At 53.7% G+C, this 57671-nt stretch carries 52 protein-coding genes and 1 riboswitch (2 of these 53 cut by a window edge); of the genes, 30 read left to right on the plus strand and 22 right to left on the minus strand.

The window, feature by feature from the left end; translation table 11 throughout:
* The 5 genes in view from H5T64_05465 to H5T64_05485 are tightly spaced (at most 38 nt apart) and all read right to left on the minus strand, a layout consistent with a single transcriptional unit that may run on beyond the window.
* Positions 1–110: the beginning of a transaldolase family protein gene (locus H5T64_05465; protein MBC7263793.1), read on the minus strand. It extends 640 nt beyond the left edge of the window; the window shows 110 of its 750 coding nt (coding positions 1–110); its start codon is at positions 108–110; the stop codon falls past the left edge of the window.
* A gap of 9 nt (positions 111–119) precedes the next feature.
* The gene (locus H5T64_05470) at positions 120–1754 is read right to left on the minus strand and encodes a CTP synthase (GenBank protein MBC7263794.1); all 1635 of its coding nucleotides are present in this window, start codon (positions 1752–1754) and stop codon (positions 120–122) included.
* 38 nt (positions 1755–1792) lie between these two features.
* Complete coding sequence (locus H5T64_05475; protein ID MBC7263795.1) at positions 1793–2389, minus strand: indolepyruvate oxidoreductase subunit beta; 597 nt, start codon at positions 2387–2389, stop codon at positions 1793–1795.
* Between the two features lie 27 nt (positions 2390–2416).
* Positions 2417–4225 (minus strand): indolepyruvate ferredoxin oxidoreductase subunit alpha, encoded by a 1809-nt coding sequence (gene iorA, locus H5T64_05480; protein ID MBC7263796.1) that lies wholly within the window; start codon positions 4223–4225, stop codon positions 2417–2419.
* Complete coding sequence (locus tag H5T64_05485; GenBank protein ID MBC7263797.1) at positions 4222–5235, minus strand: SGNH/GDSL hydrolase family protein; 1014 nt, start codon at positions 5233–5235, stop codon at positions 4222–4224. Before H5T64_05485 ends, iorA begins: the two co-directional genes overlap by 4 nt.
* A gap of 112 nt (positions 5236–5347) precedes the next feature.
* On the opposite strand from H5T64_05485, the gene H5T64_05490 reads away from it, so the two are divergent.
* Complete coding sequence (locus H5T64_05490) at positions 5348–6064, plus strand: gamma-glutamyl-gamma-aminobutyrate hydrolase family protein (GenBank protein MBC7263798.1); 717 nt, start codon at positions 5348–5350, stop codon at positions 6062–6064.
* Positions 6065–6201: 137 nt separating this feature from the next.
* Here the strand turns inward: H5T64_05490 and H5T64_05495 are convergent, their stop codons facing one another.
* The 4 genes from H5T64_05495 to H5T64_05510 all read right to left on the minus strand — a co-directional run bounded on the left by H5T64_05495 (position 6202) and on the right by H5T64_05510 (position 12846).
* Positions 6202–7527, minus strand: coding sequence for a putative DNA binding domain-containing protein (locus H5T64_05495; GenBank protein ID MBC7263799.1), 1326 nt, complete (start codon positions 7525–7527; stop codon positions 6202–6204).
* Positions 7528–7589: 62 nt separating this feature from the next.
* Positions 7590–10187, minus strand: a complete 2598-nt coding sequence (gene gyrA, locus H5T64_05500; protein MBC7263800.1) for a DNA gyrase subunit A — start codon at positions 10185–10187, stop codon at positions 7590–7592.
* Positions 10188–10267: 80 nt separating this feature from the next.
* A complete protein-coding gene (gyrB, locus tag H5T64_05505) occupies positions 10268–12172 on the minus strand; it encodes a DNA topoisomerase (ATP-hydrolyzing) subunit B (GenBank protein MBC7263801.1) in 1905 nt (634 codons plus the stop codon).
* 218 nt (positions 12173–12390) lie between these two features.
* Entirely contained in the window at positions 12391–12846 is a 456-nt protein-coding gene (locus tag H5T64_05510; protein ID MBC7263802.1) for a helix-turn-helix transcriptional regulator, read from the minus strand.
* Positions 12847–13076: 230 nt separating this feature from the next.
* Here H5T64_05510 and H5T64_05515 point away from each other — a divergent pair, with 230 nt between their 5' ends.
* From H5T64_05515 to H5T64_05525, 3 genes are read left to right on the plus strand one after another with little or no spacing between them, the layout of a single operon-like run.
* Positions 13077–13880 (plus strand): SAM-dependent chlorinase/fluorinase, encoded by an 804-nt coding sequence (locus tag H5T64_05515; protein MBC7263803.1) that lies wholly within the window; start codon positions 13077–13079, stop codon positions 13878–13880.
* 21 nt (positions 13881–13901) lie between these two features.
* Positions 13902–14417, plus strand: a complete 516-nt coding sequence (locus H5T64_05520; protein MBC7263804.1) for a cysteine hydrolase — start codon at positions 13902–13904, stop codon at positions 14415–14417.
* Between the two features lie 13 nt (positions 14418–14430).
* Positions 14431–15432 (plus strand): nicotinate phosphoribosyltransferase, encoded by a 1002-nt coding sequence (locus H5T64_05525; protein ID MBC7263805.1) that lies wholly within the window; start codon positions 14431–14433, stop codon positions 15430–15432.
* A 35-nt stretch (positions 15433–15467) separates the two neighbouring features.
* Here the strand turns inward: H5T64_05525 and H5T64_05530 are convergent, their stop codons facing one another.
* Positions 15468–15893, minus strand: a complete 426-nt coding sequence (locus H5T64_05530) for a tetratricopeptide repeat protein (protein ID MBC7263806.1) — start codon at positions 15891–15893, stop codon at positions 15468–15470.
* A gap of 262 nt (positions 15894–16155) precedes the next feature.
* On the opposite strand from H5T64_05530, the gene ugpC reads away from it, so the two are divergent.
* A complete protein-coding gene (gene ugpC, locus H5T64_05535) occupies positions 16156–17256 on the plus strand; it encodes a sn-glycerol-3-phosphate ABC transporter ATP-binding protein UgpC (GenBank protein MBC7263807.1) in 1101 nt (366 codons plus the stop codon).
* 68 nt (positions 17257–17324) lie between these two features.
* On the opposite strand, the gene H5T64_05540 is transcribed toward ugpC, so the two are convergent.
* Positions 17325–18698 (minus strand): MATE family efflux transporter, encoded by a 1374-nt coding sequence (locus tag H5T64_05540; GenBank protein MBC7263808.1) that lies wholly within the window; start codon positions 18696–18698, stop codon positions 17325–17327.
* 195 nt (positions 18699–18893) lie between these two features.
* Here H5T64_05540 and H5T64_05545 point away from each other — a divergent pair, with 195 nt between their 5' ends.
* The 15 genes from H5T64_05545 to thiD all read left to right on the plus strand — a co-directional run bounded on the left by H5T64_05545 (position 18894) and on the right by thiD (position 33214).
* Positions 18894–19214: a hypothetical protein gene (locus tag H5T64_05545; GenBank protein ID MBC7263809.1), complete on the plus strand. Its 321-nt coding sequence runs from the start codon at positions 18894–18896 to the stop codon at positions 19212–19214.
* 4 nt (positions 19215–19218) lie between these two features.
* On the plus strand, positions 19219–20286 hold the full coding sequence (locus tag H5T64_05550) for a V-type ATPase subunit (protein ID MBC7263810.1): 1068 nt from the start codon (positions 19219–19221) through the stop codon (positions 20284–20286).
* Positions 20287–20308: 22 nt separating this feature from the next.
* Positions 20309–22276, plus strand: a complete 1968-nt coding sequence (locus H5T64_05555) for a hypothetical protein (GenBank protein MBC7263811.1) — start codon at positions 20309–20311, stop codon at positions 22274–22276.
* Between the two features lie 30 nt (positions 22277–22306).
* Positions 22307–22747 carry an ATPase gene (locus tag H5T64_05560; protein ID MBC7263812.1) on the plus strand — a complete coding sequence of 147 codons (441 nt, stop codon included), beginning with the start codon at positions 22307–22309 and terminating at the stop codon, positions 22745–22747.
* A 7-nt stretch (positions 22748–22754) separates the two neighbouring features.
* Complete coding sequence (locus tag H5T64_05565; protein MBC7263813.1) at positions 22755–23060, plus strand: V-type ATP synthase subunit F; 306 nt, start codon at positions 22755–22757, stop codon at positions 23058–23060.
* A 41-nt stretch (positions 23061–23101) separates the two neighbouring features.
* Positions 23102–23752, plus strand: coding sequence for a hypothetical protein (locus H5T64_05570; protein MBC7263814.1), 651 nt, complete (start codon positions 23102–23104; stop codon positions 23750–23752).
* Entirely contained in the window at positions 23695–25515 is a 1821-nt protein-coding gene (locus H5T64_05575; GenBank protein ID MBC7263815.1) for a V-type ATP synthase subunit A, read from the plus strand. The genes H5T64_05570 and H5T64_05575 overlap by 58 nt, the downstream gene beginning before the upstream one ends.
* A gap of 8 nt (positions 25516–25523) precedes the next feature.
* Positions 25524–26951, plus strand: a complete 1428-nt coding sequence (locus tag H5T64_05580; protein MBC7263816.1) for a V-type ATP synthase subunit B — start codon at positions 25524–25526, stop codon at positions 26949–26951.
* Positions 26952–26956: 5 nt separating this feature from the next.
* On the plus strand, positions 26957–27694 hold the full coding sequence (locus tag H5T64_05585) for a V-type ATP synthase subunit D (protein ID MBC7263817.1): 738 nt from the start codon (positions 26957–26959) through the stop codon (positions 27692–27694).
* A 14-nt stretch (positions 27695–27708) separates the two neighbouring features.
* Positions 27709–28161 carry a universal stress protein gene (locus tag H5T64_05590; GenBank protein ID MBC7263818.1) on the plus strand — a complete coding sequence of 151 codons (453 nt, stop codon included), beginning with the start codon at positions 27709–27711 and terminating at the stop codon, positions 28159–28161.
* A 130-nt stretch (positions 28162–28291) separates the two neighbouring features.
* Positions 28292–28419, plus strand: a riboswitch (TPP riboswitch).
* A 72-nt stretch (positions 28420–28491) separates the two neighbouring features.
* Complete coding sequence (cytX, locus tag H5T64_05595; protein MBC7263819.1) at positions 28492–29802, plus strand: putative hydroxymethylpyrimidine transporter CytX; 1311 nt, start codon at positions 28492–28494, stop codon at positions 29800–29802.
* 125 nt (positions 29803–29927) lie between these two features.
* Positions 29928–30734 carry a hydroxyethylthiazole kinase gene (gene thiM / locus H5T64_05600; protein ID MBC7263820.1) on the plus strand — a complete coding sequence of 269 codons (807 nt, stop codon included), beginning with the start codon at positions 29928–29930 and terminating at the stop codon, positions 30732–30734.
* A 21-nt stretch (positions 30735–30755) separates the two neighbouring features.
* Positions 30756–31388 (plus strand): thiamine phosphate synthase, encoded by a 633-nt coding sequence (gene thiE, locus H5T64_05605; protein ID MBC7263821.1) that lies wholly within the window; start codon positions 30756–30758, stop codon positions 31386–31388.
* 4 nt (positions 31389–31392) lie between these two features.
* On the plus strand, positions 31393–32406 hold the full coding sequence (thiL, locus tag H5T64_05610; protein ID MBC7263822.1) for a thiamine-phosphate kinase: 1014 nt from the start codon (positions 31393–31395) through the stop codon (positions 32404–32406).
* A 10-nt stretch (positions 32407–32416) separates the two neighbouring features.
* Positions 32417–33214 (plus strand): bifunctional hydroxymethylpyrimidine kinase/phosphomethylpyrimidine kinase, encoded by a 798-nt coding sequence (thiD, locus tag H5T64_05615; GenBank protein MBC7263823.1) that lies wholly within the window; start codon positions 32417–32419, stop codon positions 33212–33214.
* 1166 nt (positions 33215–34380) lie between these two features.
* Here thiD and rfbB read toward each other — a convergent pair.
* From rfbB to H5T64_05665, 10 genes are all read right to left on the minus strand, one after another.
* Positions 34381–35436, minus strand: a complete 1056-nt coding sequence (rfbB, locus tag H5T64_05620; GenBank protein ID MBC7263824.1) for a dTDP-glucose 4,6-dehydratase — start codon at positions 35434–35436, stop codon at positions 34381–34383.
* A gap of 86 nt (positions 35437–35522) precedes the next feature.
* Positions 35523–36920 (minus strand): B12-binding domain-containing radical SAM protein, encoded by a 1398-nt coding sequence (locus tag H5T64_05625; protein ID MBC7263825.1) that lies wholly within the window; start codon positions 36918–36920, stop codon positions 35523–35525.
* Complete coding sequence (locus H5T64_05630; protein ID MBC7263826.1) at positions 36917–37981, minus strand: glucose-1-phosphate thymidylyltransferase; 1065 nt, start codon at positions 37979–37981, stop codon at positions 36917–36919. Before H5T64_05630 ends, H5T64_05625 begins: the two co-directional genes overlap by 4 nt.
* Before the next feature lie 79 nt (positions 37982–38060).
* Complete coding sequence (locus tag H5T64_05635) at positions 38061–38753, minus strand: CpsD/CapB family tyrosine-protein kinase (protein MBC7263827.1); 693 nt, start codon at positions 38751–38753, stop codon at positions 38061–38063.
* On the minus strand, positions 38750–39496 hold the full coding sequence (locus H5T64_05640) for a hypothetical protein (GenBank protein ID MBC7263828.1): 747 nt from the start codon (positions 39494–39496) through the stop codon (positions 38750–38752). Before H5T64_05640 ends, H5T64_05635 begins: the two co-directional genes overlap by 4 nt.
* Before the next feature lie 60 nt (positions 39497–39556).
* Positions 39557–40270, minus strand: coding sequence for a hypothetical protein (locus H5T64_05645; protein MBC7263829.1), 714 nt, complete (start codon positions 40268–40270; stop codon positions 39557–39559).
* A complete protein-coding gene (locus H5T64_05650) occupies positions 40260–41390 on the minus strand; it encodes a glycosyltransferase (protein ID MBC7263830.1) in 1131 nt (376 codons plus the stop codon). The genes H5T64_05645 and H5T64_05650 overlap by 11 nt, the downstream gene beginning before the upstream one ends.
* Before the next feature lie 75 nt (positions 41391–41465).
* Positions 41466–42842, minus strand: coding sequence for a tRNA uridine-5-carboxymethylaminomethyl(34) synthesis GTPase MnmE (gene mnmE / locus H5T64_05655; protein ID MBC7263831.1), 1377 nt, complete (start codon positions 42840–42842; stop codon positions 41466–41468).
* A 44-nt stretch (positions 42843–42886) separates the two neighbouring features.
* Positions 42887–44266: an MFS transporter gene (locus tag H5T64_05660; protein MBC7263832.1), complete on the minus strand. Its 1380-nt coding sequence runs from the start codon at positions 44264–44266 to the stop codon at positions 42887–42889.
* A complete protein-coding gene (locus H5T64_05665; protein ID MBC7263833.1) occupies positions 44263–44460 on the minus strand; it encodes a DUF951 domain-containing protein in 198 nt (65 codons plus the stop codon). The genes H5T64_05660 and H5T64_05665 overlap by 4 nt, the downstream gene beginning before the upstream one ends.
* 122 nt (positions 44461–44582) lie before the next feature.
* Here H5T64_05665 and H5T64_05670 point away from each other — a divergent pair, with 122 nt between their 5' ends.
* The 4 genes from H5T64_05670 (at position 44583) to H5T64_05685 (ending at position 48003) form a co-directional block, all read left to right on the plus strand.
* On the plus strand, positions 44583–45227 hold the full coding sequence (locus H5T64_05670) for a site-2 protease family protein (GenBank protein ID MBC7263834.1): 645 nt from the start codon (positions 44583–44585) through the stop codon (positions 45225–45227).
* A complete protein-coding gene (locus tag H5T64_05675) occupies positions 45205–45762 on the plus strand; it encodes a hypothetical protein (GenBank protein ID MBC7263835.1) in 558 nt (185 codons plus the stop codon). The genes H5T64_05670 and H5T64_05675 overlap by 23 nt, the downstream gene beginning before the upstream one ends.
* 43 nt (positions 45763–45805) lie before the next feature.
* Positions 45806–46759, plus strand: a complete 954-nt coding sequence (locus H5T64_05680) for a prephenate dehydrogenase/arogenate dehydrogenase family protein (GenBank protein MBC7263836.1) — start codon at positions 45806–45808, stop codon at positions 46757–46759.
* Between the two features lie 77 nt (positions 46760–46836).
* Positions 46837–48003, plus strand: a complete 1167-nt coding sequence (locus H5T64_05685) for a glycosyltransferase family 4 protein (protein MBC7263837.1) — start codon at positions 46837–46839, stop codon at positions 48001–48003.
* Positions 48004–48200: 197 nt separating this feature from the next.
* On the opposite strand, the gene H5T64_05690 is transcribed toward H5T64_05685, so the two are convergent.
* A complete protein-coding gene (locus H5T64_05690) occupies positions 48201–48563 on the minus strand; it encodes a hypothetical protein (GenBank protein MBC7263838.1) in 363 nt (120 codons plus the stop codon).
* Positions 48564–48940: 377 nt separating this feature from the next.
* Here H5T64_05690 and H5T64_05695 point away from each other — a divergent pair, with 377 nt between their 5' ends.
* The 6 genes from H5T64_05695 to dapA all read left to right on the plus strand — a co-directional run.
* Positions 48941–49585: an N-acetyltransferase gene (locus H5T64_05695; protein MBC7263839.1), complete on the plus strand. Its 645-nt coding sequence runs from the start codon at positions 48941–48943 to the stop codon at positions 49583–49585.
* A gap of 25 nt (positions 49586–49610) precedes the next feature.
* Positions 49611–51053, plus strand: a complete 1443-nt coding sequence (locus H5T64_05700) for a phosphoglucomutase/phosphomannomutase family protein (GenBank protein MBC7263840.1) — start codon at positions 49611–49613, stop codon at positions 51051–51053.
* Positions 51054–51155: 102 nt separating this feature from the next.
* The gene (locus H5T64_05705) at positions 51156–54629 is read left to right on the plus strand and encodes a DNA polymerase III subunit alpha (GenBank protein ID MBC7263841.1); all 3474 of its coding nucleotides are present in this window, start codon (positions 51156–51158) and stop codon (positions 54627–54629) included.
* A gap of 228 nt (positions 54630–54857) precedes the next feature.
* Complete coding sequence (locus H5T64_05710; GenBank protein ID MBC7263842.1) at positions 54858–56051, plus strand: sugar ABC transporter permease; 1194 nt, start codon at positions 54858–54860, stop codon at positions 56049–56051.
* A gap of 104 nt (positions 56052–56155) precedes the next feature.
* On the plus strand, positions 56156–57298 hold the full coding sequence (locus tag H5T64_05715; GenBank protein ID MBC7263843.1) for a sugar ABC transporter permease: 1143 nt from the start codon (positions 56156–56158) through the stop codon (positions 57296–57298).
* 133 nt (positions 57299–57431) lie between these two features.
* On the plus strand, positions 57432–57671 hold the beginning of the coding sequence (gene dapA / locus H5T64_05720) for a 4-hydroxy-tetrahydrodipicolinate synthase (protein ID MBC7263844.1). 1188 nt of this gene lie beyond the right edge of the window; 240 of the gene's 1428 nt are visible here — the first part of the coding sequence; the start codon lies at positions 57432–57434; its stop codon lies beyond the right edge, outside the window.

Here is a 57671-nt window from a genome sequence, read left to right on the forward strand (position 1 = left end):
CGCCCAGCGCGCATCATCAGTGAGGGGTTGGTCGTCACGCCGCTGACAATGCCCAATTTGGCAGCATCGCGAATCTCCTCGATACTTGCAGTATCCAAAAAGATTTCCATATTGTCCTCCTAGTCGGTTGCTTTCTGCAACTGAGCGCATTTTTGCGCAGCCTCGTATTGAATTGCCGCCCCCAGAAAATCGCGAAAAAGCGGGTGCGGGCGGTCAGGCCGCGATTTGAATTCGGGGTGGAATTGGCACCCCACCATCCAAGGGTGGTCCTGGATCTCTACGACCTCTACCAGTTTGTCATCAGGTGAGAGCCCGCTGAAAACCATACCCGCCTCAGCCAGCATCGAACGATAGTCGTTGTTCAGTTCAAAGCGATGGCGATGGCGTTCGTGGACGACAGGTTGACCGTAGGCAGCAGCAGCCTTTGTTCCTGGCACCAGGTGACAGGGATAAGAGCCCAGGCGCATGGTGCCGCCCATATCGGTAACGGTCCGCTGTTCCGGCATGAGGTCAATCACCGGATAAGGTGTGGAGGGATCAAATTCGGTGCTGTTGGGCTTGTTGTTACCCACCGCATAACGCGCCAGTTCGATAACCATCACCTGCATGCCGAGACAGAGTCCTAAGTAAGGGATACGATGTTCGCGCGCATACCGGGCAGCTGCGATCTTTCCCTCAATGCCCCGGTAGCCAAAGCCGCCGGGGACGATGATGCCTGCTACATTTTCCAATTGTGCGAATGACTTGCCTGCTTCCAGATCCTCAGCACGCACCCACTCGATTTCCACGTCCCTGTGATGATAAATCCCGGCATGGCGAACGGACTCGCGCACGCTCATATAAGCATCTAACAAATCCACGTATTTCCCGACAATGGCAACCCGAATTTTCGGCTTAGGGCTCTTGATTTCGGCCACCAACTGCCGCCAGCGAGTCAAATCGGCAACAAGGGGCAAATCTAACCGCTCCGCGATGTAACGTCCCAGCCCAGCATCCTCGAGGATGAGCGGTACTTCGTAGATGGACTCCACAGTCAACAATGGGATCACAGCTCGCTTCTCCACATCGCAGAAAAGGGCGATTTTATCTTTGAGGTTATCGTTCACTGGATAATCCGAGCGAGCTACAATGACATCTGGCTGGATGCCGATGCTGCGTAATTGCATCACGGAATGCTGGGTGGGCTTGCTCTTGAGTTCGCCAGTGGCGGCAATGTAAGGTATCAGCGTAATGTGGATATAAAGCACGCTCTCGCGGCCGACTTCATTGCGCATCTGGCGGATGGCCTCCAAGAATGGTTGGCCTTCGATATCGCCGACGGTGCCGCCAACCTCGACGATGACCACGTCGGCGCCGCTTTCCACACTCACGCGCTTGATGCGCCGCTTGATCTCATCGGTAATGTGGGGAATGACCTGGATAGTACCGCCCAGGTAGTCGCCGCGTCGCTCCTTGGCAATCACCTCGGCATACACCTGCCCGGTAGTGACATTACTGGCCGCAGTAAGATTCTCGTCAATGAAACGCTCATAGTGACCAAGGTCAAGGTCGGTCTCACTGCCATCGTCAAGGACAAAGACCTCACCGTGTTGATAAGGGCTTAGAGTGCCGGGGTCTACATTTATGTATGGGTCAAGTTTCTGGATGGTGACAGAAACCCCGCGGCTCTTCATCAGGCGACCGATAGAGGCTGCTGTAACCCCCTTTCCAACTGACGATACCACCCCGCCTGTACAGAAGATGTATTTCGACATACCCAGCGCCTCCCTCGCCCATGTTCCAAAAAGAACCGTCATGTCCGGATAAGCGGGATGCCGCGCCCGGCTTGAAATGCTTTTGTATTGATCTCAAGGAGTTTACGCGGGACATGTTGCTGGATGGCAGTTACCCACGTATCTTCCGGGATGTCTAATAGGGTGGAAAGTGTGCCTAACATCACGACATTGAGTACCCGAGCATTGCCCAGTTCTTCAGCAACAGCAATAGCGGGTACCACGTGGACGTTGGATGAAACCTGGTGTAGGATGTGTAGCAAGCGGTCATCATCAGGGTATATCTCATCGCCTATGTTTACGGAAAGCGGCGGGATGCGTTGATCGTTCACGATAATAACTCCACAACCGGGGCGAACTGTTTCGACATATCGTATTGCTTCCAGTTTCTCAAAGGCGAGGAGAAAATCCACCTCGCCACAGCCAATAATGGGAGAATACACCTTTTGACCCCAGCGCACATGACTGGTCACACTGCCCCCCCGTTGGGCCATGCCATGTACCTCAGATTTTTTGACATCATAGCCAGCCAATAGACCCACTGAGGCCAGAACATCGCTCGCCAAAATCGTCCCCTGACCACCTACACCGGTTACCAAAATGTTAATGCTTTCCATTACATCGCTCCTCGGCTCACCGCGTGTTTATGACTTGCCCGACGATTCCACTACTTGGTGACGGAACAAGATGGCTTTGCGGGCGCAAACCTGGGCACAGATCTCACAGCCAGTGCAAAGCAGACGGTCGATTTGTGCTTTGGCCCTCCCGGTTTTTTCATCTACTTCTCCGCTTTGTAAAATGGCTGGGCAGCCCACTTTGAAACATAGCCCACATCCATTGCAAATCTCAGGGTCCACTTGCAACGGTATCCATTGTTTCCGTGCTTCGGGCAGGAGCGCGCATTCGCGCCTGGCAATAATCACCGCAGGTTCGTTTGAATCCAGGCAATCGCGCAACGCAGATTCAACCTGTTTGAGGTTATAGGAGTCTACTACATGCACTCTCTGGATCCCCATACTACGGACCAGTGGTTCGAATTCTATCGCCACCGTCTTTTGCTTTTGCAGGGTTATGCCGGTGGCAGGGTTTTCTTGATGGCCAGTCATAGCCGTGGTGCGATTGTCTAGAATGATAGTGATGGTGTTGCTCTGGTTGTAGGCCACATTGAGTAACGCAGGCATACCAGTGTGGAAGAAAGTGGAATCGCCCAGCACGGCCACGTGTCGTTGCTGGATGCCTGCCTTCGCCACGCCATGGGCCTGGCCGATGCTCGCGCCCATACAGCCACAGGTATGCAGCGCAGCCTGTGGGGGAAGGAACCCCAGGGTGTAGCAACCAATATCGCCATTCACTACTAGCTTGAGTTTGCTAGTGACAACAAACACTCCACGGTGAGGGCACCCAGGGCAGAGAATAGGCGGGCGACCGGGTAGCGGCCCTTTGTCCGGCATCGCTGTTGGAATACGAGTCGACTCCGGGAGGAGGCCGGCTTTAATAGCCGAGTCTCGCACCACCTCCGGGCTAAACTCCCCGCAGATGGGAAAAATGCTCTTACCCTCTACAGGAATACCCAATAGACGAATGCTTTCTTCTAGGAAGGGATCGAGTTCTTCCACAACAATTAGCCGCTTCACTCTCGAAGCGAAGTCACGTACCAACTGGGACGGGATAGGATAGGTCATGCCCAATCGTAAGATCGAGGCGGTTGGGAAGACTTCACGCGTATACTGGTAGCCAACACCGTTGGTAACGATACCCAGCGCGGTGTCACCCATCTCTACGCGATTATAGGGGAAAGTTTCAGCGAATTCCGTTAGTCTTGCGATTCGCTGCTCTATAACATGATGACGACGCCGAGCATTGCCCGGGACCATCACATATTTGGCCGTATCGATCCGATAGTAAGGCGGGCCCGCCCACCTGTCCTGACGCTCGCCTTTTATCTCCACTGGCGCACTGGAATGGGCCAGGCGGGTTGTGATACGCAGAAGCACTGGCGTGTCAAAACGCTCGCTGATCTCAAATGCTGCCGCAACCAGATCTTTTGCTTCTTGACTGTCCGACGGCTCAATACATGGCACGCGGGCAAACTTGGCGTAGTGGCGGTTGTCCTGCTCATTCTGAGAACTGTGCATAAATGGGTCGTCGGCAGAGACAATTACCAAACCAGCCTCAGAACCCGTCATCGAAGCATAAAACAGGGCGTCGGCAGCGACATTAAGCCCGACGTGCTTCATCACAGCCATCGCCCGGCTACCGGCATAGGATGCTCCAATGGCTACGTCCAATGCAACCTTTTCGTTGGGAGCCCACTCTGCATAGACACCAGGCATTGGGGCCAGGGTCTCCAAGATTTCGGTGCTCGGCGTTCCTGGATAGGCCGAAGCCACCCGTACGCCGGCCTCCCACGCACCCCAGGCAATAGCCTCATTTCCAGAAAGAAGCCGCTTCACTTTCTAACCTCCGCTGCTGGTGGGCAAATGAGTCCTTTGCGGATTTGCAAATGTGCCCCGTTTTCCATCGCTCTCAAAACTCCCATTTGCTGAAGAGCCTCAGCCACGTGCTCAGCGACCACGCGTTCACCTTCGGCCGTGAGATGTACACCATCATCCTGAAGTAACGATGCTATTCTCTCAGGACTCAAAGCACCAAACGCTGAGGCCAAGTCGATTAAATGTGTACCTTCCTGAGCAGCAATGTGGCGGATAACCTCATTGTATTTCTCGTAAATTTCTTGTTGCCAAGCATAACTCGCTGGGTCCAACTCGCGGCCGGAACGCTCATCCACGGGCGTCGTCGTCAAAAGACAGATAACTGCACCCGATCGGCGTCGAATGCGTCGCACTAACTCTCGCTGCGCCGTGGTAAAGCCCTCTTGTGATACACGAGGGCCAAAAGTCGATGACCAAGCAGCGAGCGGCACATATCCCCACTGACGTAAAAGTCGGCGCACCCTCACCATCAACGTTAGATAAAGATGGCAATGTTTTCTCAGGATGTCGTCCAAGCGACCTAGCAAGGTCATCCTCTGGAACATAGCCCGCTCACGGATGCGATCCAGTGGCCAATCGCCAAGTTTGCCGTCGTTGAGGCCAAAGGCCAGCAGCACCATATGGGGCTTGTAGCGAAGCACTGCGGCATCAAGCCAATCTAATGCTAATACGGAGGTACAGCCTCTTATTCCAGAATTGATTACTGCGATGCTGGTGGCCGGATTTTGCCTATTTAGCAAATCGGAAAGAATGTGAGGGTAACTCTGATTGTAGAGCAGATCTTCTCCATGCGCGATGGAATCGCCGAAGACCACGATGCGGTATTTATTTACTAAGCGTGTTCTATCCAACGCCCGGGTTTTGCTTCGGAGTGCTTGGTAGCAGGTTGGAGCCAGTGTCTGCCTGTGCCGGATGCGCAAAGCAAATTCGATCAAGAGCAAGAGAGCGATTATGGCTAATAAAGCGGTCACATCTCCTCTCCCGTAATTTAAATTCTACCCCAAATTGACGGCTGGGGCAAAGATTGCGTCTGGATGGAGACCCCTGATATAATATCATCACAATAAACTCGGTGGAGGTAACATGAGACCCCTCATCGGCATCACTTGTTCCTCGGATCAACAAACCAGTCGTTTCAGTCTCGCCAGAAACTACATCGCCGCCGTCGAGATAGCAGGAGGCGCGCCAATCATCATCCCTTATCCTAGCGATCCCGTGATCCTACATGACGTGCATGAGAAATTGGATGGGCTGCTCCTCTCAGGTGGTGGTGATGTGGCCCCTCATCGTTATGGCACAACGGATTCAGGGCACCTAATCGAAGTGGACGAGCAACGTGACGAGGCGGAATGGCAATTGGCCCGCTGGGCGCTTGAGGATAATCGTCCTCTTCTCGCGATCTGTCGGGGGATTCAAGTTTTGAATGTAGCACTTGGTGGAACACTCTACCAAGACCTGTCGGTGGAGTACCCAGGTGCACTACAACACCGTTGCGCACCGCATTGTCCTCGGGATCACACCGCTCACACTGTCAGTGTAGTACAAGGTACCCTGACCGCGCGACTCTTGGGCGTGAAACCTGACCAAGTCGTGCCAGTCAACAGTTTTCACCACCAGTCCGTCAAAGATGTTGCCACTGGGCTGATCGTCACCGCACGGGCACCTGATGGGGTAGTGGAAGGTCTCGAATCTCCTGCCCATCGCTTTGTGATAGGAGTGCAATGGCACCCTGAGGAAATGCTCAGCCAAGCGGCTATGCGACGACTTTTCATTGGTTTCGTGGAGGCCTGCAGAACGTAGGGACACCGGAATAGGGATTGGGCCACCACTGAATCAATTGCCTTGCAAAGAACCACGGTTTTCAGGAAAGTAGCAGGTGTTTTGGGATAATTGGGATAATGTTTGGGATATTTGGGAAATGAGCGCCTGAAATAGGGTCACTTAAGGATGTAATACGTGCCCTTTTTGGCTCCGATACGGAGGAGAATGCCCCGGTGTACCATATCGGCCAGATCGAGCCGCAATGTCTCCGGGGTCACGTGAGGACACAACTCTTGGTAGTCTCGGCTGGCGATATGTCCGTGCTCGCGTACATAGGCGAGGGCCCGAAGTTGGCGTTCGTTTAGTTCCTGTACCCACTTCGCCTCAGGTGCCTGACGTGTGTTGTGGAGAGTAACGATAAAAGTATGAGGACGTGCCTCGAACGCAGGTGGTGGAAGCCCTGCAGCCAGCATCTCTTCATACATGCGATCAATACCCAGTCCCAATTCCTCGATGTAGCCCCAGTAGAACAGGCCGCGCACGATCCTGGGGTTGCGCGAGAAATGCTCTTCCATGATGTTCTCCAAGGTGATGTGCCCAGCCAACCCCCCGGGGCTAATGATCTCCAGCCGATCGTCGAACATGCGCACCTCGATACGCCGGCCTTGGAGTCTGTAATCGCGGTGAGCGACAGCATTGACCAGCGCCTCGCGAACGGCAAAGATAGGATATTCCGGCCTTTCCTCACGGGCTAACCCAGAGATGACGGTCTCGTGTCGCATTTCCTCCCACAGTACGTTCCAAGTTTCTTCGAGCAGTCGAGGCAATGGACCATGGAGATCCTCGCGACGCGAATAGACAGGTGGATTGGCTCGCGTGTGGCCCTCGCCATCACCAAAGTGCACAAAAACCACCCCGCTCTGACTTAAGAAGTGCTCTGGGTATTTGCCGAAGAGCAGCACTCCGGCCACTGTGGGGACACCATTTCGATCAATGGCGCCAGCGTCTACTAGCAGTGCTTCTTCGGACCATTTCTTCATATGGCGGCCACGCTGGCGACGATGCTCAATGTAATCGGCAACGACTTCGTCATCAAAGTCATCCTGCGTGGCATTCTCAACAGTCCGCTCTTCGAAATTGCCTACACCACGCGTCGTGGCGAGCCTGCGGACATTTTCCTCTACCAAGGTGCGGTTGTGCTGGCCAGAGCGGATAAGCACACGGCCGTCAGTCAGGGCATGCACCTCCGAACTGCGTGCTACGGTCACCACAGCGATAGTGCCACCCTCAAAATCTACCGTTGACCACTCGACCGGCACCAGCGGTTTACATTGTGCCTGGGCGCGCATCAAGAGGGGTTCAACGTCCTCAGCCACTTCCTCTTCCACTACCCGTCCCTTTGAATCGAGGCCCAAGAGCAGCGTGCCGCCGTCAGCATTTGCAAATGCCACTAGCAACTCTGCCAATTTGTTCGCCCGAGGACGGGGCACGAACTCAAGCAACTGTCCCGGTCCCCTCTCGAGCAAGGATCGCAACTCAATTGCTCTCATGGGAATCATTAAGTCTATTCGGTGTCGTCAATGTTGCGCGGCAATTGTTTTTCGCGCCCCTCAAGCGAATCGTCGTGATTCTCCGCAGCGGCGCGTAATGCGACAGAACCTTTTTTCCCTGTCTTGCCACGAGCACGCGACGAGGATCGCTCATCCGCTGGCAGTTCCCCTGGCGTCTTATCAGCCTCTGCATTACCTAGTTTGGCAATCGAAACCGCCGTGTCGTTACCCTTGAGTTTCATGACGATGTTGCCCCGGCTAGCGCGGCTCGCACGCGGGAAATCCTTCACCAGACAGCGCAACACCACGCCTTGCGCAGATATGATCATTACTTCGCCATCGGGATCTACAACGCGGGCAGCAGTGACGGGTCCCGTCTTCTCCAGATATTTGGAAGCGAGAGTGACAACGCCGCGGCCATTGCGACCTTGCTTTGGGTATTCTTTCAAAGGAGTTCGCTTGCCATAGCCTTTGGCAGTGATCAACAATAACTCACCCTCGGGTCGGATCACGTCCATGCTCGTAACAGAATCGCCTTCACCCAGGGTGATGGCTCCCACCCCGCCTGCGGCCCGGCCCATGGGCCGCACTTCCTCTTCGCTGAAGCGAATAGCCTGGCCACGCTCCGTGACAAGAACGATCTCCTGGTCGCCGTGGGTCAAGCTCACCCAACCCAACTCATCGCCTTCACTCAGGCTAATAGCAGCAATGCCGCTGGGACGGACAGCAGAAAACTCGCTGATGACCGTGCGTTTAATGCGCCCCTGTCGGGTAACCATAGTTAAGTACTCAGCCTGTTCAAAGTCCGGTACAGCAACGGCCGCTGTTACTTTTTCACCGGATTCCAGAGCCACAATATTGGAAACGGGTATGCCTCTATCCTGGCGTGCAATATCTGGTATCTGATGTGCCTTTTCCTGGAAAACCCGGCCTTTGTCAGTGAAAAAGAGGATGCTATCCAGGGTATTGGCGGCAAACAGATATTGCACAGCATCCGTGTCGCGGGTAATGATAGCACGAGCACTACGACCCCGGCGACCGTAAGCATCGGCAGCCATACGTTTGATGTAGCCGTGCTGGGTGATCGCAATCAGCACATCTTCCTTGGGCACCAAATCTTGTGGGGTGAAGGTTACTTCTTCCTCAGCCACCCGAGTGCGACGGGTATCACCGTACTTGGTTTTGAGTTCTTGCATCTCCGCCTTAATAAGTTCCAGTATTTTTGTAGGCGAGCGCAAGAGAGCCTGGAGATCACGGATGCGTTGCGTAACCTCTCTGTATTCCTCCTCGATCTTGCGGCGTTCCAGTCCAGCCAAACGGCGGAGTTGCATATCCAGAATCGCGCGTGCCTGTATCTCAGTCAGTTTGAATTTGCGGCGCAGGTTATCTAAAGCAGTCTCAGCGGTCCGAGAGGCGCGGATGGTGCTAATGACCTCGTCCAAGTGATCGAGGGCGATCTTAAGGCCCTCGAGAATATGAGCGCGCTGCTTGGCTCTCTCCAGTTCGAACTCACTGCGACGGGTGATCACCTCGCGGCGATGTTCAATAAACAATTGGAGGGCTCGGCGGAGAGAAAGCATCCGCGGTTCACCATCCACCAGGGCAAGCATGTTCACGCCAAAGGTGGTTTGCATCTGGGTGTACTTAAGGAGTTGGTTGAGCGTAGTGCGAGGTTCAGCGCCACGCTTCAATTCGATGACCACGCGGGTGCCTTGCCGATCGGACTCGTCTCGCAAATCGGAGATGGTCTCGATGCGATGGTTGCGCACCAAGTCAGCGATACGCTCCACCAAGTTAGCCTTGTTGACCTGGTAAGGAATCTCAGTAACAATGATGCGATAGCGACCGCCCGCTATTTCCTCGATGTGGGCCTTTGCCCGAATGACAATGCGGCCTTTGCCAGTAGCATAAGCGCTACGTATACCCTCTAAGCCCATAATGCTGCCGCCGGTGGGGAAATCAGGCCCCTTGATGAATCTCATCAGTTCATCTACGGTCACATCGTCGATTTTGCGGTAATGGTCAATCAAGTAAGCAATAGCATCGCACACTTCGCCAAGATTGTGGGGCGGGATATTGGTTGCCATGCCGACAGCGATCCCTGCCGTGCCGTTGACGAGCAAGTTAGGGAGCCTAGTGGGCAGGACCAAGGGTTCTTGGAGCGAACCATCGAAGTTACTAGTGAAATCCACTGTCTCTTTATCAATGTCGGCCAGCATTTCTTCGGCCAGGGCTGTCAGACGGGCCTCGGTGTAACGCATCGCCGCTGCATTATCACCATCCACTGAACCGAAGTTGCCCTGGCCATCCACCAATACGTAGCGCATGGAGAAATCCTGGGCCAGGCGCACCATGGCGTCGTATACCGCGGCATCCCCATGAGGGTGATATTTACCCAGTACCTCACCGACAATACGAGCACTTTTCTTGTAGGGCTTGTCATGCTGGAGACCCATGTCGTTCATCGCGTATAGAATACGCCGCTGCACAGGCTTCAGGCCATCACGCACATCTGGAAGGGCGCGGGCCGTGATCACGCTCATGGCGTAATCCAAGTACGCGGTTCTCATTTTGTCTTCGATGTCAATGAATTTGACAGTGCCGATTTCCATACCTTCCTCGTACCCTCTTGTGTTTACTTAATCAGATGGAACGCGTGCGCTTGCCTTAGGAGACTGCCGGAGAGGCTATCTCACACATCCAAATTCTGCACATTCTTGGCATGAGTTTGAATAAACCGCTTCCTCGGCGGGACACTTGAGCCCATAAGCATGTCAAATGTCCTATCCGCCTTCAACGCGTCTTCCACTGTCACTTGCAGAATCGTGCGTCTCTGGGGGTCCATCGTTGTCTCCCAGAGTTGTTCAGGGTTCATCTCACCCAAACCTTTGTAGCGCTGGATCGTTAAGTTCTTGTCTCCTAACTTCTTGAGCAATGCGTTCTTCTCCGCTTCACTATACACATAGTAGTGCTGCTTTGCATCGGCGATGCGATAAAGCGGTGGTTGGGCGATGAATAGATGTCCATTCTCAATGATAGGGGCCATGTAGCGGAAAAAGAACGTCAGTAGAAGGGTGGTGATATGCGCTCCGTCCACATCGGCATCCGTCATGATGATAATGCGATTATACCGGAGACCGCGCAAATCAAACGAGTCACCAATACTCGTTCCCAAGGCCGTAATAAGCGCCTTGATCTCCTTGCTGTCTAACATTCTGTCCAGTCGGGCTTTCTCCACATTCAGGATCTTGCCTCGCAGCGGCAAGATGGCTTGGAAGCGTCGGTCACGCCCTTGTTTGGCTGAACCGCCTGCTGAGTCGCCCTCCACAATATAGAGTTCGCTCTTCGCTGGGTCGCGCTCGGAGCAATCGGCAAGTTTCCCCGGCAGGCTGGCGCTTTCCAGAGCGCTGCGACGGATCACTAAATCGCGGGCCTGCCGTGCGGCTTGGCGAGCTCGCGAAGCAGTCAGACACCGTTCGACAATGACTTTGGCCTCGCGTGGGTGCTCTTCTAACCAGGCTGTAAAGGCCTCAGTTACTACCGATTCTACCTGGCCCTTGACTTCCGCATTGCCTAATTTTGCTTTGGTCTGGCTCTCGAACTGTGGGTCGGTCATCTTCACACTGATGATAGCCGTCAACCCTTCACGTACATCTTCACCCGAAAAGTTTGCATCGCTCTCCTTCAGTATCCCAGCCTTGCGGGCGTAATCATTGAGGGTACGTGTGAGAGCACTGCGAAAGCCTGTCAAGTGTGTTCCACCGTCAATTGTGTTGATATTATTGGCAAAAGCGTAAACTGACTCGGAATAAGTATCAGTATATTGTAGGGCCGCCTCAATTATGGTGCCGTTTACCTGCCTTTCTGTATAGAAAATAGGGTGCAGCGCCTCGCGATTGCGGTTCAGATAGCGCACAAAGGAAGTTACACCGCCCTCAAAGTAAAAGGTCATCTCCCTATCGTCGCGTTGGTCAATGAAGGTAATGGTCAATCCTCGCGTCAAGAAGGCCATCTCTCGGAAACGCTCGGCTAAAACCTCATATTTGTAATCCAAGGTTTTGAAAATAGTCTCATCAGGCAAAAAGGTGGTCTTGGTGCCCGTTACTTTCGACTTGCCAACTTGTTCCACCGGGGTCACAGGTGTGCCCCGTTCGTAACGCTGCCGCCAAATGTATCCTTCCCGTTGCACTTCCACTTCGAGCCAGGCGGAGAGTGCATTCACCGCCGAGACACCAACGCCGTGCAAACCACTCGCGACCTTATAACTCCCGCTGCCGAATTTGCCACCAGCGTGAAGAACGGTATGCACAACCTCCAAGGCTGATCGTCCTGTATCCTGCTGGATGCCAACAGGGATGCCGCGCCCATTATCCTGGACGGTAACCGTGTTGTCTTTGCCGATCGTGACGATAATTCGGTCGCAGGCCCTAGCCAGGGCTTCGTCGACACTGTTGTCCACGACTTCAAACACCAGGTGATGAAGCCCACGGATGTCAGTGCTACCTACATACATGCCCGGACGCCGGCGCACTGCCTCCAAACCCTCGAGAACTTGGATGTCAGCGGCTGTGTATTCAGGAACCTTATTGCTGTTCATACTACGTCATCCTCACCTGATGTGTGTTGTCCCAAATTTTGCGAAAATGTCTAAATGAGATGCAAGACCCTAGTTTGACATATGCGCAGGAAGTTGCTTACGGACGCATAGATCAATTTGCAATACCATATCGAAAGATTTTACTACACCATCCCACTGATGGAAAATTTTACTGGACATCCAATCCCTCTAGATCCAATTATATTTGAACATTTGTTCTAACGCAAATTCGAGTGTTCTGCAGCAAAAGATCGAAGGACCCGGCTCAATGCTGCAATGCTCAACAGCGCTTGTTTCCCCCGAGGGGTGATATGATACAAGCGGCCCCTCTGACCAATGAACTGCGCCAATGAAAGTTCTTTGAGGTGATGGTAAAGTTGGCCCCCGGCCAATTTTGTCTGGACCATTAATGCGGCGGTAGTCTTTTCACCACTTAATAGTGCTTTCAGCACCCGAACGCGTGCCGCATTCGACAGCGCCATAGCCACCCGTCCTATCTCTTCCTCCTCTTCACCCAGCAATTCCTCCATTGTACTGATCTGCCCAACAAGGCCTGCCGGGTCCTTGAGCAGATGGAGGAAGAATGACTGCTCCTCGCCCGCCATTAACGCCTCTATGGATGCGACAATGCGTGCCGGGCTTTGCTTCGCTTCCCCAGCGACACTGGGCTTCACGGCAGCACTCCGAGTTTCGCGTCGCAGTAGCTCAACCTCACGCCGCAGAGACTCGTATTGCTGGGTTAGTTGTTCAATTCGTTCCGCTATGTCTTGTGTGCTCGTATCTCAAATTCCTTCCTCTGAATAGTTACAGAGTTACATTCTATTGTAAAATTGTACTACATATTCCCCAGATCGTCAAAATCTTGACGGCGACCGTAACCAGATGTACAATTTATTTATAGAGAGTGTGCAGAGTGTCGAAAGTCATTAGTCTACTCACCGATTTTGGCCTGAACGACGGTTACGTTGGCATTATGCACGGCGTCATCCTGAGCATCTGTCCCGACGCCCGGATTGTGGATATCTCCCACGGGATCCCACCGCAGGATGTGCGTCGCGCGGCCTACGTGTTGCACATCTCGTACCCTTACTTTCCAGAGGGGACGGTACACGTGGTCGTAGTGGATCCTGGTGTTGGCAGTAAGCGCCGAGCCATTGCCATCCGCACATCCGTCGGCTATTTCGTTGCTCCAGACAATGGGGTCTTGAGTTACGTTTTGGCCCGCGAGCGGATGTTAGAGGCTGTGGAACTCACAAATTCTCGCTACTGGCTGCCACGAGTGAGCGCAACTTTCCACGGCCGTGACGTTTTCTCACCAGTGGGGGCGCATTTATTGTGCGGCGTGCCCATGCGTGAGTTGGGTCGTCCGATCTCAGACTTGGTAACCTTCCCCATGCCGGCAGCCAAACGACAATCAGACGGCCGCCTTATAGGACATGTCTTGCATATTGACCGCTTTGGCAATATCATCACCGACATCCGCCAGGATGAGTTACCTCGCGATGGCAACGTGGCTGTGAGGATACGTGATCGCCGTATATCCGGCGTGCGAACGACCTACGCTACCGTGCCGGAAGGCGACTTGGTAGCCCTCATTGGCAGCGATGGGATGCTCGAAATTGCTGTGCGTAACGGCAATGCAGCCCAAGATATGGGCATACAAGTGGGCGAAGAGGTTGTAGTCTCCCCACTACATAATGGAGCATAAGGGTACAGGGAGGAGGACAAGATGGCGAATGTAGTAATCGTGGTAGATATGCTGCGGGGCTTCTTGGAGGAAGGATATCCGCTTTACTGCGGGGCCGAGGCGCGGGCAATTATCCCGTGTGTAGTGGATTTGCTGCAGCGAGAGCAAGCGGCAGGCTCGACGATCCTTTATCTGGTTGATACGCACGACCCCGACGATAAAGAGTTTCAGATGTTTCCCCGCCACTGTGTGCGGGGTACTAAAGAAACGGAGATCATTCCTGAGTTGGTGCCTTTCCCTGGTGCTATCATTGCCAAACGTCGCTACAGCGGTTTCTTCGATACAGACTTGGAGGCGCGGCTTAAAGCACTGCGTCCGGATAAGATCATCGTGGTGGGTGTATGCACTGACATTTGTGTTATGCACACCGTCGCAGATGCTCGAAACCGCGATTACCCAGTGGAGGTCCCTGCAAACTGCGTCGCTAGTTTTGACAAAGAGGCCCATGCCTTTGCCCTGAAACACATGAGGGACATTTTAGGTGCCAAGATCGTGTAAGGGAGACTTAAGAATGGCAACGCAACATTTGCTTAACCTCGTTCTCTCAGGTGAAACGGCTGATGTGTACTTCCGCCGAACCCAGGAAATCTTGCGGGCCGAAGGGCTCGACCCTGTTGTGACGATGGAAATATTCCCCAGTAGATCGGGCATCCTGTGTGGCATGAAGGAGGTGCTTGCAATCTTGGCCGAGGTATTGCCACCAACCGGGGAGGTTTGGGCACTATCAGAAGGCGAGGCGATGTCTGCCAAGGAGATTGTCTTGCGTATCACAGCACCCTACTCCTCCTTTGGTCTTTATGAGACCGCGATTCTCGGCATCTTGGCGCACGAAAGTGGTTGGGCCACAGCGGCCCGGGCTTGTGTAGAAGCAGCAGAGGGGATTCCTATTATCGGCTTCGGGGCGCGGCATGTGCACCCTAACGTTGCGGCGCAGATGGAATACGCAGCAATGGTAGGGGGCTTTGCGGGTTGTGCTACACCTGCGGGTGCTGAACTATTCGGCGTCGAGCCCAGTGGCACCATCCCGCACGCTATGATCCTCATCTTTGGCGACACGGTGCGCGCTGTCGAGGCCTTCGATCGCCACATGCCCCCCAAGGTACGACGCATCGCTCTCGTGGATACCTTTCACGATGAAGTTGAGGAGAGCCTGCGGGTAGCGGAGGCACTTGGAGAACAGTTATGGGGTGTCCGATTGGACACCCCAGCCGAAAGAGGGCGAGTCACACCCGACTTGGTGAAGGAGGTGCGGGCACGATTAGACCAAGCGGGTTATAGTCACGTCAAAATCGTGGTCAGCGGGGGCATAGATCCAGAGCGCATTCGCCTATTTAAACAGGAGGGCGCGCCTGTGGACGTCTTTGGGATAGGCAGTGCAGTGAGTAGTGCCTCGCCCATTGACTTCACCGGCGACTTGAAAGTAGTAGGCGGCAAACCTTTAGCCAAGCGCGGACGCATCCCAGGTATTACGCCCAACCCGAGATTGAGGAAGATTGATTTGCGGGGGAATTAGTGCTTGTCAAACTAAAGGCTGGATGACAATACGTCTTATTCTTCGTCACCGCCTTCATCGATCGTATCTTCTTCTGGCTCGAATTCTTCTTCCTCCTCTTCTTCGGTAACTGGTTCCTCGAGCAGCAGCGCAGCAGCCCTCTCTGCTTCCGAAAGTACGGCCTGGACATCGAAGTCTAATTTGTCGCCCAGTAGCTCTGCCAATTGTTGCAGATTGCGCAAGGCGATGGCATTGGCGGGATCGCGTTGCAGGCTCTCGCGATAGGCGGCAGCGGCCTCCTGGCGTTTGCCCAGTTGGTTGTAGGCGTGTCCCAATCGGTTATAAGCCTGGACGTCGTCAGGAAAGGCTTCCAAGATTCGCTTGTTCAGTTCGATAGCCTCTTTCCATGCTCCTTCAAAGGCCAGACGAACCGCTTGGCGGGCCCATTGTTCGTGCGTATCACGAGTAGGTGATAACTCCATGAAGCAGAACTCCTTTCTTGTACAATTAAACTGCTATGAGCGGTGTTCGATTTTAATGAGTTACATGTTTTTTGCAAAGTCGCCTTTCGGCGGTAAGCGTTTGCATCTCTTCTAGGAAAGGGATGTGAGCCAGAGAAAAGAACATTTGGACAAATACAAGATACCGAGTATAATAAATTAAAATCAAACCTATTTACTGGGTATATGTCTTTACCAACACATTTGCACTGCTGGCTTTTCTCGCGATATTAAGGAGGGCAAGATGGCGAGTGTGGTGTACGACCATGTCACGAAGCGATTTGGCGACGTCGTGGCTGTGAACGACTTGAGTCTGGAGGTGCAAGATAAAGAGTTCTTGGTTCTAGTAGGCCCTTCGGGTTGTGGCAAGACCACTGCGTTGCGCTTGTTGGCCGGCTTAGAAGAGGTAACCGAGGGGATCATCAAAATCGGCGATCGCGTGGTGAACGACATTGCTCCCAAAGACCGCGATATCGCCATGGTGTTCCAGAGTTATGCGCTCTATCCACACATGAGTGTGTATGACAATATGGCCTTTGGCCTCAAACTCCGCAAAATGCCCAAGACGGAGATTGACAAGCGGGTCAAAGAGGCAGCAAATATTCTGGGCATCGAGCATTTACTGGACCGTAAACCCAAGCAGCTCTCTGGCGGCCAACGCCAGCGCGTCGCGCTGGGACGGGCCATCGTGCGCGAGCCTCAAGTATTCTTAATGGATGAGCCTCTCTCCAACCTTGATGCCAAACTGCGTGTGCAGACCCGTGCGGAAATCTCCAAATTACATCAACGCTTGGCGACGACGTTCATTTATGTAACCCACGATCAGACGGAAGCCATGACGATGGGCACTCGCATCGCAGTCATGAAAGAGGGTGTTTTGCAGCAGTTGGATACGCCCCAAAATCTCTACGACAAACCCGGCAATATTTTCGTCGCTGGCTTCATTGGAAGTCCCGCCATGAATTTCTTCAATGCTAAATTGGAGGCCTCAGACGAGGAAGTGTTCATCGATGCGGGCAGTTTCAGGGTCAAAGTGCCATCGGATCGGGTCCCTCCACTGAAAGATTACCTGGGTCAAGAGATAATCTTCGGTATCCGACCAGAGAACATTCATGACCGGGAATTCGCCCCGCCCGGCATCACGGCCCAGTATGTCGAAGCCCTGGTCGAAGTGACGGAGTTGATGGGTAACGAAGTGTACGTCTATCTGGTCAGCAATGGCAATTCATTCATTGCCCGCGTAAATCCACGCACTTCGGCGCGCCCTGGGAAGAGATTAGGGGTGGCTTTCGATATGGGGGCCATTCACCTCTTCGACCGGAAGACGGAAAAGGCTATTCGCTGAGCCACTGGGTTAGTCTTACCAAAGGGGAATCCATAGACGGATCCCCCTTTTTCTTTCTGGCCCCAACCTCAGGGCCGACTCTTCTTCCACTCGCCACGTCGGAAGAGAAAATAGATGAATGCAGCCCGGCAGGTCCAGTCTACGGCAGTGCCTAGCCATACACCATTGAGTCCCCAGCCAAAGATGTTGGCGAACAAATAGACTATAGGCACGCGGGCGATAAACGTCCCGGCAAACGTAGCATACATCGGCGATTTCATATCACCTGCGCCACGCAGGCTGCCACTTAGAACCATCAAAGCGCCGAGGGGTAACTGTTCCAACGCCCCAATTTGCACGGCGCGTCCCGCCAATTCCAATACCTCTGGCGTAGCCCCAAAAAACGCTGCCATCTGTGGGCCAAAGAGGGCGAAACTCACAGCCAGGAGGCCCATCACTGCCAGCGCAAAACGCAGGCCGCGCCAGGTTGTTTCTTCAGCCAAATCCCCCTTTCCCGCACCCAGGGACTGCCCCACCAGGGTCGTGCTGGCGGCGCTGAAACCAAAGCCGGGCATGAAAGACAGGGATTCCACTGCTACCGCCACTTGATGCGCCGCCAGAGTGACCTCTCCTAATCCGGAGACAATGCGCATGAAGAGTACGGAACCCAGGCGCATGACAACTGTCTCGGCAGCATTGGGCACGCTCAGGCCAATGAGATCGCGGATCACTCCGCGCTTAATAATCAGTAGGTCGCGAAACCCCACCTTCACAAATCGCCGCCCTGTGAAGATCAGAGCCAGGGTGAGCACCCCGCCAAGCAATCGAGCCAGGGCTGTTCCTATGCCCGCACCCGCAATACCCATTGGTGGAATCGGGCCTAGCCCGAAAATAAGCACCGCGGCAACGACGACATTCAACACGTTCATAAGGCCAGTAATTACCATAGGTGTGCGCGTATCGCCTGAACCGCGCATGACGCCATTCAACACGATCATTGGGAAGAGGAAAAATGACGTGGACAAAACCAGCCGCATATATAAAGCACCTAATTCCACCACCCGTTCGGTCGCGCCCATGAGACACAGCAACTGCTCTGCCAGAGGCCAGAGTATAGCAACGGTCAACAGAGCAGCCAAGAACGAAAACCATACAGAGTGGGCAGCCACTTCCCTCGCGCGCTCATATTCTCTTGCCCCCCAGTAGTGGGCGACCAGTGACGTGGCACTAATTGCAATCGCCGTAAAAAGACTCTGCGCGATTTGCAGGAAGAGACCTGCCAGGCTCACTGCAGCCAGAGCTGCCGGGTCTTTCATCCACCCAACTAAGAAAGTGTTAGAGAAAAAGACCATCATGGTCAGGAGGTTCTCACCGACGGCGGGCAAAGCCAGCGCGATGTAGTTACGGGTGATGTTTTCACGGGTGAGGATAAGATCGGTGGTCGGCGTCATGGAAACGGTCACAGATTCACACGCTCCGAATGCAGCATGCAGAACGAGCCCTATAATAGCACTGGCAGCCTTCACTTGCAAAAACGCCGAGCAGGGCATATAATAGCGTGCGCGGACGAGGGCATAGAGATTCATTATCTATGGCAACGAAGCACATATAGCCCGCCATACACAGGCGATGTGGCCACGTGACTCTAGGAGGGGTGTTTGGACACAAAAGTTATCCAGCAAATCTTCGACATCGAAAAACAGGCGGCGGCCATCCGCGACCAAGCGGAGCAAAGCGCAATGCGCTTGATAGAAAACGCGCAGCAGGAGGCCAAGACCATAGTAGAGATGGAGAGAGCCAAAGCCATTCAAGAGGCGGAAGGACTGCTTGCGAAAGCGCGGGTACAGGCTGAATCCGAACGACGAGATATCTTGCAACAAGCAGAACGGGAAATCGAGCAGATGGAAGCCTTGGCAAAAAAGAACTTCGACCGCGCAGTCCACTTCGTGCTGGAGCAAATAGCGGTGGGAGGCAAATAATCGCGTGGCTAACGTCACCGCTGTCCAGGAGTATGCCGTCCTACACGCCATAGTGCGAGCCCGCTACTCAACTATGTTGACCGCGGCAACCTGGGAAACTCTTTGTCATGCTCGTGACTGCAATGCCCTGCTAAGTATGTTAGCAGAAACAGTTTACGCCCCATACCTTCAGATCGACCGCGAAGAACTCACCCCTCGCCGGGCTGTCTATCAAATCAAGAAGCACTTAGCCGATACATACAATACAATCATTCAATCTACGCCAGAATCCCGGCAACACTTGGTCCTTCAGCTGTGGCGGCTTTACGAAATAGATAACTTGAAGGCCATATTGCGTGGGATAGCAACCGGCGCCACCTGGGAACAGGTGCGCTACGTCCTCTTCCCCTTGAGTTATTTCACTGTACTGCGCCCGGAAGAATTGTTGAGGACAGGCAATGTGAATGCCGCCGTGGAATTGCTCCGCGGAACACCTTATTATGAGAGTCTTTCCTACGCGCTGGAACGCTATACAACCGAACGGAGCCTTTTCCCCCTTGAAGTGGCGCTCGATCTGGATTACCTCCGTGCACTCTGGGATGATGTGAACCGCCTTTCGGGTGAGGATTACCAACAAGCGATGCGCATTATTGGGACTCAAATAGATGTGACGAACTTGCTATGGGCTATGCGATACCGAGTCTATCACCATCTGTCAGAGGAAGAGATCATCAATTACACGGTGCCTTTTGGCTACAAAGTGCGTGATGAAGATATCCGAACAATTGCGGCGGGAGGTGATATGACTCAGGTGATTACGCGCTGCTATCCTGACCTCCCGGACGTGCGCTCTCTGCTTCGAGAACCACAGAGGGGGTTGCCTGAGTTGGAGATACAGTTGCAACGATATGTGGCGAAACAGTGCCAAACCACCTTCGTCGGATATCCATTTCATCTGGGTATTCCATTGGCTTACTTGCTCCTGAGCGAATTTGAGATCCAGGATCTGACCGTTTTAATTGAGGCTAAGGCCGCTGGGATGCCAGCCGAGGTATTCAAACCGCATTTGGTGTTGGGATGGGCTCATAATTAAGCCAGGAATAGGGTCTTAAATCATGTTTTTGCCCCAAGCAATGACAGAAATCGAATTAGTGGTCCCGGAAAAAGATGTTCTAGCCGTAACCGAGTTGTTGGCGGAGCAGGGGGTTTTCCATCCAGTAGACGTCAGTCATCTAAGTTTGGAAGCCGAATCTGGCTCTGAAGATAATTGGCAGCAGCGGTCCGCTGCCTATTCTGCGCTGGAACGCAGGGTATTAACACTGATGAAGACGTTGAATGTGGAAGAAGGTCAGCCATCACCAGAGCTCGCAAAACTCCAGCTCATTGACATAGATTTGGTTTCCCTGACGATAGATCACATAGAGCAGGAGATTCAGGAGATCACCCGCGATTTAGAACAAGGGCAGAAGAGGTTAGAGCAACTCCAGCGCTATATCTACCAACTTGAGCCTCTCATGCACTTGGATATTGACATCAGCGCCCTGCGTAGTCTGCGTTACCTGGTGGCGTTATTGGGCATCATGCCGGCAGACAACGTGGAGCGACTGCGCACCAGCCTAATCCACATCCCTTATGTACTGTTGATTCTACGCGAAGAGAATCGGCAAGCAGTTGTTTTGCTTGTCGGTGCTCGGCGCGATGCAGGTATCCTAGAGCGAGCCGCTCGCAGCGCCTACCTCAACCCTCTGAAACTGCCCGACGATTACCGCGGCACCCCCGACCAAATCATTGCCGCCGTTCGCGCTGGTATCAAGCGCATGGAGCAACACATCGCTGACCAGAAGGTAGAAATCGAGAGAAGGCACAACACTCTGGGGCGTCAACTGAGAGCCTTATTGTGGCGCCTACGTATAAGCCGGATGGTGGCGGAGGCGGTGGTTCGTTATGGCAAACGACACTATACGTACCTCATTGTTGGCTGGGTACCCACTGATCGAGTCGAAAACCTCAGCCAGCAACTTCATCAAGTGTCCAGTGCAATCTTTATCGAGGCCCGGACCCCCGTCCGGCATAATGAGAACCAAAATGTACCAACTTCCTTGAATAATCCCCCCTTCCTGCGACCATTTCAGCAGTTAGTCACGAACTATGGGTATCCGCGTTACGCCGAGATCGACCCTACGCCACTGATGGCCCTGACATATCCTCTCATCTTTGGGATTATGTTTGGTGATGTGGGTCACGGAGCGGTGATGACGTTGTTGGGTGGGTTGCTGATCAGCCGGCGAGTGAAAGTTTTGCGAGGACTTGGTGACCTGGGCCCGCTCATTTTCCTGTGCGGGCTAGTAGCCACGCTCTTTGGGTTTTTGTATGGCAGCGTCTTTGGCCTGGAGCACATATTACCCGCACTTTGGCTTCGTCCACTGAGGAACATCAGCGATATTTTGTTAGTGACAGTGATAACGGGAACAGCATTACTAAACATAGGATTTCTGTGCTATCTGGCAAATGCCTGGCTCGCGCGTGACTGGGGGCATTTCATCAGCGGTCGTAATGGGATCGCAGGGATCGTGCTATATTGGGCTTTGGTTGGATTCGTGGTGAAAACTTTTGCCCCCAACCTGCCTATACCTTTGAGCTCCACGATTTTCGGTCTACTCGCTGGGATAGCGGGCATCGCGATCGTGTTCGAGGGGGTTCTGTCCAATTGGATTGCGGGGCGCAGACCGCTGCTCGAAAGTGGTTTCGGGACATATCTCGTCCAGGCTTTTTTTGAACTATTCGAGACATTATTGGGCTTTCTCAGCAACACACTCTCATATGTGCGCATGGGGGCATTTGCGGTGGCCCATGGTGGCTTGAGTGCTGTGGTCTTTATTCTAGCTGAGATGGTCAGCCCAAGCCATGGCATTGGGTATTGGCTTGTGGCAGCGCTGGGCAATTTGGTTATCATAGGGTTCGAGGGACTAATCGTGGGTATTCAGACCCTGCGTCTTGAATACTATGAGTTCTTTAGCAAGTTCTTTACGGGCGGAGGAGCAAGTTACACACCGCTGAAGTTGCTATCGCAAGCAAAAGAATAGTAAGAGCATACACAAAGCAAGGAGGTTTTCATGATTGTGTTTGTTATAGTACTGACCGGATTGGCAGTAATCCCACTGGTAACTCGCTTGGCTACCAGACAGCAACGCGGGCGATCTTCACGGGCAGGAATAGAGATCTTCATATCAGGACTGGGTCGTTTGAACACCGTGATAGCGCTTGTGCTCATCGCCTATGCCCTTCTGTGTTTCTTGTGGCCCTCGACTGCCCAAGCGACCGCACAGACCACTCCAGAACCCCAGGGGGACCCTTATGCTTCTTTGGCTGCAGCGCTTGCAGTGGGGTTGGCATCTATCGGCGCTGCTATTGCTGTGAGCAGCACCGGCTCTGCGGCGGTAGCCACTATCGCTGAAAAACCAGAGACCTTCGGACGAGCGTTGATCTTCGTCGGTTTGGCTGAGGGAATAGCCATCTACGGACTGATCATTGCTTTCATGATCTTGGGTCGGTAGCGCGACGATGAAGATGGCAGTCATAGGAAATGCAGAAACTGTGCTTGGCTTCTCGCTGGCCGGTGTTCACGGGCAGGTAGCAGAAAGTGCCCCGCAGGTCAACCTGGCTCTCGATCAGGCTCTGAACGATCCCCAAATTGGCATAGTGATTGTAACAGAGGATGCGGCGGACTTGGTTCCAGCCAGAATGGCGCAACTCAAAATGCGCAGCACGGTACCATTAGTGGTTGAGATCCCCGGGCCTGCAGGACCGCGCCCAGATCAACCGTCTCTTAGTGAAGTAATCCGCCGAGCCGTTGGAGTGAAGTTTTAGAGACCCCTAACTACCCAAAAACTGATGGTGGTCAAAATAAGATGGCCAAAGACTGGAACAACAGAATTGCGAAATCCGAAAGCGAGGGCTCGAGTGCGCTATCACGTGCGGTGTTGGGCAGGGCGACAGCGGAAGCAGAGCAAATATTAGCCGACGCCCAGGCTAAGGCAGAACGCCTTCGCCAGGAGGCACACGAGCGAGCCCAGGGGGAACGAAAAGCAATCTTAGAGCGCGCCCTCCGGGAAGCAGATCAAATCCGGAAGCAGGCAGTTATCACAGCCCAACTCCAGGCGCAAACCATGCGGCTTCAGCGTCGCGAGGGCCTACTAAACCAAGTGTTCGAGGAAGCGCACAGAAAATTGGCTTCTGTGCAGCAGTGGAGCAATTACCGTCAAATTGCCGAGCAACTGATCCGCGAAGCAGTAATGAGCCTGAACTCGGATCCCATACGTATCAGTGCCGATGCCAAAACTCGCTCCTTGCTACCTGAGACCGCGCTGGCTGCGCTCGCAAAGGACCTAAAAGTCCAACTGGAGATTGGTCCAGAATTGGAGCATGGTACAGGCATCATCGCTGAGACCACGGACGGACGCCAGCGCTATGATAACACGCTGGAAATCAGACTGAATCGGCGATGGGAAACTATCCGTGCACCAGTATATCGCTTGTTGATAGGAGAGCATGGATCGTGAGCCAACCAGTTGGAACAGTGATCCGAATCAACGGGCCCGTGGTACAAGCCCGGGGCTCGCGCCAAATAGGCATGCTGGAAGTAGTCGAAGTGGGTGAGGAGCGATTGGTCGGCGAGGTCATCGGCCTCGAAGATTCAGTGGTTACGATCCAGGTCTACGAAGAAACGTCGGGCATGCGGCCTGGCGCACCAGTATATGGTACAGGACTGCCGCTCTCAGTGGAGTTAGGGCCAGGCCTTCTAGGCAGTATTTTTGATGGCCTGCAACGGCCGTTGCCAGTACTGGAGATACGTAGCGGCTCCTTTATCAGGCGTGGTGTGCACCTCACTCCCCTATACCGCAAAGCCCGCTGGGAATTTAGGCCCAGAGTTAAAGAAGGGGAGAAGGCTACTGGAGGCATAATCCTGGGCACAGTCCCGGAGACCCAATCTTTGGAACACCACGTAATGGTCCCCTTGGATGTCGAGGGTATATTCACCTGGGTGGCACCACCGGGAGAATATACCCTTGAGGAACCAATTGCACGGGTGCAGACAGAAAGTGGCGAGCGCGTCCTGACAATGTTACAGCGCTGGCCTGTTCGCCGGCCCCGCCCTTATCGAAATCGCCTGACTTCAACCGTTCCACTCATCACGGGTCAGCGAGTATTGGATACCCTTTTTCCTCTGGCTAAAGGCGGTGCGGCTGCTATCCCTGGCGGCTTCGGTGCTGGCAAGACGATTTTACAGCACCAAATTGCAAAGTGGAGCGATGCTGATGTGGTGGTCTATGTCGGTTGCGGCGAGCGGGGCAACGAGATGACGGACCTGCTGCGAGCATTTCCTGCGCTTGTTGACCCGCGCAGCGGCCGCCCCTTGATGGAAAGGACTGTGCTTATCGCCAACACCTCCAACATGCCCGTGGCAGCCCGCGAAGCCAGCATATACACCGGAATCACCATCGCGGAATATTATCGCGATATGGGTTATCACGTAGCACTGATGGCGGATTCGACATCCCGTTGGGCAGAAGCGTTGCGAGAGATCTCAGGACGATTAGAAGAGATGCCTGCCGAAGAGGGATACCCGGCGTACTTGGCTGCCCGATTAGCAGAGTTCTATGAGCGTGCTGGCTATGTGGAAACGCTCGGAGGGCAGCCTGGCTCTGTAAGTGTAATTGGCGCTGTATCTCCTCCAGGTGGAGACTTCTCAGAGCCCGTAACTCAGCACACCAAGCGTTTCATTAGATGTTTCTGGGCGCTGGATAAAGCATTAGCATCAGCCCGCCACTTTCCCGCTATCAATTGGCTGGAGAGTTATAGCGAGTACGTGGATGATGTAGCCCATTGGTGGCAGGAACAGATAGGACAAGATTGGAGGACTATGCGTGACCAGGCGATGGCAATCTTGCAGCGGGAGAGCCACCTGGAGCAAATCGTCAAATTGGTGGGCCCGGATGCGTTGCCTGATGACCAAAGGCTGATCCTGGAAACCGCCAGGATCCTGAGAGAGGGTTTCTTGCAACAGAACGCTCTGGAGGAGATAGACACTTACACCACATTGCAGAAACAAGTTCAGATGTTAGATCTTATTTTGCATTTTCATAAGAGGGCAGAGCAGATCATCGAACGAGGCTGCCCCATCGTGGTACTTCGCGATCTGCCAGTATTAAATTCGTTGATGCGGATGAAATCCGTCGTTCGCAACGAGCAGTTAGAGGAATTCAAGAAGATACGTAAAGATTTGGACGACCAAATGGACAAGTTAGAGGCAGAATACAAGTGACCGAGCAGATAAACTACGGGGAGCGAGAAATTATCGGCGTGGCTCGCGTCGAGGGCCCCATTGTGGTGGTACAAGGGGTGCGCAATGCAGGCTACGACGAAATTGTGGAGGTCATTGACAGCCAAGGGCGGCAGCGGTTAGGGCGAGTGTTGGAAGTGGGGGAGGACGTGGCAGTCCTGGAGGTATTTGCTGGCACCACTGGCCTTGATATCGAGGACACTCGGATACGCTTCCTTGGGCATCCGCTACACATCCCGGTGTCTGAAGAGATGCTGGGGCGTGTGTTCAACGGCATGGGCGAGCCCATAGACGGCGGTCCGCCGCCATTGGCTGACCGCTACGTTAACGTCAATGGCGAGCCCATTAATCCCACGGCACGCGTTTACCCGCAGGACTACATTCAAACGGGCATCTCTGGCATTGACGGGATGAACACGCTGGTGATGGGACAGAAATTGCCTATTTTTTCAGGCAGTGGATTGCCTCACGATCAACTGGCTGCCCAAATAGTACGGCAGGCCGAACTGGGCATGCCTGTAGAGACGGAGCGCCAAGATATCGCTTCAGACCAGAAACCTTCTGCGAAGTTTGTTGTCGTTTTCGCTGCTATAGGTGTGAAGCACGACGTAGCCACGTATTTCCAGGAGTCATTTGCAGAAAGCGGTGCTCTACCACGCGTAGCCGCGTTTCTGAACTTAGCCGATGATCCGCCAGTGGAGCGACTGGTAACACCTCGAGTGGCCTTGACTCTGGCCGAGTATCTGGCCTTCGATCGCCAAATGCACGTATTGGTTATATTAACCGATATGACCAATTACTGTGAAGCCCTACGTCAGATATCGAATATCCGAGGAGAGGTGCCCAGTCGCAAGGGTTACCCTGGCTACCTATACAGTGACCTGGCGTCAATTTATGAGCGGACAGGCCGGATCAAAGGCAGCGCCGGGTCCATAACCCAGATCGCAATCCTCACCATGCCAAACGATGATATCACCCACCCAGTGCCAGATCTCACGGGCTACATTGCCGAGGGACAGATTGTGCTCGGACGGGATTTGTTTCAGCAGGGCATTTACCCCCCTATCGCCGTATTGCCGAGTCTGTCGAGGCTAATGAAAGATAGTATTGGAGCAGGTCGTACGCGGGCGGACCACTCACACCTCGCTGCACAACTATATGCCGCATACGCGCATGTTCAGAGCGTACGAGCGCTGGCGTCTGTAATCGGCGAGGAGGAACTATCGGCGGTGGACCGGCTATACCTGGAATTTGGGCACGCATTCGAGCGAGAGTTTCTGAGTCAAGGAACATCCGAAAACCGAAGTATGGGAGAAACTCTGAAAATCGGCTGGCGCGTTGTGTCCATCCTGCCTCAAGAAGAACTCACGCGCCTCACTGAAGAGGAGATTCGGCAGTATTACCGTGAGGGGAAGTAGTTTGCATGCCACAGATTAATATCCAGCCTACGCGCAGCAATCTTCTTCGGCTCAAGCAGAACCTCCAACTGGCACGCGAGGGGTACGAGATTTTAGACAAGAAGCGCGAAGTGCTAACCGCCGAGTTGGTGCACCTGGCACATGACGCGGAGACGCTTCAAGAAGAGCTGTGGAAATTATTAACAACGGCCTACCGTGCCTTGGAGGAAGCAAGGTTAGTCATGGGTCAGGAGCGCGTAGAGTGGGCTGCGCTGGCGGTTAACAAAACCGTTGAAGTTCGCGTCAAGTTGCACAGCGTGATGGGAGTCCCAGTTCCTATTGTGGAAAGTTATGGCGAGCCACCCGAAATGCCCTATGGATTAGGAGATACCACCGTCGCGCTCGATGAAGCCAGCATGCGTTTTCGAGCCGTCGTGGCTCGTATACCCCAGTTTGCAGAATTCGTCACCTCGGTGTGGAGACTAGCCAAGGAACTACAGAAGACCCAGCGGCGGGTGAATGCCTTGCAGCACATCTTCATACCCTACTATGAGTCCGCTGTGGCCTTTATCGAAAGCGCTCTGGAGGAGCGTGAACGAGAGGAGGCTTTCCGACTCAAACGCATCAAGACTAAGACAGCTCGCCCAACAATCGGACCACCCACGCGCGAGTACGGACAGCCATATCGTGATATCTCTGGTGGGAAGTCGCCTATTTACCGTGATATTATGGGATCCAACCCTCGATCAGGTGAGTTTGGCTAGGGAAGGAGGATCGAGTGGAAGCCACACGAGCACCGTTTCAGCAGATCCTGGTACCCATTGACGGTTCCGAGACCTCGCTCAATGCGGCTCGATTGGCCATCCGCGTGGCCCAAACCCATCGGGCGAACTTGTGTTTTCTGTATGTAGTGGATACTAGATCCACAGCAGAAATAGCACGTTTTTCGGGGCGCGCAGACGAAGATCTGCAGGCAGAACTCAAAATACAAGGGCAACGCTACCTGAATTACGCTTCCAACCTGGCTGCTGCTGCCGGCCAGACGGCCACCGTGACATTACGTGTTGGGATACCCCAGCAAGAAATCACAGCCGAAGCACGGGAACGAGGCGTAGATCTGATAGTCATTGGGCGGGTGGGACAACGGGGTCCTCGACGCGTCATGATTGGTAGTGTTGCGGAGCGCGTCATTGAATATGCTCCCTGTCCAGTGCTGGTTGTGCAAGGTTGATCCCCAGAGTATGGGCCTTTCCATCGGATTCAGAGGCGAGATTTTTCGAGATCACTCACTGCACCCATTGGCGCAGTACGTGGCCAATTTGACAGTATCGTCTTCGAGGGCTATAATATAAAACAAATAGCATAAACGCTGGGGGAGCTCGGTAACGGCCGGGCTGAGAGGGCGACTTGCCCCTTCTGAGGGCATAATCGCCGACCCCATGAACCTGACCTGGGTAATGCTAGCGGAGGGAAGCGAAGGATATTCGAGAGCCGTCGGCTTGTTTTCCCCAGGCCGACGGCTCCTTTTGTGAGTAGGTGCAATAAAGCAAGGAGGCGAAAGATGCTCAAACTAAAGGCTCCTCCCGAATGGGGCATCGAGCCTGTTCCCAACAAGCACAGGATCCTGGGATTTCTGGACTATTTCGCCCTGTGGACGAGCCTGGGGGTGGGGTTATTGGTGTTGCTAGCCGGGACTTTCCTCGTGCCCGGTCTGAGTCTAGGCCAGGCTCTGCTGGCCATCGTCGTCGGCACGGCCATAGGCAACCTGCTCCTGGCCTTGGCTGGTGTAGTAGGCAGTGACTGTGCTATCCCGACCATGGTCATGCTGCGTCCCGTGCTGGGCATACGCGGCTCCTACCTGCCTACTTTCCTCAACATCCTTCAACTCATCGGCTGGGGAGCCTTCGAGATCATCATCATGGCCCAGGCGGCTAACACCATCTCTCAGGCTCTTCTCGGTTTCTCTAATTATTTCCTGTGGGCTCTCTTTTTTGCAGGCTGGTGTACCTTACTGGCTATTGGCGGGCCGTTGGTAGTGGTGCGGCAGTGGCTAGAGAAGTTCGCCGTCTGGTTGGTTTATGCCATCACCATCTATCTCACATACTATCTCTTCTCTCACTATGACATCGGGGCTCTGCTGCGTCAACCTGGCACAGGCGAACTCCCGTTTTGGCTGGCCGTTGATTTGGTAGTGGCCATGCCAATTTCTTGGATGCCCCTGGTGGCCGATTACAATCGCTTTGCCCGCCATACCAGCCAAGCCTTTTGGGGTACCTACCTCGGCTACTTCCTGGCCAATGTCTGGTTCTATGGCTTGGGGGCCCTTTTCATCCTAACCCTCAAGACCGCCGATCTCATCCCGGCCATCATGGCTGTGACGGGTGGATGGGTGGTTCTCCTTCTCATTTTGGTGGACGAGACAGACAACTGCTTCGCTGATATCTACTCGGCCGCCGTCTCCGGCCAGAACATCTTATCCAAAGCCAAACAGTGGTGGCTGGCAGTGGGTGTAGGTGTCACCTGTTTCGCCCTGGCTGCCACCGTGCCCCTTGCTCAGTACGAGGGTTTTCTGCTTTTCATTGGCTCCGTGTTCAGCCCCCTCTTCGGAATTCTGGCTGCCGATTATTTCGTCCTCCGGAAGAGGCGTTACGAAGTGAACGAACTTTATCGTCCAAAGGGGCTCTACTGGTATAACCAAGGAGTAAATTGGCGAGCGGTGCTCGCCTGGGCCCTGGGAATTCTTATCTACCAGGTCATCGCGCGTTGGGTGCCGTGGCTGGGTGCCTCTGTGCCCAGTTTCCTAGCCGCTTCTGTTCTGCACCTGGCTTTCGGCGGAATCAGGCAGCAGGTTAGGGAGCAGATAAGCGGATAGCAGCCTGGGAACAAGATAAGAGATTTTCAGGGCCGACCCACAGATCGTCGAAAGGCCGAAGGGTCTTTCTGACTCTCAGCCGCGATGCAGTGGATTCACACACAGGTCAAATCGAGGAGGAAAAATTGAGCGAGTTAAGCGAAACAGTAGCCAAACTACTGGAAAAAATCCGACAGCAGAAGCCCTTGCTCCACCACATCACCAATTTTGTGGTCATGAATGACACAGCCAATGTTACCTTGGCTTTGGGCGCTCTGCCAGTGATGGCCCATGCCAAGGAGGAAGTAGCCGAGATGGTGGGCATAGCCGGAGCGTTGGTGCTGAATCCCGGCACACTCACGCCTGAGTGGGTGAATTCGATGATAGTGGCTGGAAAGAGGGCCAATGAGATAGGCATCCCGATTATCCTCGACCCAGTAGGGGCCGGGGCCACTAGATTGCGCACCGAGAGCAATTTGCGCCTCTTAAGCGAACTTAGGATCGCCGTCTTGCGCGGCAATCCGGGTGAAGTAGGCACCCTGGCTGGTCTGGGGGGGAAGGTGAAGGGAGTCGAATCAGTCGAAGAGTTAAGGGATCCTCTCCAGGTGGCCTGTGGTTTAGCCAGCAAATTCAAGACCACAGTCGCCATCACCGGCAAGAGGGATATCATCTCCGATGGCAAGCGCGCTATAGCAGTGGACAACGGACACATCATGCTAAAAACCATCACTGGCACTGGGTGCATGGCTACTACGGTCATCGCCGCCTTCGTTGCTGTGGAGAATGACCATCTAATAGCCACCGCCGCAGGTTTGGCCTGCTTCGGCTTGGCCGCTGAACTGGCTGCCGCTGAAGCCAAGGGGCCGGGGAGTTTCAAGACGGCCCTCTTCGATAGCCTATACAACCTATCCACAGAACAAATAATGGCCGGGGCGAGAGTTCAGTTCTTGTGAGTTGATCTCGGAGATGAGAGAATGGATTGGAGTTTGCATGTGATCACCGATCGCAACCTTGCGCGAGGCAAGTCCCACCTGCAGGTAGCTCAAGCAGCCATCGAGGGAGGCGCTACTGTCATCCAACTCCGGGACAAGGAGGCCTCAACGAGAGAACTGATCGAGGCCGGGTTAGCGCTGCGGAAACTCACCCTGGAACGGGGGGTGGCTTTCATCGTCAATGACCGGGTAGATGTAGCGCTGGCCGTGGAGGCGGATGGAGTGCATGTGGGCCAAGAGGATATGCCGGCAAATCTCGCCCGAAAACTGATGGGGTCGAACAGAATCGTGGGCGTTTCGGTTTCTACCGTGGAGGAAGCCCTGCAAGCCGAGGCGGATGGCGCAGACTATGTCTCGGCCTCGCCTGTCTTCACCACCCCCACTAAGCCAGATGCTCCCTCCCCGACTGGGCTGGAAGGACTACGCCTTATCGCCGGTGTTGTCCATATCCCGGTGATAGCCATCGGCGGCATAAATGAGGAGAATGTGGAAGAAGTCATCAAGGCAGGCGCCGATGGCGTGGCGGTGATCTCGGCAGTAGTGGCTGCACCGGATATCACAGCCGCTGCTAAGGCGTTGCGAGAGAAAATAGCAATGGCAAGAAGGGAGCGATAGATAGATGCGCGTTTCCAAATTGGGGGAGTTTGGGCTTATCGCCCGCATCGCCAAAATGGTGGGTGAGCCAGGCGACGATGTGGTAGTGGGCATTGGCGATGACGTGGCTGTGCTCCGCACTGGCGGCGGTGACAAATACCACCTGGCTACCTGCGATATCCAGGTGGAAGGGATTCATTTCATTAGGGATAAAATCTCGCCTTACCAACTGGGTAGAAAAGCCGTGGCCATCAATTTGAGTGATATCGCCTCTATGGGCGGCGTGCCCAAGCAACTTTTGGTTTCACTGGTCCTACCAGAGGACACCTCAGTATCATACGTAGACGCTATGTACGAAGGCATAAAAGCAGAAACGGATTGTTGTGGAGTAAACATCGTAGGCGGCAACATAGCCCGTTCACCATCAGGTTTGATTGTGGATATCTTCCTGTTGGGGGAGGTGGAGCCGGAGCATCTTCTATTGCGCTCCGGGGCGAAGGTGGGTGATAGGGTGCTGGTCACCGGTTATGTCGGAGATTCGGCTGCCGGCTTAGCATATCTACTCGCTCCAGAGACGCGCTGTAAGAAGGCTCGCGCTCAGCGGGTCCTAGAGGCCCATCTTACGCCTACCCCGCGTCTCAAAGAGGGGAGGACCATCGCCAAGTCGGGCATGGCCACTGCTATGATAGACATCAGCGACGGTACACTCGGTGACCTCGGACACATCTGCGAGAGAAGCGGGGTTGGAGCAAGGGTCTGGGTCGAGCGCCTTCCCATCTCTGAAGTTGCGCGGGAAATAGCAGAGGCAATGGAGAAAGACCCTCTGAAATGGGCTCTTGGCGGGGGAGAGGACTACGAATTGCTTTTCACCGTGCCATCAGAGAAGGCAGAGAAACTGGCTGCCCTTGTACATGAAGAGACGGGTACGCCAGTTTCAGTGATAGGAGAAATAGTGCCTGCCAAAGAGGGGATACAGGTGGTCCGTGAGAGCGGGGAATCCTTCTCACTGGAACACGAGGGTTGGGATCATTTCCGATAAGGAGAAAGGCATGAAAAGAGCGATGACCATTGCTGGCTCGGACTCTGGCGGCGGGGCCGGGCTCCAGGCTGACCTCAAGACTTTTGCCGCCCTAGGTGTCTATGGCATGAGTGCTGTCACCGCCGTCACCGCTCAGAACACGGTGGGCGTCCAAGGGGTGATCGAGTTGCCAGCCGATTTCGTGGGCTTACAGATAGACTCCGTAGTGACGGACATCGGTGTAGACGCCGTGAAAACGGGGATGTTAGCCAACGCAGAGATCATCGCCGTGGTGGCAGCAAAAGTAAGAGAGTACAATCTTCCTAACCTGGTAGTGGACCCCGTTATGATAGCCAAGAGCGGTGATCCACTCCTGAGGGAAGATGCTCGCCAGGCCCTGGTGAACCTCCTTATTCCCCTGGCCAAGGTACTTACCCCCAATCTACACGAAGCCCAAGCCCTCACCGGAATGGAGATTGGGAGCCTAGAGGCTATGAAGGAAGCAGCCCGGGCAATACACCGGCTAGGGGCACAAAATGTGGTGGTCAAAGGAGGGCATCTGCCTTGCTCAGGTGAGAGCATTGACGTCCTTTACGACGGCCACGGCTTCATCGAGTTCACCGCACCTCGGATTGAGACGAGAAACACTCATGGTACTGGTTGTACATTCGCCTCCGCCATCGCTGCCGAATTAGCAAAGGGGCGATCGGTGCAAGAGTCAGTGAGCGCAGCAAAAGCATACCTGACGATGACGCTGCGGGCCTCGGCGAATCTGCACCTGGGCCAGGGACACGGCCCCCTCAACCACTTGGCCGAATTTTGCAAATAGATGGATTAAAGGACACTATAGTCAGGGCCAGTAGACCTCAACCGTGTAAACCCGTCAAGAGAGGCCACAAATCGGCAACCTAATGCATCATTTCGTAACTTAGAATGTCCAATTTGAGCAGTTCCTATCGTGGGCAACGACGGTCCTGCATATTTTGAGGTCGGCTACTGGCTCTAGACTCATGAGAGACGCCATCCTAAAAAGCTCACACTTCAGTCCAGCCCCATTACGCAGACGGCGCGCGACGGCTAACCCTTGCTCCTCGAGTTCGGGTTTATGCAGTGGGTAGGGTGCATACCAATCTACAGAGGAGTCCTACCGACGCATTCGGTATCCAGTGCGCGCTGACAGCAACTTGAACTTGAATGGGGAGCGGCAACTCAACGTGGGACGCGTGTGCCAGATAGTATTGTTCAGTCGTGAGGACGTGATCGAGACAGGGGTCCCGCGTCTCGACCGACCGTTAGGTTTCTCCGTGCGGCGAGTCCTAACTTGCTAAGTAGTGAGCAGCTAGTTTGTCTCTATATAGCAGCATAATGGTATATAACAAGTAACACCATTATGTTGAGAGGTCTGGGAAAAGGGCTCTTTCATGCTTAACTTTATGTCGTATTGCTTTCAGCATATCTTGGTCTTTTTGAATCCTCGTAAAGGGGTGAGATTACCCCGGACCCCACCGCCGCAATCCAAGCCATGAGTTGGCGGTCAAAGTCATCTACCAACTGCATCGGTTCCGCCCTCAAAATCGATGGCTCCCCACTGTCTGGCTGTTATCCATTGCCTTCACTTCTCGGCTGCCGGCGAACGTCCCACTGGGACACCCCCTACTGCCTGCCACTCCCAGCGATCACAACTGGGTCGGTTCCATCTCCGGCTCTGCGGTCAATGCCTCCTGCTTCAACCGTGAGTAAAGCCGAAGCCGCTTAGATATCGCTAATGAAGAATCGCCCTTCGTCGCGACGGAATGGATTCACTACCATATCCTCCTATCTGACTGAATTCCTCAGATCTCAGCGATCGGTGTATCACCAGATTTCGCTCCTACGTGGCCCAAGAAAGTGCTAATTTTTGATGCTATCACTTCCAAATCAGTACATTGGACAAAACCAATGCCCCGCGGATTGTAATCCGCGGGGCAAATTCGCAACAAATAGCAGTAGTAAGCGCTAGCGCGTCTCGTTCTTGTGGGATGGTAGCGCCGATCTCGGCAACTCGCGTCCTTCGTACTGCCGCCGATAATATTCCTGATAGTGCTGCCCCGACTTGATCTTACGCCACCACCATTCATTTTCGATATACCAGCGTACCGTCTTGCCCAACGCTTGTTCTAAAGAATGGCGCGATTTCCAACCTAGCGCACGTATCTTACTGATGTCCAGTGAGTAACGCCGGTCATGGCCAGGACGATCCTGAACCGGCTGGATAAGCGAGTAGGGCTTGCCCAGAATGTCTAATATCATGCGTGCCACGTCAATGTTTCGCGTCTCAAGCCCTGTGCCTAAGTTATAGATCTCGCCGGGCGTGCCGTGATGTAACACGACATCAATACCCTCACAATGATCCAAGACGTATTGATAATCTCGCATCTGGCAACCGTCACCGTACAGGGGTAGAGGGATATCATCAATGGCGTTCGTGATGAAGAGTGGCACAACTTTCTCTGGATATTGAAAGGGACCGATATTGTTAGAGCCACGCGTTATGGTCACCGGTACCCCGAAACTGACGTAATAAGCATGCACCATCAGATCGGCGCCGGCTTTGCTGGCTGAATAGGGGCTGCGAGTTTCCAAAGGATCCGTTTCCTTGGCAGAACCCTCCATCACCTCACCATAAACCTCATCCGTGCTTATCTGGTGATAGCGCTCAACACCGTGTTTCCTGGCGGCCTCGAGGAGAACGTAGGTCCCATAGATATCGGTCTGGATAAAATGCCCTGGTTCCATTAACGAGCGGTCCACGTGAGTTTCGGCAGCGAAATTGACAATGGTGTCTATTTCATATTCGCTTATGACCGCATCAACGTGGGCAGGGTCACATATGTCACCTTTCACAAACCGGAAGCGTGGGTTATCGGCAACGTCCCGGAGATTGTCAAGATTGCCGGCATAGGTTAGTTTGTCATACACGACCACGCGGTAGTCGGGGTATTTATCGAGGATATAGCGAACGAAATTACTGCCGATAAAGCCAGCACCACCCGTGATGAGCATGTTCCGCATGTTGAGGGCTTTACCTCCTCATCTGTAAGATAGATCGGCCCAACACCAATGTCGGAGAAATTGATCCAGCATAATCTGCGGCTGTGTTATACACGAATCGTGTGTGCAATTACCTGCTTCACTTTCCGCAGGATCTTCCGTGGCTGAGCATAACGTTGCCATAGGTAACGTATGCGACGCTTGAGCGCGTTGATTGGCCTGCGCCGCTGTGATTCTATCAACGCCCAATTCAACCACTCGTAATCTACCCCTTTGATCTTGGCTTCTGTGGGATTCCGGCGATAACTATCGTGGTCTTTAATCAGAGACAGATCGTGCTCCTGGCAGTAAGTAAACAGATCGCTGCCAGGATGAGGCGTGTAGAAAGCAGGGCTGTAGTAATCAGGATCAATCTCTTTCAACATGCTGATGGTCTCCATCACTTCCTCTTTTGTCTCCGTGGGGAGACCTAGCATGTAGTTGGCCCAGATGGAAATCCCGTATCTGCGACAGATGCGCGCCGCCTCGATATTCTGCCAGCGCTTGGTGCCTTTGCGAATGAAGCGCAGGACGCGATCGCTGCCGCTCTCAAAGCCGATAAGATAGCCGCGCAGCCCCACCTCGGCCATCCGCTTCACCATATCTTCGTTCTGAACGATGATATCGGCACGGCTCTGGCAGAAGAAGGGTTGGGTAAAGCCCGCGGCACGGTAAGCGTCACAGAACTCGATAACCCAATCTCGGTCTTCGGTCAGACAATCATCATGGAACATGAAACTATTGAAGTGATACTTGGCATGCAATTGTTGTAACTCCGCCAGCACGTTTGGCACGCTACGACGACGTACTTTGCGACCAAATATCATCCGCTCGGCAGGTTGGCAGTAGCTGCAGTTGTAGATACAACCACGCCCCGCAATGATGGTCACAAAAGGCGGAGGCAATTCTGGCACAAAGGGTGTTTCGGGTGAATCCAAGCCGTAGCCCCACTTACGCCACTCCGAGAGGAAGAAATCGTGGTCAGCGAAAGGTATAGCGTCCAAGTCCGGCTGGGTGGGTTTAATTACCCGGTCCACTCTCTTACCATGCTGGATCTTATCCAGGAATTCAGGGAAGGAGATCTCGCCCTCGCCAAGGAAAATGTGGTCAATGCGATCGTTGCCTTCCAACTCCTCCATCGCTATGGTAGGATGTGGGCCGCCAACCACGGTAATGGCTTTGGGTAGGGCTTCACGGACGATTTCCAGACACCTCATCGCTGGGTTATAGTCCACGCTCATCATGGTCACCCCGACAACATCAGGGCGGCGTTGAGTAATCTCCTCACGAAAGTGGTCCCAGCCTCTGAGAGCCCGGAGATCAATCAGGTTCACCTCGCACCCCGCTTGACGAGCGCAGGGAGCCAATATCGCCAGACCGTGGCTTATCCACCCAGCATCCATGCCTTGGCCCAGGCTGTTGAAGCCCTTGCCAACGATGCCCGGGTAAATGAGCGTGACTTTCACAATACGCCCACCTTGCTATTGTCACCTAACGTCATCTTGTAGGCCCGTGGTTTGAGCGGCGAGCGCACGATCTCAACATTTCTGCCAATCAGACTATCTTCAATGCGCTGGTCAATGTCCACTATCCGCGAGTGTTCCAGAATGATGGAATGTTCGATCTCGCTCTTCTCGATCAAGACGTGATGATAGATAGAAGTGAAAGGGCCAATGTAGGAGTTGACGATGCGCGTTTCTTCCCCGATGATGGCTGGGCCACGAATGACGCTGTTAATGATCTCCGCGCCTTTCTCGACCGTTACCTTGCCAATCAGACGTGAATCACGGTCTACATATCCCTCAATATAAGGTTCCAATTCCTCCAGCACCAAGCGGTTGGCGTCGAGCATATCACCTGGGCGGCCTGTGTCTATCCACCAGCCTTCGTGTATATAAGGATGCACTCGATAGCCATGGTCTACTAGATATTGGATGGCATCGGTGATCTCCAGTTCGTTACGCCAGGAGGGACGGATGGCGTTGACTGCCTCGAAGATGTGATGATCGAACATGTAGATGCCCACCAGCGCTAAGTCACTGGGTGGGTCCTGGGGTTTTTCGACCAAGCGAACGACACGCCCGTCTTTAAGTTCGGCCACGCCATACAGCCGCGGGTTCGCCACGCGCGTGAGTACTATCTGGCAGTTGTAATCGGAATCTTGGAACTGGCGAATGAGGTCAGAAATACCACCCTCGATGACGTTATCACCCAAAAACATGACGAACCGCTCTTCCCCGAGGTATTCCTGCGAGATCTTGACTGCATGGGCCAGACCAAGCGGTGCTTCCTGTGGGATATAAGTGATGTTCACTCCCCAACGAGAGCCATCGCCTACCGCCTGCATAATCTCGGGCGCTGTGTCGCCCACCACTACCCCAATGTCAATAATCCCCGCTTCTTTGATGGCCTCAATAACCCGAAAGAGAACGGGCTTATTCGCCACTGGGACGAGTTGTTTCGCGCTCGTATAAGTGATTGGATAGAGTCGCGTGCCCTTTCCGCCACTAAGAACAAGCCCCTTCATCTACAACCTCCTACCTATCCAGATAAAGCATAGCCGAGGGCGTGCCCCGGCTATGGAATTCTCTGACCAAGTCGCTGGCCTAGATCTCATCTCGTCCCGCATAGTAGCGTCCCAGGCTGGTGTCCAGGGCCACATTATTCAGAACAACGCCAAGCAAATTGGCGTTGACCTTCTCTAATCGGCTTTTCGCGACTCTCACATTGTCACGTCTCGTCTGGCCAGCACTGACGACAAGCAGAACGCCGTCGACTTTGGTGGCTAGCACTGTCGCGTCGGCGACGGCCATCACCGGTGGGGCATCGAGTAAGAGCATGTCCGCATCGGCCAACAAGACTTGGATGACCTCGTCCATGCGCCGTGAGCCGAGCAGGTCAGACGGACTCGGTGGCAGTGCGCCGCTCGCCAGAAGACGCAGACCATTCACACCGGTTTCCTGGAGCGGTGGATTTTTCATGGCCACTGCATCTACCATCATGGTCGTGAGACCGCGTTCATTGCTCAAACCGAATAGTTTATGCAATACCGGGCGGCGCAAGTCGCAATCCACGAGAATCACTCGCTTCTCTGCCTGAGCCAAGGTCACCGCCAAGTTACCTAAAGTAGTGGACTTACCCTCGCCTGGCCCGGCCGATGTAACCAACAAAGTACGGAGTTCCTTGTCCAAACTAGCGAACTGGAGGTTCGTCCGCAGAGCGCGATAAGCCTCGCTCACAGGAGAACGGGGATCAGAGATAGTAACCAGCAGATCTGTGCGCAAATCCTGGGTCCTCATAGATATGTCTCCTCGCTTTGTGCCTGCTGTCCGGCCTTTGCCAGAGGCCACCAACGCCGGCGGCGGGTTTGAGGCCGTCGTTCTGGCATGCTCGCTGTTGGAATGGCACCCAGAACCGTAACCCCCAAGTAGCGTTCCACCTCTCGCGCGCTGTGGATAATATCCGCCTGGAGCCACTCCAACACGAAGATCACTACGAAACCCAATATCAAGCCGAAAACCGCCCCGGCAAGCGTATTGATTTTGGTCTTGGGCTTGTGAAGCACGCCGGGCAGGGCGCTGTCGCGGATAGAAACATCCACTCGATCACTTTTGTCCTGATCCAGCATATAGATGCGGATATTCTCCACAAAGACCTCGGCAGTGGTCTGGGCCAGTTGTTGCGCGATAAGTGGATCCTCATCATCTACGTCAATCTGGATCAAGAAGTCGGATTCAATGGGGCTAACTGTCATCTTCTTGCGCAGTTCGCCGGGGGTAAGGTCTATGTTGAGTCGCCGGATGACCTCTGCCGCGGTCTTATCTGAATCGATCTGTCCGCGATAGTTGCGCAAGAGATTCTTAATAGTCTGCTGCAAGCCCCAATCCAGCCGTGCTGGAATAACGTTTAATTGGATGGTAGAACGATAGATGGGAACCTGCATCTTACTGAACACGTAGGCGCTAACGGAAGTGATGCATGCCAACAAAATGAGAATCCACGCACGCCTGACCAGAATATTCCAATACTCTCTTAGTTCCACTTAGACCTCCTCAATAATTGTAGCATAGGATGCGGATGTGGCAAAGCAGGCGATCCACCCTCAAGGCAACCGCTGCCGCACCCAACGTCGCCACCCCTTTTGCCTCAGCGGTGGCACCTCCGCGATCACCCGCAACCCCAACGCCTCGACTTCGCCCACACCACGAACGCTCTCGTCTAAGTAATCCATGGTGAAAGCCAATACCAAACCTGCAACCAATCCCAGAAACAGACGGACGGGCAAATCCAACTTCTGTCGCAATCCCATGCCCACTTTGTTCACCATCGGCGGATCAATCAGACTGGCAACAACACCCTCTGTCCCCAATTGAGCAAAATGCCGTTGCGCTTCAGACGGCAGGATAGCGGCGGCCGCTTCGGCTATTTTCAACAGCGTTTCTGGATCACTACCGGAGACATTCACTGTTAAGACGCGGTGCAACTTACCTGCGTAGGTGGAAGCCTGAATCGAGCCAGGAGTGATATTCCCACCCATCTGTGTGCTCACCGCTTCAGCGAAGGCTCGGCTTTTGACCAGTTCTGCCAGATCATCTACTAAGTACTCAGCAGTCAACCAAGTATAGTATTTATCATAATGGTAGTTGTCGCCTGTGCGCGGTTCAGGCTCGACGCCAACCAAGAAACGCATGGAGGCCGAATACGTCGGGGTTATTTGTGGGCGCAGGAGCACACTGGCTACTAGGACCACAATGAAAAGCAGAACAATAACCCAGAGTCGCCTGTAAACAATGCGTGCATATTCTCTAAGTTCCACTTGTATATCCTCCTCGCGCTATAGGCGACACACAGCGAGCGGCATAGCGCGATTCCACGAATTCTCGAAAACGCTGTTGGAAAACACTCACATCGAAATTCTCAGCATTGCGACGGATCTCGATGGGGTTGTAGCGCGTCTCATCAAATGAAGCCACCGCTTCTGCCAGTGCATCGGCGGTTTGGGGATAAAAGAACGTGCCAGTCACCCCCGACTGGACTGTCTCCAGCGCACCACCCCCAGCGTAGGCGATCACTGGCCGTCCAGCCGCCTGGGCTTCCAACGGCGCGATTCCGAAATCTTCTTCACCTGGGAAGATGAAAGCGCGACAGCGAGCCAAGTATTCGCTTGTTTCTCGGTCGCTGACCCTACCTAGGAAACGGATGTTGGGCTGCGCTATACGCTCTAATGCGGCACGATCACGCCCATCACCGATGACCACCAGGGGCAAGCCAAGACGATTGAATGCCTCCACGGCTAGATCAATCCTCTTGTAGGGCACCAGCCGGGAAATGATCAGAAAGTAGTCTCCCCGCTCTTCAGAAGGTTTGAAACGCGCCGTCTCAACAGGTGGGTAAATAACTTGTGAGGGCCGGCGATAGTACTTTGCAATTCGTCGTGCCACCTCCTCGGAGATGGCAACAAACTCATCCACCCGGTCAGCGGCAAGACGGTCCCACTGACGTAATCCCCGCAACACAAACGGTAATAACAGTTTCAACGCCCTCGCGATGCCCTCTCGCTGCACGTAATTCTCGTAATCCCACAAAAAACGCGCTGGTGTCAGGCAATAGCAGATATGCAATGACTGAGGGGTGGTGACCACACCATGAGCGAAAGCACTGGTAACGCTGAGGATGAGATCGTACGCGCTCAGATCGAAGGCTTCGAATGCCAGGGGATAGAGTGGCAGGAAAAGGCGGTGATACCGATGGATGAATGGGAAGTGATCCAGTGCTGAGACGTGTATCTCCCACGAACGATAGGATTCCGGCAACGCGTCGGGCCAGAAGATAGAGGTATAGATTGGAGCATCAGGATATAGAGACTTTATTGCTTCCAACACCCTCTCTGCGCCACCATATTGATTCAGCCATGAGCAGACAATCGCTACGCGCATGTATCACTTATGTACCTCATAGAAACTACTCTACTATAAATTAGTGCTTTCGCCAAAAGGAAAAGCCTCAAGGATTCATTTGCCCACGCAAAAATCGGAGAAAATGCTCTCCAGTAGGTCTTCCGTTACAGTCTGGCCAGTTATCTCGCCTAGGGCGTTGATAGCCGCTCGCAAGTCAATGGTCACAAAGTCAGCAGCCAATCCGCGTCGGTGTGAATTTAGCGCTGCACGTACCCCGGCCAGTGCCCGGCTCAATGCTTCTTTGTGTCTGGTGTTGCCCACCACCAGCCCTTCTGCTGGCAGAACCCGCCCAGCAAAAATCAGATCCAGGATTGCGTCCTCCAACACAGAAAGGCCCTCGCCAGTCAACGCGGAAATGTGCACTCGCCGCAACCCTGGCAGAAACTCGGTGGGGACAGCGATTTGCGGCAGATCCATCTTGTTGACGACCAAGAGAGCAGCTCGGTTCCCCACCGCGCTGGCAATCTCCCAGTCGCTATCTCTCAGCGGTTCGCTGCCATCTACCACCAAAAGAATCAAATCTGCCTCTTCCAAAGCACGGCGGCTACGCTCGACCCCTAATTGCTCCACCAATCCCCTGACATCCCCGATGCCTGCGGTATCAATCAGCCAGAGGGGGACACCCCGCAGGTTCATCGTTTCTTCCACTGTATCCCGCGTGGTGCCTGGAATAGGCGTCACGATGGCGCGGTCCGCACGCAAGAGTGCATTGAGCAGGCTGGACTTGCCCACGTTCGGGCGACCCACTATCACCGTGCGTACCCCCTGGCGATAGAGGATGCCTTGGTTGGCGTCTGCCACGCCCTGCTCTAGCATCTCCACCGCCGCGATCAGCACGGGCTCAATGTCAAAAGGTTCGATCTCATCCTCTGGGAAATCCACTGTAGCCTCGAGGTAAGCCAATGCTTTCATAAGATTGGCCCGGATCGCTTGCACTTGACGGGAAAATCGGCCCTCGAGTTGATGGACTGCCAGGTGTAGACTAGTGGCGGTTTTCGCTCGCACGATATCGAGCACTGCCTCGGCTTGGGCTAGGTCAATGCGCCCATTCAGGAAAGCCCGCAGGGTGAACTCGCCAGGTTCCGCCAATCGGGCCCCGCCACGTAATACGAGTTCTAAGATGCGACGCAAAGCCACGATGCCGCCATGCCCATTGATTTCTACGATGTCCTGGCGAGTATACGTGCGGGGGGCCCGCATCAGGGTCACAAGCACCTCATCCACAACTTCGCGCTTTTCTGGGTCTATAATGTAACCGTAAGAGAGGCGATGGGAAACGGGCACGGAATCACCGTTACCGCGGGCAGGTCGGAAGAGGGGAGCTACAATTGGCCAGGCATCGGGACCACTCAGGCGCACGATCCCGATACCGCCTTCGCCTAGTGGCGTGGATATGGCCGCAATCGTGTCTTCCAGATTATACGTAGACATATGCCAAAAACCTTGGCAAGATAGCCGTGTCAAGTTTGGGGTTATCAAGATTCGTCTGGAGGGTCAGTTGGCTGTTCACCAGGAACAGGCTGCCATTTGGGTACTGTCTCGATCCTCGCTGTAGAGCCATAGCGCACATTGACAACTGCCCAGAGCAGCACAACCGTCGCAATAAGCAGAATTACGGGAGGAATGCCAACACGGTCCGCCATGTTGCCAATGAAGAGCATAGGCGGGAGTGAGGCTGCACTGGTAGTCAAGAATTGCACGGCGATGACGCGGCCACGAAGTCTCGGCGGAGTGGATTCTTGCAGCGCAGTCTGCGCAGAGATCGCTGCCACCGTCATTGCGCTTCCCAGAAGTACAGAGAAGAGGGTGATTTGTTTGATGGTCGTCCCTGTAATAGGACCTAGCGCTGGACGTCCAGGCATTCCCCGCCCCCATACTACTAGTGCCAATGCTAGTATGGCCATACCACCGACGGCAAAACCCCCGTGGATCAACTTCTCTCTTGCGACGTGATGACCAAAACGACCCAAAAGAAAAGTGGATAACAGCATTCCTATCCCCGCTGGCAGGAAGATGTAGAGGGCATCGGATGGGGCCCTGCCTAACACGCGAGCGGCAAAACCTGGAGCTAAGGAGGCAACGCTTATCACCAAGAAGGAAACCAGGCCCAAGTGAGCGATAGCAATCCGCACCCGGGGTTGGGTTCTAATGAACGTCCAGCCCTCGCTTAGATCGCTCAGGATGCGATTCAGAGCAGTACGTTGATCTAGGTATTGCTCACGCCGTATTTCCCGAACCTGAATAAAAGCGATGAGCGTAGCAGTAATGAGATAACTGAGCGCGATAACCGCAAATGCGAAATCTACACCGCCCAGTTTCACCAGAAATGGGGCAAATAGGAGCATCCCAAACAACTGGGTGGTGGTAAAAAGCATATGGAACAGGGAATTCGCCATCAACAGGTAACGCCTTTCGACTAATAGGGAGGCAGTTGCCGATTCGGCGGGGTCCGACAACTGGCCAATAGTTGAAGCCACGAAAGTCAGGCCATACAGAGCCAGCATAAGCGGACCTCCAACAAGGGCGTGGCGAATTGGAATAAAGGAAGCGATCAATATAACGCGCGAAAAGGCGCAGGCGAGAAGAATAGTCTTCTTGGAAAAACGGTCAATTAGCACACCCGAAATGGTACTGAAGAGAAGGGGTGGCAAACTAAACGCCACGATCATTAGACTCATCTGAGTGCTGGAAGCCGTGATTTCCTCGATCAGCACCATTTGCACGAAGTACGTTGCGTTTTGAGCCGTTTGAGAGAATATCTGCGAAATCCACAACAAAGCGAAACTGCGATTGTGCAGAAGGACCTCAAAGCCGCGCTCTCTTGGTTCGTCTTTTCCCTTGTTATGTACAATCATTCCGTCGCTGCTTGTGAGACCATGGTCTTCAGCCGCCGCTCGAAGTTCCGGCGAGTCAGGAGCACGCGGCGACCACAGGTTAGACATTTGAGGCCAATGTCCGCGCCTACACGCACTACGCGCCACTCATATCCACCACATGGATGTGGCTTTCGCAGGCGCACGATATCATTCACATTGACTTCAACTACCATCTCGCTTCCCTTTCTGCAACTCAGGATTATAGCGCAGATCAGCGGCTCGGGCAAAGATTTCTCAGCCGTCCAGAATTGTAGTATAATTGTGCGGTAGAAAAAGCAGCCCAAAGGAGAACAATTTGAGTCTGTTTCATTTTGCTGGTATTGGCTTGGGCCTTCTTATTGCCATTACAGTCCATGAGTTTCTTCACGCTTGGATGGCGAATTATCTCGGCGACCCCACACCAAGGTACTTGGGGCGGGTGTCTCTGAACCCTATTGTGCATCTCGACCCTCTGGGCACGATGATGATGGTCTTCACTGCGATAACCGGTTTTGGGCTTGGTTGGGGCAAACCTGTTCCTGTGAATCCCTACAATCTCCGGCCCAACCGGCGGACAGGCATGGCGCTGGTGGCACTTTCCGGACCACTGGCCAACCTCATCACGGCTTCGGCACTCGCCATCCCCATCCGTTTGAGTATGACTATGCCCACCGCGCTTGGCCTGATCCTCTATCTGGTCGTTTTCACAAATATTGGCATCGCGGTATTCAATTTGATCCCCCTACCACCGTTGGATGGCTACAGCGTCCTGCAGGGCATCTTAGCCAGTATTCGTGCTCCCTGGGCCTATGCCTGGGCTAGCACTCTCAGCGATTTAGAAAGCCGTGGCCCAATGCTCCTGCTTTTGCTTATCATGGTGGACCAGCTATTACCAGTGGGCCTCTTTCGAACATTTATGAGCCCCATAGTGGGGTTCTTTGCGCGTCTTATCCTTGGATAAGGTATTGGCGGGGTTGGCTTTTCTACATCGCGTTCGGCGGTTCTTTGAGAATTTGCGTACCAGCCGAAAACTTGTGGATGACCCACGGATTGATCGCTACCTGAGCCCTGCTGAACGGACCCTTTTCACAGGGATGCCCGTTCCTGATCAACATCATGCTTTGAAAGTGCTTTCTGTGTTGGAACGCGCAGGACATCAAGAAATGGCGCTTGCGCGTGCGGCTTTGTTACACGATATAGGAAAGACGAGGGCGGGGATTCGCCTCTGGCATCGGGTACTAGTTGTACTGCTGCAATCTTTCGCCCCGGGTATATTAATGTGGCTGGCTGGCGATGGGCGTCCAGGTTGGCGCTATCCCTGGTTTGCTCTTGTGCATCATGCCGCCCGTGGAGCAGCACTGCTCGAAGGAACCGGCAGCGATCCCGAAACCATATTTCTGGTCCGAGAGCATCAAACGCCCCTTGCTCAGGTAAACGCACAGCCTGAAGCCAAAGCACTTCTGGTTGCCCTGCAAGCGGCAGATGGAACAAATTGAGTTAGTCGCCGATAATTCGGCAACTGTGTAGGAGACAGAAAATATGGCACCTTTCCGCATCGCGATTGTAGGTTTAGGAGCAATCGGCACTTCTATTGGTCTGGCACTCAAGCAAGCGAGCACAGACATCGAGATCATCGGGCATGACAAGGATCATACCAGGGCAGGGGCAGCTGCAAAGCGCGGCGCCGTGAACCGTGCCGATTGGAATCTGATCAGTGCTTGTGAGGATGCTGAGGTAATCATTTTGGCAATGCCCGTGTCGGGCATTGCCGATACACTAAAGGCGCTTGCCCCCTATCTCACAGAGCGCAACATTGTCACGGACACGGCATCGGTGAAATCGCCGGTGATGGCTTGGGCAGCAGAACACTTGCCACCTGCAGTCTCATTTGTAGGCGGAAACCCCATCATACGGCGGGTCGCCCATGGCCAAGAGGACGCCGACCCAAATTTGTTTGTGAACGCCGTATACTGCCTCACGCCCGCTCCATCTGCCACACCCCAGGCCTTGGAGACCGTGGCAGACTTGGTAACAGCACTGGGCGCAAAGCCATATTTCTTGGACGCAGCCGAACACGATGGCCTCATTGCCGCTGTAGGATATTTACCTTTCATTCTCGCGGCTATACTGATGCTCCGAGTCGAGACCAGTGCAAGCCATCGCGAATTGATTCGACTGAGCGGAGTGGCTTTCGAGAGCGCGATCGATGCACTGGGCGGCGACATCAGTGAAAAGCGAGATCTTTGCCTGTTGGGCAAGAGCAATATTGCTCGTTGGCTAGATGCCTACATGGAATCGTTGCGAGATTTCCGCGAATTGCTTGACCGAGCGGACGGAGAGGCTCTTGAAACCACTTTCAAAACAGCCTCTGAGGCGCGCCAGAAATGGCTAACAGGTAGCGATGAAGGTGGTATTGCTACAGATTACAGTGAGTTCAGTCTGAGGCAAATGCTCCTGGGTAGTGCTTTTCGCCCTCCAAAGTCAAGGAAGTAAAACCTTTGACGCGTCAAGGACGAGTAGATCCAGCATTGGAGAAAGGAACACCCACACCCGGCACCTATCATATTCTTATGATTGCACCCACCTCGTTCTTCGCCGACTATGGGTGCCACGTGCGCATCCTGGAAGAAATCCTGGTGCTCCAGAAAATGGGCAACCGCATCACTCTCTGCACCTACCACAATGGCCAAGACGTAGATGGGCTGGACATTCGGCGCACAGCCAGCATTCCCTGGCGAAAACATTATGAAGTGGGGTCTTCACGGCATAAAATCGCCTTCGATGGGCTATTGGGGCTGACAACGCTAGCCACCGCCCTGCGCACTCACCCGGATATCATACATGCTCACTTGCATGAGGGAGCATTAATTGGTTTCCCCATCAGCCGGTTGCGTGGCGTCCCGCTCGTTTTTGATTTCCAGGGCAGTCTAACAGGCGAGATGATTGATCACCGCTTCCTCAATCCCAATGGGGCATTTTATCGGCCTATGCGCCGGTTGGAGGAGTGGATTGATCATCTTCCCGACGCCATTCTGACCAGTTCACAGCACGCCACAAATCTGCTAATCAGCGAGTTCAATTGTACTCCAGAAAACATCTCCATCATACCCGATTGCGTGAATCCTGATACTTTCACCCCGCAACAAAGTCCGAAGCGATTGCAGGTTCTGCGTGCAGCATGGTCTATCCCAACGCACCGCAAAACCGTAGTGTATCTCGGACTGTTGGCCCATTACCAAGGCACTGATCTGCTGTTAGAAGCAGCAGCAATACTACGACGCGAGCGAGATGATGTGCATTTTCTGATCATGGGCTATCCGGCGGTGGATCAATACCAGGCTAAGGCAAGGCGGCTGGGCTTAGACAGCCACGTCACTTTCACGGGCAAGATACCCTACAGCGAAGCGCCGCAGTACCTGGCCTTGGGCGACGTAGCAGTAGCCCCGAAAATGTCGGCCACCGAAGGAAGCGGCAAGATTTTGAACTACATGGCTATGGCATTGCCCACAGTGGCCTTCGACGTGCCAGTCAGTCGGGAGTATTTGGCTGACTTGGGACTGTACGCCCAACCGGGTGACGCCGCTTCTCTGGCCGAGCGCATCTGCTACGCCTTGGATCATGAAGAGGAAGCCAAGGAGATAGGGTGTAGGCTTCGCCAGCGAGCCATCGAGCACTACTCCTGGGATCGGGCTGGCAAAGAGATCATGGAAATATATCATCTGGTCAGAGCACGCTGAAAGACCTCCATCAATAGACCCGCGAAAGAGGAAAAGTTGTCACGGCGTGCGGGTAGTGGGGCGAAACTGATGGCACTGATATTGGGATTCACATTGTTAAATATGCCCCTCTCCATTTCAAAACCAAAGGGCGCTCACGGCAGGGCTTTTGCGCCTATTTCGCCGACAGGGACGGTGTCCCCCACCGCGACTGTGACTCACACGCCCACCGTCACAGCTACGCCATCCTTTACTCCTACCGCGACAGGCAGTGTAACAGAGACACCAATTCCGAGCAGGACGCCAAGCGGGACGAGCACGCTTCCGGCATCACCCACCGCTACCCATTCGCCCACCCAAACCGCCACGCCATCTTTCACTCCCACCGCGACGGCCAATGGGACCAAGATTCTAACCCCGAGCATAACGCCCAGTGCGACGAACACGCCTTCTCCGTCCTCCACGACGTGTACCGGCACGAGCACGCCAACCTCATCACCGACACCTGATAGCAGTGCATCGGCTACAGTGCAACCCACGAGGTCCCAGACACCGACCGTCTCTGCAACTCCTTCGGTCACCGTCCAAACAACACCAACGCCTACGTGTCCGCCAGTTCTCATTAGCCATGCTGACTATGTAGATTTCGGGAGTGCCTGGGTGGGCAGCGAAGTAACTAGGGTCGTGGCGTTAAGTTTAATCTGGGAAGGTGGCACTAGTGCCCCACCAGGCTGCCCTGAATTCCACATACTCGCGATGTCCATCAGTGGTGACAATAGTTTCCTCTTCTCCAATATGCCCGTGCTACCCCTGCCCCTACCCTGGGGCTCATCGGTGCTCATTTCCATCACTTTTCACCCCCGGGAAGTGCGCACGTTAGAAGGGGTGCTGGCTCTGCAGACCGATCTCATCAGTGCTCCAAGCACCTCTATCTCGTTACGCGGCCGGGGTATGGCGCGTGTGCATCTACCCATCTTGTTCCGATACGCACACGCAGTGTCTTTTCAACCTACTACAAGGAGGAACCGTGATACATCCTACGGCGGAGGTCTCGCCAGAAGCGCAAATTGGCCCTGACACCAAAATTTGGAACCAAGCACAAGTGCGGGAGAGGGCTCGGATTGGGGCCAATTGCATCATCGGCAAAGATGTGTATATTGATGCCGGCGTAGTTATTGGCGACAAGGTAAAAATTCAAAACAGTGTCTCTATCTACCACGGGGTAAGTATCGAAGACGGTGTGTTCATCGGCCCACATGCTTGCTTGCTTAATGACAGGTTGCCCCGGGCCATTACGCCAGAAGGCAGGTTGAAAACAGAGTCCGATTGGACCGTAACCCCGACGACGGTGCATTATGGGGCCTCTATTGGCGCAGGCGCCATTATCCTACCGGGTATTCACATCGGACGTTTTGCTATGGTCGGCGCTGGCGCTGTCGTTACTAAGGATGTCCCAGAGCGCGGTTTAGTGATAGGCAACCCTGCCCGGCTGGTGGGCTACGTTTGTGATTGCGGCGCTCGGCTCCAGAAAATGAGGGCTAAGCGAGATGCTCTGAGCATGCAGTGTCCAATCTGTGGTCGGGAATACGACGTAGTACCTTGAAAAGACAACGACGAGGAACGCAAACATGGCGATTGAGTTTGGCACCGATGGATGGCGAGCAGTAATCAGCGATGAGTTCACCTTCGAGAACGTGCGCCGCGTGGCCTGGGCCATTGGCGATTACTTGGATGAAAAATATGGGATAAATAACGCCAGCGTTGTGGTCGGTTTCGACACCCGCTTCCTTTCCGACCGCTATGCTATCGAGATGTCTCGCCTACTATCGGCCCGCGGCTTTTCGGTACACCTGAGTGAATCGGACTGCCCGACACCCGCTTTGACTTATGCCATTCTCGACAAAAAGGCTACCGCGGGCATCATGATCACTGCCAGTCACAATCCGCCGCGTTACAACGGCATCAAACTCAAGGCGCACCATGGTGGCTCAGTGCTGCCCGAGGAGGCACATCGAGTAGAGCATTTCATTTCCCACCCGGCTACGGACACGGCTAAATACAAAGCATTGTGGGCCTCGGAGCCGGGCGTTCTAACGCCAGAGGACCACGTCGAGCGCTTCAATCCGATGCCCTCTTATCTGATCCACGTGCGCTCACTTATAGATGCGACTGTCATCTCCCGTCGCAGACCGCGGGTAGTTGTGGACTCAATGTACGGCGCAGGACGAGGTTATATACGCCGGTATTTGGAAGAGATAGGCTGTGAAGTACAAGAAATACACGCGGAGATGAATCCTGGCTTTGGCGGCATTCACCCCGAACCCATTGAGCGCAACTTGCGCGCGCTGATCGAGACAGTGCGTGTCGGCGGCTATGACCTGGGCGTGGCAACCGATGGTGATGCCGATCGTATTGGAGCGGTGGATGAAAACGGACGTTTTGTGGACCCGCACTGTATCATCAGTTTGGTCTTGCGACACCTAGTGGAAAAGCGCGGCTGGCGCGGATCGGTCGTGAAGACCGTTTCTACTACGCAAATGGTCAGTCGGTTAGCGGCTCGGTATGGGTTGCCCTTACACGAAACGCCAGTCGGATTCAGACACATTAGCGAGATCATGCAAAGAGAAAACGTGCTCATCGCTGGTGAAGAGAGTGGTGGCATTACCATTCAGCACCATATACCAGAAGGTGACGGCATTTTGATGGGGCTTTTGCTTGCAGAAATCCTGGCGTATGAAAAGAAGCCATTGAGTGCTATCATCCAAGACCTCATGAGAGAGACAGGATTCTTCTATTATCGCCGCCAAGACGTGAAGACTCGGGCTTTTGATAGAGTTTCGCTAGTAGCGCAATTGACAGCGAATGCCCCAGTAGAATTGGCTGGGCATCGGATAGTGCAAGTGGATAAGCGGGATGGCATCAAATATCTACTCGACGACGAAAGTTGGCTTTTGATCCGGCCATCTGGCACTGAGCCTTTGCTACGCATCTACGCCGAAGCCCGCAGCCCAGAGATAGTGGAAGCACTTTTGGCCACAGGGGCACAATTGGCCAATAGAAGCATGGCTTAAAGTTATTGAAATTGGGTGTGTAAGTGCCATTCTTTGGTGTTACAATGGTAAGAGACGGGGCACAAATAGTTCAGTGCGCGGAAATCTGCAAGGGTATATAGGATGCCTAAGTTCACTCACCTGCATGTGCATAGCGAATTTTCTTTGCTCGACGGCCTTGCGCGGTTAGAGGACTTGGTCACCCGCACCAAAGAGTTGGGCATGGACTCCTTGGCCATCACAGATCACGGGGTAATGTATGCTGTCGTTGCCTTCCAACGCATGGCCCGAGCCCACGGCATCAAGCCCATTTTCGGTATTGAGATGTACATTGCACCGCGCCGCATGACTCAGAAAGAAGCCCATAAAGATGCGAACCCCTATCACCTCGTCCTGCTCGCCAAGAACCAAACAGGGTACAAAAACCTCCTAATCCTTTCGAGCCACGCCCATCTATATGGTTTCTACTACAAGCCTCGCGTGGATAAAGAGCTATTAAGCGAACACTGCGAAGGTCTAATTGCTCTCTCAGCCTGCGGCTCAGGTGAAGTTCCCCGGCTCGTTGCAGAAGGCCAAATGGATCAGGCGCGAAAGGCCGCTGCCTGGTATCGGGATACGTTTGGGCTGAACAACTTTTTCCTGGAACTACAGAGCCATGTCGGAGTACCAGAACTCCAAAAGATCAACTCTGGCCTCGTTAGCCTGGCCAGCGAACTGGGCATTGGCTTGGTGGCCACCAATGATGTGCATTATGTGCGCCCCGAAGATGCAGCCGCTCATGACCTCTTGCTATGTATTCAGACAAACACCACTGTAAACGATCCCAAGCGATTGCGTATGGAAGGTGGAGATTACTACCTCAAGAGCGCCGCAGAGATGGCTGCGCTCTTTCCCGACCTACCTGAGGCACTGGAGAACACAATTCGTATTGCGGAGAGTTGCAACGTCCAGATTGAGACTGGTGTTCACCACCTACCCTTGTTCGATGTGCCAGAGGGGCACACTCCACAGAGTTACCTGCGCATGCTTTGCGAAGAGGGATTGAAACGGCGCTTTGCCCTGATTACACCCGAGTTGCGAGCCCGCCTGGACTATGAATTGGATGTTATCCACAACATGGGCTTCGATACATACTTCCTCATCGTGTGGGATCTCGTGCGTTTCGCCCGCAGCCGAGATATCTGGTGCAATGTGCGCGGCTCCGGGGTGAGTTCCATCGTCTCTTACTGCCTGGGTATAACAAATCTGAACCCGTTATCGAACAAACTCGTCTTCGAGCGGTTCCTGAATCCTGGCCGAATTACAATGCCTGATATTGACCTGGATTTCCCCGACGACCGCAGGCAGGAAATGATAGATTACGCGGTCCAGAAATACGGTCAGGAGCAAGTGGCCCAGATCATCACTTTCGGGACATTGGGTGCACGGGCGGCTATCCGTGATGTGGGTCGCACACTTGGTATGCCCCCGGGTGAGGTTGATCAAATCGCCAAACTCGTTCCCTCCGGCCCCAAAAAGAAAATTAAAGATGGCCTGGACACTGTCGCCGAACTCAAGCAAATGTACGAAACGGTCGATTATGTCCGAGATCTCATTGACAAAGCCCAGAGTCTGGAAGGCATTGCACGGCACGCCTCAACTCACGCCGCGGGCGTGGTCATCGCGGATAAGCCACTAATTGAATACGTGCCCTTACAGCGCGCCGTGCGGGGCGATGAAGTGGTCGCCCAGTTTCCGATGGAGGACCTGGAAGAAATAGGTCTACTCAAGATCGATTTCCTAGGTCTTTCCACACTGACCATTATGCGACGGGCTGTGGACTTGATTGCGCAACGGCACAACGTGAATCTGACTCTAGAGTCCATCCCTCTGGACGACCCTGCTATCTTCGATCTGCTCTCCTCTGGTGATGTAACGGGCGTCTTCCAGGTTGAGGGCGGCGGAATGCGTAAGACTTTGCGCGAGTTGAGACCCAGCAATTTTGAGGACGTAGTGGCTTTGCTGTCTCTATACCGGCCCGGCCCCATGCAATTTATCCCGCAGTTCATCGCTCGAAAATATGGGCAGGAGAAGATTTCCTATCGCCACCCCAGCCTGGAGTCCATCTTAGCAGAAACCTACGGCATCATTGTGTATCAGGAACAGATCATTCGTATCGCTACCGACATTGCCGGGTACACGGCTTCTGAAGCGGACCTGATGCGCCGTGCTGTGGGCAAGAAGAAAGAGAAGGAACTGCGAAGGCTGCGCAACACTTTTGTTAAAGGAGCAGTGTCTAGAGGCATCTCGAAGGACATCGCTGATCAGATATTCTCTGACATCGAATTTTTCGCCAACTACGGTTTTAACAAGGCCCACAGCGCAGCATACGCTGTGATCACCTGTCAGACCGCATACCTGCGTGCCAAGTACCCTATAGAGTACATGACGGCTTTACTTTCAGTGGAGTGCGGAAACACCGAGAAGGTGGGCATGCTCGTTGCGGAGTGCCGCCGCATGGGCATTGAAGTGCTGCCACCCGATGTCAACCGTAGTCAGATGGATTTCACCATTGAAGAAATACCGACGCCGGACAAGCAGCAAACTACCTCAGCCATCCGCTTCGGGCTGAAGGCCATCAAGAATGTGGGCGAAGGGGCGGTTGAGGCGATCCTAAAAGCCCGAACAATGGGGCCATTTGAGGACCTTGATGATTTCTGCCGCCGTGTAGATCTACGAGTGGTCAACAGGAGGGGTCTTGAGTTCCTGATCAAAAGCGGAGCAATGGACTCTTTTGGACCACGAAGTCAACTGTTAGCCTTAGTAGAGCGAATGATGAATATCAGCCAAAGTGTTCACGAGGCGCGGGAGGCCGGCCAGTTGAGTTTTGTGGACATTGGGTTGGTGCAGAGGAACGCTGCTTCCATCACGGCCGTTCCTGTGAAGGCGTCACCTATCTCGCAGAAACAATTCCTTGCTTGGGAGAAAGACCTGCTAGGAACTTACATATCAGAGCACCCCCTGCAGTATCTAATACGCAACCCGGTATCAGGTCTTACTTCTCTTGATGAAATAGACGTTTCGATGAAGGGCCACTTAGTCAAGGTGGGCGGAGTGATCACCCGGGCCCGCACCATTCCCACGAAACGCGGCAAGCCAATGTCATTTGTGCAAATCGAAGATGGACGCGGGTCTATAGAAGTAGTAGTGTTTTCTGGGGAACACGAGAAATTCAAAGATATGCTGCAGGAAGACAATCTGGTGCTCATAACCGGTGTTGTAGATGATCGCAACGACCAGGCAACCCTCATCTGCAAATCCGTGCAGATGTATCCTACCATGCGTCAGGAGAGCGAGTCCGTGGGATCGCAACCCTGCTGGATACACGTTTTTCTCAAATGCTCGGATGATCCACAACAGGACATATCTCAAATGCGCCAGATTTATCAACTTCTGCTAGATGAAAACGGAACGGATCGGTTTTCCCTACACCTGATGCAAGGCCCGCGAAATGTGCAATTAGACTTTCCAAACGCGAAGACCCATTTCACGCCGGAGTTGGCAGCCACGCTGACCAACATACTTGGACCGGATGCAGTGAAAGTGGAACGGATCTGACAATCTGCGACGTGCTCGCCCCGCCTGGGACAACAATACGTTCCTTAGTCGCGCAAGTGTTTTCCAAAATCGTTTTCTTCTTTTCTGCGTAGCCGTTTTTTGGCCTAAACTTTTGCAATTCAGGGAAATCCCGTTACAATATTAAAAACTCCTAGAGGATTTTGATGCTGTTTGGGACAGACCGGGCGGCGCCAATGCATTTGGGCGTACTGGAAAGGGGTTGGTTGCATGATTACATTGACTTTTGATATTATGATCAGAACGATCCGCCAAATCAGTCAGTTTCTCGGGCTCATTATAGTTATGATTGCATTTGTGGAGGCGGTTCTGTACCTGCTCTTCAATCGTCGCCCGAAGAGGCTCCTCGTTGGTATTCTCATGCTCCTGCTGACTATTGGTGTGATGTATGTATTTGTGCGCGTACTATGGCCGATGGCCACACCAACGAAAACGGTCAAGGTCGCAATTGGTTTGGCGTCGGTAGCGGCTTTGGCAGTGGCTTACTGGTTCCTGAGCGAGCCTCGGGTTAGTCGAGTGGGTATAGCGTACATGCTACTGGCTCCAGCGCTGATCGGGATTTCGCTCTTGATCATCTGGCCATTTATATTCAATATTTGGCTTGCCTTCACAGACATGTCCATGAGAACGGCCCAAAACCCGACCTTTGGGCTGCAGCAAGGGATTGCCAATTTCAGGAATGTTTTCACTGGTACCGTCGCCCGAAACGCCACTTTTTGGCAAGTGTTGTGGCGCACCGTCTTGTGGACAGTTGTCAATGTGGTCTTTCACGTAGCGGGTGGCATGGCGTTGGCTTTGCTGATGAACCGCCCGATGCGCTTAAAGGGCTTATATCGCACGCTCTTAGTCTTTCCGTGGGCCATTCCACAAACCATTGCTGCTATGTCACTCCGCAACGAATTCAACTTTTACTACGGCTTTTTTAATGTCATGTTAAGAACAGTGGGTCTGAAACCAATTGGCTGGCTCCAAGACCCTCAATGGGCCTTTGTGGCCGTCTGTCTGGCCAATATCTGGCTGGGAATACCTTTTATGATGGTGATTTTCCTAGGAGGCTTGCAGAGTATCTCGCACGAATACTACGAGGCGGCGGAAATTGATGGAGCATCCGACGTGCAGCAATTCTGGAACATCACCCTGCCGCTCATGCGCCCCGTGATGACGCCAGCGATCATTCTAGGTACGGTGTGGACGTTCAATAACTTGAATGTTATCTATCTTATCACACAGGGGGGACCGCAGGAGAGAACGGATATCCTGGTCACTTCGCTGTACAAGGCTGCTTTCTCTTTCTACCGCTACGGTTTCGCTGCAGCATTTGCGTTGGTGATCTTCGCTTTCCTGTTCACATTCGCGATTATCTATTTGCGGGCCACGGGTGGGCTGAAAACAGTCTACGAATAGTTACCGGATAGGAGGCTGTCGAGATGTCTTTATCTCAAGTGATTCTATGCCTCGTTGGCATTCTATTGGCGATCAATTTCAACTTCGCGACTGTCTATACCCTGATGAAAATTTTCCGAGGCACTCCGCGGTACATCTGGGTTTACCTCGGCATTATTGCGGTGATAGCGCTCACAGCACCCCAGGCTTATAGCGCTGTGGGAGCCGCCAAACTACCGTTACTGAGTGAAGCGGGGTTGGCGGTATTCGCCGACGCTCTGTTTCAGAGAGTGCTCTCCTTACTCCCCAGGCTGGCAGCCGTGACCGCCGCTTTTGCCGTGGATGTAGTGCTCCTACAGGGTGTGCTCGCCATCATTCACCGTAGCCCAACCTTGCACAAATTCTTTTTCGGCACGCGTGGCGACAGCATTTACAAGCGCCTTAACATCCACTTGACGCTGATTTTTTCCTGCCTGATCGCCGTCTACCCGGTATTGCGTATCTTCACTATTTCCCTGCGGCCGGGAGATCGACTTCTCTCCACTGATCTTGCGATTATCCCTAAAGATGCCACATTGGACAGTTACCGCGAAGTGCTCTTCGGTAATCCAGAAAAGCGACGGGCTTCCGATTTCTTCCTCTGGTTATGGAACAGCCTGGCTATCACGGTGACCACGGCCATCATCGGCGTGATACTTTCGGCGACGGCCGGATATGCATTCTCACGGTTTAGGTTCCCAGGTCGCGCACCTGGGCTTATTTTCCTGCTCACCACGCAGATGATACCGGCAGGCATGCTACTGTTACCACTATACATCATGCTCACAAGACTGAACCTTATCAATACCTATCTGGGATTGGTCATTGCCTACTCCGTGACCGCAGTACCCTTCAGCATTTGGATCCTGAAAGGTTACTACGACACGATTCCAATTGACCTGGAGGAGGCGGCACGTGTTGATGGTTGCAATGTACTGGGGGCATTCTATCGTATTATATTGCCGCTCTCCACGCCCGCCTTAGCGATCGTATTCCTGTTTAACTTTATGAGTTCTTGGAGCGAGTACATGGTAGCCCGCGTGGTGTTGCAAAAGGGCCCTATGTACACTTGGCCTTTGGGGCTGTGGACTTACGCTGGGCAGTACACTTTAGCCGCCGGCCGTTTCGCTGCCGCTTCCATATTAGTGGCAGTCCCAGCCATGGCCCTATTCTTATACTCATCCAAGTGGCTCATCACTGGTCTAACACTAGGCAGCGTGAAGGGTTGAAATCTGCACAAACAAGAGGCAATTTCCTAGATGAGTTGGCTGAAAGTGCGTCACTGAGTGAGGGCATAAGAGAACCCGGTCGTTCTCTTATGCCCTTCGTTTTGAGCAGGTAATCGCTAAGAAGGAGATGCAAATGTCCCACAAAGCCAGTTGGCTGCGCGGTGTATTCCCTGCGCTGGTCACCCCATTCACCAAAGAGGACGAGAGAATTGATGAGGAGGCGTTGCGCAACCTAGTGCGCCATGTTCTGCCTCACGTGGATGGCCTGGTTCCAGCGGGTACGACGGGCGAGTTCGTCTATCTGTCACCCGAGGAACATCGCCGTGTAGTAGAGATCGTGATAGACGAAGCGGCCGGGCGCGTGCCTGTCATC

The sequence above is a fragment of the Chloroflexota bacterium genome, assembly GCA_014360825.1.
Lineage (GTDB): Bacteria > Chloroflexota > Anaerolineae > UBA2200 > JACIWT01 > JACIWT01.

Bases quoted from the DNA above. Each gene is read 5' to 3' on its own strand.
- H5T64_05525 (MBC7263805.1), top strand. From the start codon at position 14,431: ATGGCAACGCAACATTTGCTTAACCTCGTTCTCTCAGGTGAAACGGCT.
- H5T64_05585 (MBC7263817.1), top strand. From the start codon at position 26,957: ATGCCACAGATTAATATCCAGCCTACGCGCAGCAATCTTCTTCGGCTC.
- H5T64_05710 (MBC7263842.1), top strand. From the start codon at position 54,858: ATGATTACATTGACTTTTGATATTATGATCAGAACGATCCGCCAAATC.
- H5T64_05530 (MBC7263806.1), bottom strand. From the start codon at position 15,893: ATGGAGTTATCACCTACTCGTGATACGCACGAACAATGGGCCCGCCAA.
- thiL (MBC7263822.1), top strand. From the start codon at position 31,393: ATGCGCGTTTCCAAATTGGGGGAGTTTGGGCTTATCGCCCGCATCGCC.
- H5T64_05565 (MBC7263813.1), top strand. From the start codon at position 22,755: ATGAAGATGGCAGTCATAGGAAATGCAGAAACTGTGCTTGGCTTCTCG.
- H5T64_05555 (MBC7263811.1), top strand. From the start codon at position 20,309: ATGTTTTTGCCCCAAGCAATGACAGAAATCGAATTAGTGGTCCCGGAA.
- thiD (MBC7263823.1), top strand. From the start codon at position 32,417: ATGAAAAGAGCGATGACCATTGCTGGCTCGGACTCTGGCGGCGGGGCC.
- cytX (MBC7263819.1), top strand. From the start codon at position 28,492: ATGCTCAAACTAAAGGCTCCTCCCGAATGGGGCATCGAGCCTGTTCCC.
- rfbB (MBC7263824.1), bottom strand. From the start codon at position 35,436: ATGCGGAACATGCTCATCACGGGTGGTGCTGGCTTTATCGGCAGTAAT.
- H5T64_05680 (MBC7263836.1), top strand. From the start codon at position 45,806: ATGGCACCTTTCCGCATCGCGATTGTAGGTTTAGGAGCAATCGGCACT.
- H5T64_05470 (MBC7263794.1), bottom strand. From the start codon at position 1,754: ATGTCGAAATACATCTTCTGTACAGGCGGGGTGGTATCGTCAGTTGGA.
- thiE (MBC7263821.1), top strand. From the start codon at position 30,756: ATGGATTGGAGTTTGCATGTGATCACCGATCGCAACCTTGCGCGAGGC.
- H5T64_05520 (MBC7263804.1), top strand. From the start codon at position 13,902: ATGGCGAATGTAGTAATCGTGGTAGATATGCTGCGGGGCTTCTTGGAG.
- H5T64_05700 (MBC7263840.1), top strand. From the start codon at position 49,611: ATGGCGATTGAGTTTGGCACCGATGGATGGCGAGCAGTAATCAGCGAT.
- H5T64_05560 (MBC7263812.1), top strand. From the start codon at position 22,307: ATGATTGTGTTTGTTATAGTACTGACCGGATTGGCAGTAATCCCACTG.
- H5T64_05705 (MBC7263841.1), top strand. From the start codon at position 51,156: ATGCCTAAGTTCACTCACCTGCATGTGCATAGCGAATTTTCTTTGCTC.
- H5T64_05575 (MBC7263815.1), top strand. From the start codon at position 23,695: ATGGGAAACTATCCGTGCACCAGTATATCGCTTGTTGATAGGAGAGCA.
- H5T64_05685 (MBC7263837.1), top strand. From the start codon at position 46,837: ATGATTGCACCCACCTCGTTCTTCGCCGACTATGGGTGCCACGTGCGC.
- H5T64_05490 (MBC7263798.1), top strand. From the start codon at position 5,348: ATGAGACCCCTCATCGGCATCACTTGTTCCTCGGATCAACAAACCAGT.
- mnmE (MBC7263831.1), bottom strand. From the start codon at position 42,842: ATGTCTACGTATAATCTGGAAGACACGATTGCGGCCATATCCACGCCA.
- H5T64_05665 (MBC7263833.1), bottom strand. From the start codon at position 44,460: ATGGTAGTTGAAGTCAATGTGAATGATATCGTGCGCCTGCGAAAGCCA.
- H5T64_05570 (MBC7263814.1), top strand. From the start codon at position 23,102: ATGGCCAAAGACTGGAACAACAGAATTGCGAAATCCGAAAGCGAGGGC.
- H5T64_05650 (MBC7263830.1), bottom strand. From the start codon at position 41,390: ATGCGCGTAGCGATTGTCTGCTCATGGCTGAATCAATATGGTGGCGCA.
- H5T64_05475 (MBC7263795.1), bottom strand. From the start codon at position 2,389: ATGGAAAGCATTAACATTTTGGTAACCGGTGTAGGTGGTCAGGGGACG.
- H5T64_05635 (MBC7263827.1), bottom strand. From the start codon at position 38,753: ATGAGGACCCAGGATTTGCGCACAGATCTGCTGGTTACTATCTCTGAT.
- ugpC (MBC7263807.1), top strand. From the start codon at position 16,156: ATGGCGAGTGTGGTGTACGACCATGTCACGAAGCGATTTGGCGACGTC.
- H5T64_05660 (MBC7263832.1), bottom strand. From the start codon at position 44,266: ATGATTGTACATAACAAGGGAAAAGACGAACCAAGAGAGCGCGGCTTT.
- gyrA (MBC7263800.1), bottom strand. From the start codon at position 10,187: ATGGAAATCGGCACTGTCAAATTCATTGACATCGAAGACAAAATGAGA.
- gyrB (MBC7263801.1), bottom strand. From the start codon at position 12,172: ATGAACAGCAATAAGGTTCCTGAATACACAGCCGCTGACATCCAAGTT.
- H5T64_05715 (MBC7263843.1), top strand. From the start codon at position 56,156: ATGAAAATTTTCCGAGGCACTCCGCGGTACATCTGGGTTTACCTCGGC.
- H5T64_05630 (MBC7263826.1), bottom strand. From the start codon at position 37,981: ATGAAGGGGCTTGTTCTTAGTGGCGGAAAGGGCACGCGACTCTATCCA.